The sequence below is a fragment of the Deinococcus sp. genome (assembly GCF_018260555.1).
Lineage (GTDB): Bacteria > Deinococcota > Deinococci > Deinococcales > Deinococcaceae > Deinococcus.
Genome location: NZ_JAGLBB010000004.1, coordinates 1 through 54,701 on the forward strand (window position 1 = coordinate 1; position 54,701 = coordinate 54,701).

Consider the following 54,701-nt stretch of genomic DNA (forward strand, 5'->3'; position numbering starts at 1 on the left):
GCGTGGGGTCCGTCAGGAAGGGCCGGTCAGCGGGCATGTCAGGCGAGACGGGGCTGCTGCGCCAGCCGGCGGACCTGCGCGGCGCGGCTGCCGGTCAGGGCCGCGTTCAGGCGGATCAGGGCGGCGACGGACATGGGCGGCTCTCCGCCCGCCGCGTCGGGGTCAGCGGTGGGGACGGTGACATTCAGCGTGTGAGCGGGGAGGGCCTGCGCGGCGCCCACCTCCCAGTCGCTCAGGCGGGTCAGGCCCGCGTCGTCGGGGGGGCCGGGCGTGCCGGTGGCAGCGGCGACGCGCGTCCACAGGTCGCGCTTGGCGGCGCTCAGGTGCGCGGCGATGGCCGCCACGCGCGGGTGAGGTTGGCCCTGCACACTGTCCAGCGCGGTCCGCAGGCCAGTATCGGGATCGTGGTTGGCGCGGCGCAGCAGGTCCGCGAGGGTGTCGGGCGTGTCGGTCATCGGGTGGTTCCTCGGGGCAGGTGAGCGCCCGTCACTCAGCGCAGGCGAAAGGCGTCGCCGTCGCGGGTCAGGCGGCCCAGGTCCAGCAGGCGGGCCGTGACGGCGCGCGCCTGCTCGTCGGTCAGGGGACTGGCGGCGCGCAGGTCATCCAGCGTGAACCGGCCGCCCATGCGGTGCGCCAGGCGGAACACCATGCGTTCCTGAATGTCCGTGCGGGGCGCGCCTGACTGTCGGCGCGAGAAGGCCCACCACACCAGCCCGCCCACCAGCAGCCCCACCGTCAGGGCCAGCGGAATCAGTTGCGCGGCCAGCGCCGGGTCGCCCACCTGCTGCCCGAGTGCCTGCAACTGCGCCTTCCCCTGCGCGACCTGCTCGGGCGTGCCACTTTCACGCAAGCGGCGCAGCGCCCCACGCGCCCGCAGGTACGCCATGACGCCCCCCAGATCGCCCCGCACGAAAAAGGCGCTGTAGGCGATCAGCGCAGCCGAGAGGCCCGCAATGAGTGAGAGAGCAGTTTTGATCACGTTCACTCCCCCATGCTAGTGCAGAGGCCAGCGCCACCGCTGTCGGGCAGGGCACCATACCGGAAGAAACCAATCCAGCAATCTCAGGCCTGGAGTGAATATCAGCGGCGGACGTTCCGCACGGCGCGGCGCAGGCGGGTCAGGGTATCCGGGGTGGGGTGCGGGGCGTACCCGGACGGCCTGGTAGGCGTTCAGGATGTCCTGAAGGGCGGCGTGCAGCTGCGGGTGCTGCGCGGCGGCCCTGACAGGTCAGCATAGCAACGTGACAGCGATCAGTGCCGTCACGGCCGCCGGGCCACCAGCCCCACGGCATTCAGGTCGCGTGACCCGCTGCGCGCTCCGGAGGACCGTCTGCGCGGGCGGCGGGGCGGGCAGAGCGGGCGCGGCGCAGCGCCAGTGACGAACCCAGCCACGCGCCCGCCACGTCGAACAGCCAGTCCTGCACGCCCGCCTCGCGCGGCGGCACGAACGCCTGATGAATCTCATCCAGCGCGCCGAACCACGCGGCGATCACCAAGGCCGCGCCCCGCCGCCCGGTTGCGCGGGCCAGCGTGAACGCCAGCGCCAGATAAGCCAGGAAGTGTGCGGCCCAGTCTACCGGGTGCTCCAGCGACGGCCCCGGCGTCTGCGGCGCGCTGCTCAGGGACCAGATGACTCCCATGATCAGCAGCGCCGGCAGCCACCACACCGGCCTGGGGCGAGCGACCCTCAACCGTGCCCACCCGCCGGGTGCTCGACCAGCTCGATCAGGGTGCCCGCGCCCCACTTGGGGTGCAGGAACGCCACGCGCGACCCTGCACGGCCCGGCGTGGGCGCCTCGTTCAGGAAGCGGGCGCCGTCGGCCCGCAGGCGGGTCATCTCGGCGTCCAGGTCAGCCACGCGGTACGCCGTGTGGTGCAGCCCCGCTCCCTTCTTTGCCAGGAAAGCGGCAATCGGGCTATCGTCGCGGGTGGGGGTAAGCAGTTCGATCAGGGTCTCGCCCACCTGAAAGGCGCGCACCCGCACGCCCTGCGACGCGACTTCCTCATCCGGCCCCTCCGGGTGCAGGCCCAGGGCCACGTACGGCGCGGAACCCGCCTCCAGGTCCGGCGTGGCAATCGCCACATGATCCAGCAGTAACACAGTCATGCACGCAGGGTAAAGCAAGCGAGCGGGCGGCGGGAAGCGCAGCGGGGGCCGGTGGTTGCTGCGCACCGGCAGCAGCCGACCCACTTCCCCTACTTCCCCTCCTTCCGACTCCCCCCTGGCCTCTTATACGGACTGCGGCTCCAGACCGCGAAACCCATCTGCTGGTCCTCCTCGCATCCGCCCGGATTGATTCGGAACTGCGCCAGATCAATCGGAATCCGTATTACCCCCGTTCCTTCGGCTGGGGGCGGGCGCGCAGGTACCAGTGCGCCACGGCGCGCATCACGTCCTTGCCCTCGCCGTCCTGCACGGTCACGTTCAGGGTCAGGCGGGCCTTTCCCTGCGCCGCGAATTCCGCGTGGGCCGCCGCGATCCCCGCCGCGTCCGCCGCCTGTGCCCGCGCGGTCAGGTCGCCCACGGCGCGGTTCACGTAGTGCGTTTCGAGTTTCTCGATCAGGGGCACGGCGCCCGCCAGTTGCGCCGCGAACGCCCCCGCGAACGCCGCGCCACTCACGGCCTCGGCCAGCAGGAACTGCACGCCCGCGTGAATGGTGCCCAGGTGATTACGGAACGGCGCGGTATCCGGCGCCTCTCCCGTCGCCCAGCCGACGCCCACATCCGTGATCTGCACCCCCACCGTGGCGTTCATGGGAATGTCATGCAGGACTTTCTTGACGGCTTGGGCAGCGGAAGCGGGCAGGGTGGCAGCTTGAGTCATGGGTGAAACCTCCGGGGTCGAACACAGAATTTGAACTGAGTTCAAGTATAAGCGGAGAGCCGGCAGCGCATCACCCCGACCCCGCACCACCCAGCACGAACGCCCGGACCGCATGCAGAAGCAGATGCGCATCGTACCGACTCCGTTTGAAAGGTTGATAAAAACATTCAGGCACGCGGCGCAGGGCAGCAACGAGCCGCCGCGTTCCGCAGTCGAGGCGGGCGCGGCGGTCACGGATTCATGGTCAGGTGTAGGGGTCTTCCAGGTAGCGTTTCAGAACATGCAGAGGTGGGTAGGTGCCCGCGCGAAGGTGCGTTTCGACCCTCCGGGCGTGCGTCCACGCGGCGTGGGCCTGAGCGGGTGTGACGAGGCTCTATATGACGGCGTCGGCGCGGTCGTCGCCACCGATGATGGTGGTCGCGTCGATTACCCAGAGGTCGTGTTCGGCGGGATGACCGATTACGTCCAGGTACATGTCGTCATGCCAGGGGAAGCCGCTCTCGTGCCAGCCCTCGCCGCCGTGCAGGTCGGTGTAGAGACGAAATCCGCGATCACCTGACCGGGAACGTGCAGGACGGTCTGGTCGTGGCGGGTGACACGCGCCCAGCCGCTGGGATCGAAGATTTTCCGTTTCACCCCGCTTCCCCTGTGTTATATGAATTCCGATTGATTCGGTGTAATTCTGAATCAATCCGAGCGGACGCGAGTGGGAACAACGTACGGATTCCGCGGTATGGAGCCGCAGGCGGCGCTTTTTCGACTGTGGCGTAATTTAGCGGAATCCGTATTACCCGCCTAAACTTCGGACAGCCCGCAGCATCAGCTCACCCTCGGTGGCCTGCACGCGGGCCTTGAGGCTGGCGAGGTCGTCGCCGGGCAGGACGGGCACGCGGGCCTGCGCCAGCACGGGTCCCTCGTCGATGCCGGCGGTGACGAGGTGGACGGTCGCGCCGCTCTCGGTGTCGCCGCTGGCCAGGACAGCTTCGTGGACGCGGTCGCCGTACATGCCGCGTCCGCCGTGGCGGGGCAGGAGGCTGGGGTGGATGTTCAGGAGGCGGCCCGCGAAGTGCGCCAGGACGCGCGGCCCGATCTCGCGCATGTAGCCGCTGAGAATCAGGGTGTCCGCGCCCGCACCGACCAGCACGTCCAGAATGGCGGCGTCCAGGGCGTCCGGGTCGGGGTATTTGGCGCTGCTGAGGTGCGCGGCTGTCAGGCCCTCCTCGCGTGCCCAGGCCAGCGCCGGGGAGCGGCTGTTGTTGCTGACGAGTGCGACGGGCGTGGCGTTCAGTTGACCCACGCGGCAGGCGCCCACCAGATGGCGCGCCGCGCTGCCCCCGTGCGAGGCGAGAAAACCGAGTTTCATTCGGGCTCCGGGAGAGTGGCGGGCAGACCCCCTGCGACCCACGCAGATGCGGGTGGGGGCAGGGCGGGTTCCGGGCGCACCGTTGACACTCCGGTGACGTTCCGGCTTGTCAGCGAAACAAACGAAATCCGTCTCATTCGCCGGTGTTGGGCGCGCCGAGTTCCTGTAACAGGTACGCGCTGGTCAGGATGCCGTTGTGGTAGTCGTTCACGGCGAAACTCTCGTTGGGGCTGTGGAGGGCGTCCTCGTTCAGGCCCATGTCCACGAACAGGACGGGGGCGCGCAGCAGGTCGTTGAACGCGGCGACGATGGGAATGCCGCCGCCAGCGCGGGTAAACACGGCGTCGCGGCCGTACACGCGGTGCAGGGCGCGGTTCGCGGCGTGGTTGTAGGGGCTGTTCAGGTCGAACTTGAAGGGGCGGCCGCCGTGGAGCGGGTGGACGGTGGCGGTGGTGCCTTCGGGCGCGAGGGTGGGAACGTATTCGGTGATCAGGCGCGTGACGCGCTCGGGGTCCTGGCCGGGCACGAGGCGCATGCTGACCTTGGCCCCGGCCTTGGCGGCGATGACGGTCTTGCTGCCCTCGCCCTGGTAGCCGCCCCAGATGCCGTTCACGTCGAGGGTGGGGCGGCCCCACAGGCGCTCCAGGGTGGTGTACCCGGCCTCGCCGGGCAGGGCGGACACGCCGATGCTGGCGGCGAACGCTGCGTCGCTGTGGGGCAGGTCGGCCCACATCTGGCGTTCGGCGTCGGTCAGTTCATCGATGCCGTCGTAGAAGCCTGGAATGGTCACACGGCCCTGGTCGTCCTTGAGGCGCGTGATGATCTGTGCGAGCGCGTTGATGGGGTTGGGCGCGGCGCCGCCGTAGCTGCCGCTGTGCAGGTCACGGCTGGCTCCCTGCACGTGAATTTCAACGTAACTGATTCCGCGCAGGCCGTACGTGATGGAGGGAATCTCAGGCCCGAAGCGGCTCCCGTCGCTGATGACGATCACGTCGGCCTTCAGCTCGTCGGCGTGGTCACGCACGTACGGTTCAAGGTTCGGACTGCCGATCTCCTCCTCGCCTTCGAGCAGGAATTTCACGTTCACGGGCAGTTCGCCCTGCGAGAGCAGCAGTTCCACGCCCATGACGTGCGCGTAGGACTGCCCCTTGTCGTCGGTGCTGCCGCGCGCGTAGATGCGCCCGTCGCGGATGGTGGGCTCGAAGGGCGGCGTGACCCACTCTTCCAGGGGCGCCTCGGGCTGCACGTCGTAGTGCCCGTAGATCAGCACGGTGGGTTTGCCAGGGGCGTTCAGGCGCTCGGCGTACACGATGGGGTGCCCGGCGGTCGCTTCGGTGCGGGCCGTGAACCCCAGGCCACCCAGTTTGGCGCGCAGGAACTCGGCGGTGGCGGCCATGTCGCCTGTGCGGGTCGGGTCGGCGCTGACCGAGGGGAGGCGCAGCAGCGCGAACAGTTCCTCGTTCGCCTGCTCACGGTTCAGGGCGGCACTCAGGTCCGGAGTCTGGGTCATACCGGGGATGATACGGGCTGATACGGATTCCGGTGAAGGTGAAAGGGTGGGGGGCGAGCATTCCACTGCCCACACGCCACTGCCTTCCCTTCGGGTTGCAGAAACAGTGACGCGGGTATACTCAACGGACGTTATGCCCTCTGACTCCAGACATCGGCCCGTGTACGTCATTTCCGTGGCGGCGGAACTGGTGGATATGCACCCCCAGACGCTGCGGCTGTATGAACGCAAGGGCCTGATCCGCCCCGGTCGCAGCAGCGGCAAGACCCGCCTGTACAGCGAACGGGACATCGAGCACCTGCGCGAGATTCGCCGCCTGACGCAGGAACTCGGCGTGAACCTCGCCGGGGTCGAGGAGGTCATGCGCCTTCAGCATGAACTGGACGACATTCAGGGGGAGTTCGAGGCGGAGATCGAACGGATCGAGCACGAGTTACGGGCGCAGGCGCAGCCGCGTGAATTGCCGGGCGCGGACGGCAAGGTGGACGCGCGTGACCGGCCGGTGTACGTGATCAGCATCGCGGCGGAACTGGTGGACATGCACCCCCAGACGCTGCGCCTGTACGAGCGTAAACAGTTGATCCGCCCGGGTCGCAGCAGCGGTAAGACCCGCCTGTACAGCGAACGCGACATCGAGCACCTGCGCGAGATCCGCCGCCTGACGCAGGAGCTCGGCGTGAACCTCGCCGGGGTCGAGGAGATCATGCGGCTGCGCCACCAGCTGGATTCCACGCGTGCCGGGCTGGAAAGCAACGTGCGGCGCATTCAGGACGACATCACGGAACGCATGACCAGGTGGCGCACCCTGCCCGAAGGCGACGGCGCGGGCACTGACGGCGCGGGCACTGACGGGGCGGGCACTGACGGGACGGGTACTGACGGGACGGGTACTGACGGCGCGGGTACTGACCACACGTGACGGGGGGCAAGGGGCCGCCGCAGGGCCGCCGCGCAGGTCGCTACGGGGACGCTACACTCCGGGGCGTGTGCGGCCTTCCTGAACAGCGTCTTCTCTCCGGGGCCGGAGTCCACCCGACCGGCGCCGCCTGCTCCCTGCGGGAGGCGCGCGCGTGAGACCGCTGTGGGTGATCGGGGACATTCACGGCGCGTACGACAAGCTGCGCGCCATCCTGCTGCGCGCCGGTCTGATCGACTTCGACGGGAGCTGGACGGCCGGGGACGCGCACGTGGTGTTCCTGGGCGATTACGTGGACCGGGGCCCGAACGGTGTGGGCGTGATCCGGCTGGTGCGCAGCCTCGAGGTGCAGGCGCAGGAGGTGGGTGGGCAGGTGACGGCGCTGCTCGGCAACCACGAGGTGATGTTCCTGGCGGCGCTGATGTTCCGGCACAGCGACCCGCAGGACCGCTACGGGTACCGGGAGTACTGGCTGGAGAACGGCGGCCAGAGGCGGGACGCGGACCTGCTGGAACCCAGCGACCTGGCGTGGCTGTCCGAACGGCCCGCCATGGCGGTCTCGCACGACTGGCTGCTGGTGCACGCCGATAGCCTGATGTACCTGAAACTGGGCAGCAGCGTCGAGAGTGTGAACACGGCCGTGCTGGAGCTGATGGCCAGCCCTGACCCGGACGAGTGGGGCGTGTTCCTGAACGCCTTCACGGACCGGTTCGCGTTCGTGATGGGCGCCGGGGACGAGAAGGCCCGGCAGATGCTGAGCACCTTCGGCGGGCAGCGCGTCGCGCACGGGCACACGCCGGTCTACGTGCTGCTCGACGAGCACCTGCACAGCCCGACCGTGGGGGCCGGCGCGCCCATTCCGTACGCGGGGCGGCTGTGCGTGGCGATGGACAGCGGCATGGCGTACCGCGAGGACGCCGGCTTCATCGCCCGCCTGAACCGCCACGGAATCGCGGAAGTCGTGACCTTCCCCAGCGGCGGCGATTTCTACTGAGCGCTTCCCTGAAGACCCTACGCTCAGGGCTCCGGCGGCCTGCTGGCTGGGCAGGGGCGGGGGTGGGGGCGGCCTTTTATCCTCGTCTGTGCGGATACATTTCAGGGCAGGCGCGGTCAGCCGCGACTCCAAAGGACTTTTCTGCGTGACACATTCTTCTGATCTTTCCGGTTCGCCCTCCGCTGCGGCGGGCGCGCCACCTGCGCTGCGGCTGCGCGGCATCACCAAACGCTTTCCTGGCGTGGTCGCCAACGACGCGGTGGACCTGACCGTCCACGCGGGCGAGGTGCTGGCGCTGCTGGGCGAGAACGGCGCGGGCAAAAGTACCCTGATCTCGATTCTGTACGGCCTGTACCAGCCGGACGACGGAACGGTGGAACTGGACGGGCGGGCGGTCCGGATCGGCAGTCCGGCGCAGGCGCTGCGGCTCGGGATAGGGCTGGTGCCGCAGCATCCGCTGCTGGTCTCGCGGCACTCGGTGGCCGAGAATCTGGCGCTGGGCGGCGCGGGTGGGTTGTTCCCGGCGCGGCGCGTGGCGGGCCGGGTGCGGGAACTCTCGGCGCGGTACGGGCTGGAAGTGAACCCGGAGTCGCGCGTGTCTGACCTGTCGCCGGGCGAGAAGCAGCGCGTGGAGATCGTGCGGGCCCTGCTGGGCGGCGCGCGGGTCCTGATTCTGGATGAACCGACGAGCGTCCTGACCCCGCAGGAGGCCGCTGGGCTGTTCCACGTGATGCGGGAACTGAAGGCCGATGGGCGCAGCTTGATCTTCATCTCTCACAAGCTCGACGAGGTGCTGGCTGTCGCGGACCGCGTGACGGTCCTGCGGCGCGGGAAGGTCGTGGGTGGCGTACCCACCCTGGGCGCGACCCGTGAGAGCCTCGCGCAGCTGATGGTGGGGCGCAGCGTGGACTTTACCCGCAAGCGCGCGGGTGGCCCCGGCGCGGAGGCGGGCGCGCTCCTGAGCGTCAGCCACCTGAGCGCGCAGGGGTCACGCGGCTTGCCGGCCCTGCGCGGCGTGAGCTTCGAGCTGCGCCGGGGCGAGGTGCTCGGCGTGGCCGGGATCGCCGGGAACGGGCAGAGCGAACTGGTCGAGGTTCTGGCAGGTCTGCACGCGGCGACGGGCACGGTCACGCTGGACGGTCAGCCTCTGAGCGGGGACGCGGCCGGGCGCTTCCGCTCGGGCGTGGCGCACATCCCGGAGGACCGCATTCACAGCGGCACGGTGCCCAGCATGACGGTCGCGGAGAACCTCGCGCTGCGGGATTTCGCGCGGCCGCCGCTGGCGCGCGGACTGGCGCGGGACCTGGGCGCCACCGACGAGCGTGCCCGGCGCGAGGTCGAGGCGTACGCGGTCGCCACGCCGGACATTCACACGCCCACGCGGCTGCTGTCGGGCGGGAACATCCAGAAGCTGATCCTGGCGCGCGAACTGGCCGGGCAGCCGAAACTGATCCTGGCGGTTCACCCCACGTACGGCCTGGATGTCGGCGCGACCGATCAGGTGCACCGGGTGCTGCTGGAGCGCACGCAGGAGGGCGCGGGCGTCCTGCTGGTCAGCGAGGACCTGGATGAACTGCTGAGCCTGTCGGACCGGGTGGCGGTCATGGTGGGCGGCTCGCTGCTCGGGCCGTTCGCGGTGTCCGGGGTGACCCGTGAGTCGCTGGGCCTGCTGATGGGCGGCGCGCATCCGCACAGCGTGCCCGGCGCGGAGCAGGGCTCTGCGGGGGTGGGCGCGTGAGGTTCGTGCCCCTGAACGCTCCGTCGCCCGTCCGCTCGGCGCTGGTCACGCTGGCGGCGCTGACAGCGGCGCTGCTGATCTGCGCCGTGATCTTCACGCTGGCCGGGCAGTCCCCGGCCGAGGTCTACGGCACCATGCTGCGCGGCACGCTGGGCGACTCCACCGGCCTGGGCGAGGTGGGGCGGCGCACCATTCCGCTGCTGCTGATCGGCGCGGGGCTGGCCCTGGCGCTGCGCGCGCAGTTCTTCAATATCGGCGCGGAGGGGCAACTGCTGCTCGGCGCGGTGTTCGCGGCCGGAACGGCGCTGTTCGTGCCGCTGCCGGGACCGGTGCTGCCGGTGGCCGTGTTTGTGGCGGGCTTTGTCGGCGGGGCCCTGTGGGCGCTGATCGCGGCGGCGCTGCGGCGCGTGAACGTGAACGAGATCCTGTCCACGCTGATGCTGAACTACGTCGCGGTGGCGCTCGTCACGTACCTGATCGCCGGGCCGTGGAAAGGCAGGGACGTGCGCGGCTACATCTACACGGACACCTTCCCGGTCAGCGCGAACCTGCCCACGCTGGGCGGGTCGCAGGTGCACTGGCCCACGCTGCTGCTGGGCGTGGCCGCCGCGCTGGGCTTGCAGTGGGTGCTGTCGCGCTCCACGTTCGGGTACGCGCTGCGCGTGGTGGGCGAGAACCCGGGCGCGGCGCGGTACGCGGGCCTCAGCGGCGGCCGCGTGACCCTGCTGGTTGCCTTGATCACGGGCGGCGCGGCCGGACTGGCCGGTGCGGGCGAGGTCGCCGGGATTCACCACCGCCTGCTCGAAGCGGGACAGATCAGCCTCGGGTACGGATTCACGGCCGTGATCGTCGCGTGGCTGGCGCGCGGGAACCCGGCGCTGTGCCTGATCACCGCGCCCCTGATGGGCGTGATCCTGGCGGGCGGCGACATCCTGAAAATCGACCTGAACCTCCCCTTCCGCGTGGTGGATGTCTTCAGCGGCGTGATCCTGCTGTGCCTGATCGCCAGTGAGGTCTTCATCCGCCACCGCGTGCAGTGGGGCCGCCAGTGACGCTCGCCCCGTACCCCCACCGCGCGCCCCCCCGCCTCCCGCGCCCCGCGCACCCCGAGGTTTCTCATGGATAACGTACTCACCGAGGCGCTCATGCGCGCCCTGGCAGTCGGAACGCCGCTGCTGCTCGCCTGCCTCGGCGCCATCCTGAACGAACGCGCCGGGGTCGTGAACCTGGGCGCCGAGGGCCTGATGGCGGTGGGCGCCCTGGCCGCCTTTGCCGTCGCCGCCAGCAGCCCGGACGCGAACCTGTGGTTGGCGGTGGGCGCGTCCATGCTGGCCGGCGCGGCCCTGGCCCTGCTACACGCCGCCGCGACCATCACCCTGCGCGCCAATCAGTTCGTGAGTGGACTGGCGCTCGCCCTGATCGGCACGGGCGCCGCCGGGCTGCTGGGCAAGCGCTTCGAGGGCCTGCCCCTATTCAACAAGGTCGCCGACCTGTCCCTGGGCGGCTTCACGATCAGTCCCTTCACGGTGGCGGCCCTGCTGCTGGCCGGCGCGATGGCCTTCTGGCTGGGCGCCACCCGCCCGGGCCTGGCGCTGCGCTCGGTGGGTGAGAACCCGGCGGCGGCGGACGTGCTGGGCGTGAACGTCGGATTGATCCGCGTGCTGGCGGTCCTGGGCGGAGGCGCCCTCGCCGGACTGGCCGGGGCGTTTCTGTCCCTGTCGTACCGGTCCTCGTGGGCGGACAACATGACGGCCGGGCAGGGGTGGATCGCCGTGGCGCTCGTCATTTTCGTCGGCTGGCGGCCCCTGCGTGCCATTGCCGGGGCGCTGTTCTTCGGGTTCCTGTACTACCTGCAGTTCCGGCTTCAGGGCAACAGTCCCGTTCCCACCGAGGTGTTCAGCGCCATGCCGTTCGTGCTGGTGCTGGTCGTGCTGGCCCTGGCGGGCGTGCGTGGTCAGGCCGGGAACGCCCCCGCCGCACTGGGCCGCGCCTACGTGCGGGGCGAGCGCTAGGCAGGAACCTGTGTTGTGGGCCGGAGGGACCCAGCGCGGGCGGGGGCGTCAGGACTTCGCGGCGCGGCCTGCGCCCCGGGTACCGCTGCGATCATGGCCGCGTTTCGGGAAGCGTATCAGGAAGCGGATCAGGAACAGCGCGGCGATCACGGCGGCGTAGATCAGGGGCGGCGTGTGGTCCTTCTTCACCCCCCAGTAGTAGTGCAGCGCACCCAGGCTGACGGCCACGTACGCCAGCTGGTGCAGGCGCGTCCAGCGTGCAAAGCCCAGGCGCCTCACGGCGCGCGGCGTGCTCGTCAGGGCCAGCGGGACCAGCAGCAGCAGGGCCGTGAATCCGGCCGTGATAAAGGGGCGTTTCAGAACGTCCTCGGTGATCAGGGTCAGGTCCAGGCCATGGTCAAGGAGGTAGATCAGGAAGTGCAGCGCCGCGTACCCGAACCCCAGCAGGCCCAGGGTCTTGCGGATGCGGGCGGGCCACGTCCAGCCGGTCAGGAGGCGCAGGGGCGTGCAGGCCAGTGACAGCACCAGCAGCGCCAGGGTCAGCAGGCCAGTCTGCAAGGTGGCGCGCTGGATGGGGTTGGCTCCCAGCGCCCCGCTCAGGGCGTCGGAGACCAGAACGGCGACCGGAAGCAGGCCGCCGACCGTGACGGCCGGGACCAGCCAGCCCAGGCGGGCGGGTGCGCGGCGGGCGGGGGTGGGCGAGGGGCGGGTCACGGTCAGAAGTTCTTCCGCAGGTCCATGCCCCTGTACAGCGCGGCGACCTCGTCGGCGTAGCCGTTGAACGGGAGGGTCTTGCGGCGGCCCAGCTCACCGATGCGGCGCTCGGTCGCCTGACTCCAGCGGGGGTGCGGGACGGCCGGGTTCACGTTCGCGTAGAAGCCGTATTCCTGCGGGGCGGCCAGCGCCCAGGTGGTCTGGGGCTGCTTCTCGGTCAGGGTGATCCGCACGACGCTCTTGATGTTCTTGAACCCGTACTTCCACGGCACGACGAGGCGCAGGGGCGCGCCGTTCTGGCCGGGCAGCGTGCGGCCGTGCAGCCCGACCGCCATGAACGACAGCGGGTGCAGGGCTTCGTCCAGGCGCAGGCCCTCCACGTACGGCCACCTGAGCACCTGCTGTTTCTGGCCCGGGAACTGCTTGGTGTCCAGCAGCGCCGTGAACTGCACGTATTTGGCCTTGCCCGTGGGTTCCAGGCGACGGATCAGGGCGGCCAGCGGAAAGCCCAGCCACGGCATGACCATGCTCCAGCCTTCCACGCAGCGCATGCGGTAGATGCGGTCTTCCAGCGGGAACCAGGATTGCAGGGTGTCGATGTCGATGGTCTGCGCTTTGCGGACCTCTCCGTCGATACGCACGGTCCAGGGGCGCGTCTTGAGGCTCCCGGCGAGGCGGGCCGGGTCGCTCTTGTCGGTGCCGAACTCGTAGAAGTTGTTGTACGTGGTGGCCTGCTGGTACGGCGTGACCTTCTCGGTGGTGTCGTACGGCCCGGGGGGACGGTCGGCGCGGCTGAAAGGATCGGCCGCCTGGGCCTCGGCGCCGCTCAGGCCGGGGCGGCGGGTCAGGACCTCCAGACCGCCTCCCAGCGCGGCGACCGTGCCGGTGAACATCGCGGCGCTGCGCAGGAATTCACGGCGGGGGTTCAGATCACTGCCGGGCGTCAGGATGCGGCGCTGCCCGTCCGGAGTCTGAGGGTCGGTCGGCTGGGTCTGGTCCTCGGGGGTACGTGGGTCGGTCATGGTGGCCCTCCTGTTCAGGTATACGCATTCTGGACGTCATCGGTTCGGGCGCCGGGTGCAGGGTTACAGTGCCAGGGTCACAGTGACAGGGTCACAGCGGCGTGATTCGAGCGGACACGTGGACCGCCGTTCCCGCGCCAGGAGCATGGTGGGCGCTGTTTGCCGGACAGAATGCAGCGTACTCGGGGGGTGCCGGGCCTGAAATCTAGTATTCTGGGCGCCCTGGCCCTGTTCCCCGTGACACAATGAAGGCACACTGAACACCAGCGGCGGCGCGTCTGTCCTGTCCGCCCGGAGGTCCACCCATGAAGAAAACGATGCTTGCTGCTCTGCCCGCCACCCTGGCCCTGCTCGGCACCGCCGTCAGTCCCGCCGCGCAGGCCCAGCAGACCGACAAACTGAAAGCCTGCTTCATCTACGTTGGCCCGGTCGGCGACATCGGCTGGAGCTACGCGCACGATCAGGCCCGCAAACTCAGCGAGAAGGCCCTGCCGTGGCTGGAAACCAAGTACGTGGAAAGCGTGCCGGAAGGGCAGGCCACGTCCGTCATCGACCGCCTCGTGAAAGACAACTGCCAGGTGATCTTCACCACGTCCTTCGGCTTCATGGACCAGACCCTGGAAGCCGCCAAGAAATACCCGAACGTGATCTTCGCGCACGCCAGCGGCTTCAAACGCGCCCCGAACATGGCCACCTACATGGCGGACTTCTACCAGCTGTACTACCTCAACGGCATGATGGCCGCCGCCGTCAGCAAAACCGACAAGCTCGGCTACGTCGCGGCGTTCCCCGTCCCGGAACTCAAGCGCCACATCAGCGCCTTTGCCCTGGGCGCGCGCGCCGTGAACCCCAAGGCGACCGTGAGCGTCAAGTGGATCAACGCGTGGTTCGACCCGAACAAGGCCCGCGAAGCCGCCGAAAGCCTGATCAGCGAAGGCGCCGGTGCGCTGGCCTTCACCGAGGACACCGCCACCGTCGTGCAGACCGCCGGGGCGCGCAAGGTCCCGGTGTTCGCGCACTACACCGCCATGTACAAGTTCGCGCCCGATTTTGTCGTCAGCGGCCAGCTGGTCCACTGGGACAAGATCTACATCGACTTCCTGAGCAAGGTTCATAGCGGCACGTACACCACCAAGAACCTCCAGAACGTCGATTACTGGAACCTGCTGCGCGGCGGCAGCGTGGAACTCGGCGCGCAGGACGGCATGGCCATCAACCCCAAATGGGTGCCCGCCCTGAAAGCCAAGAGCGTCACCGTGGGCGGCAAGAAAGTCAGCGTCTACGACCGCGTCATGACCCTGAAAGCCAACATGGAAAGAGGCGGCGGGTTTGACCCGTTCACTGGCCCCATCAAGGACCGCAACGGCATCCTGCGCGTCCCCGCCGGGAAGGTCGCCAGTATCGCAGACCTGAACAGCATGTCCTGGGTCGCCCCGGGCGTCACCGGACAGGTCGCGGACGAACCCAAGAAGTAAACCCGTAGAAGGTCAAAAGTCGATGGTTGACGGAAGGGAATGCGCCCTCTCCATCAACCATCGACTTTCAACGGTCCACTCTTCCCGCGCGGGCCTGCACCTGCGCGGCAGTCAGGACGCTGCCGTGGCCGGGCCATATCTCACGGAGGTCCATGCCCGCCATGGTGTTCAGGGTGGCGACCGCCTGCGCGTGGTCGTGGTTGTACGCCGCGCGGGGCAGGTGCGCACCGTCTGCGCTGCCCATCACGGCGTCCGCGGCGATCAACACGCCGCCGCGCCGCAGGCCGATCTGCCCGGCCGTGTGGCCCGGCAGGTGCACGACCTCCCACCCCAGCACGTCCTGACCCGGCAGCGCGGCCCGCAACGCAGGCGCCGGGACTTTCGGGTGCGCGCGGGACACCAGCCGCCCCACGCCCGGACGGCCCGCCGGGTACGGCAGGTCATGCACCTGCCCAACCAGGGCCGGGTGCTCCAGCGGGTGCGCCAGCACGCTCAGGCCCGCGCGCGCCGCCAGGAACGCGTTGCCCGAGTGATCCGGGTGCGCGTGCGTGATCAGCAGCGCGTCCGGCCGGAACGACCGCAGCAACCGCAGGAAATACGGCGCGTGCACCACCGTGCCGGTATCGACCAGCAGCCGTCCCTGCGGGGTGGTCAGCAGGAATACGTTGGCGTACATAGGAACGCTGATCAACTCAGCACGGGAACCGGGCATCCGCCGATGATGCCACGCGCCGCGCGTGCCCGTGCCGTAGTCTGGGCGGACCATGAACCGAATCTCCTGGCTGGCCGTGCCGGACGAGCACTCCGCGCACGAAGGCGTACAGAAGCTCTGGGCGAAAGCCGAAGCGAACCTGGGCTTCACACCGAACGTGTTCCGCGCGCAGGCCCTGAACGGCGAGCACTTCCTGGCGTGGTGGAACGACTTCAATACCCTCGTCAACCGTGACGGGCACCTGACCCACACGGAACGCGAACTGATCGCCGTGATCGTCAGCGCCATCAACCGCTGCGTATACTGCGCCGTCTCACACGGCGCGGCCCTGCGTGAGTACAGCGGCGACCCCGCCTGGGCCGACAAGGTCGCCGTCAACTGGCGGCACGCCGTCCTCAGCCCACGGCAGGCCGCCCTGTGCGCCTACGCCGAGAAACTCACCCGCACGCCCGCCGACATGACCGAATGCGACCTCGCGCCCCTGCGGAACGCAGGCCTGAACGACCACGAAATCCTGGAAGCCACCCAGGTCACCGGCATGTTCAACATGACCAACCGCGTCAGTAGCGCCCTGGGATTCGTACCCAACGCCGAGTACCACCAGCTGGGGCGCTGACCGCGACGACTGGCCGAGGACCGGCGCCCCTGAACGACTGGTTGCCCCTTGATGATCGGCGCCCCTGACCGGAGAGGTCAAGGGGCGCGCGGGCTGAGATCACTCGTCGCGGGTGTACCCGGTGGCCGCCCAGCCGCAGCCGGCGCGCACGAGGTTGACCGTGCCGCTGTACGTGCCGCTCACCTGCTGACCGTTACTGTTCTGCTTGCCGGACAGCGTGACGCTCCCGGACACCTGCGCGCTGTTGCCACTGACACTGGCCCCGCCGGCACTGACTGAGAACCGCACGTTGGAGTACACCGCCGAGTACGCACCCAGCGCAGCGGAGATGGCGTCTTTAGCAGCGCCGACGGCCGCCGAGCTGGCGTTGGCGCGGTCCGCTTGCGGGGTCAGATTGCAGGCGGCGGGCGCGGCGTCCTGAGCGTCGGCGCCACTGCCAGCTCCGGCGGACGGCAGGCTACCCTGCAGATTCTCGACATGCACGCGGTAATTGACTCCCAGCGCGAAACGGGGCCCGGTGATGGCCTGGAGCGAAGTGTTGATCCGCTGAACGCCCGCCTCCACGTACGCTTCGACCGGGACCAGGGCCAGCCCGTACCGTGCACCCAGTCCGCCCTGAAACGCGACGTTGTTACGGATGGTGTCAATCCCGGCCAGGGCGTAGGTGGTGAAGTTCCCGGCGCGGAACAGGTCCACCGACACCCCCAGACCGAAGGACGCCGTGCCGGGCTCACCCTCAATGTTGCTGGAGCAGAAGGACCCCTGACCGTACAGGCCCACGCGGTCCGAGCGGATGCCCGCCCGGACGCCCGCCACCTGACAGCCCAGGCCCAGGCTGCTGTTCAGACCCAGGGTGACATCGGCGGCGCTGGCGGTGCTGGGGAGAGTGACGGCGGTGAGGGACAGGGCGGCGGCAGTGACGGTCAACCAGGTGCGTTTGAACATGCGGACTCCAGGGCTTCGTGAGGATAGGGGTGTAGAGAACAACGGATGAGCGCGGTGATGGGGGGGCGCGTTCGCGGGAGGTGACGTGATTACCCTAACACCCTGACATGGCGCGGCCTTCATTACCGGCCGGCGGCTCAGTTCAGTACGTCGGCAGTACGTAGAAAGTACATCGTCAGGGCGTATTCCAATCCGGAATATCATCCGGATTCCGTCTGTTTCACTAACATTTCCGGAACATCACCGGACCTGCCAGCTCCACGTCCGGAACCCGCTTGGGCTCCCACTCGCTTCACTCTGGTTGAACGGTCTTTACAGCCCATTCAATCGGGGTCGGTATCAGTACGTATAGAAGCCCTGTCCGCTCTTGCGGCCCAGCAGACCGGCCTGCACCATCTTGCGCAGCAGCGGGCTGGGGCGGTACTTGTCGTCGCCCAGACCCTGGTGCAGCACCTCCATGATGGCGAGGCAGGTGTCCAGCCCAATGAAGTCCGCCAGCGTCAGCGGTCCCATGGGGTGGTTCATGCCGAGTTTCATGATGCCGTCGATGGCCCCCGGTTGCGCCACGCCTTCCATGACGCACTGGATGGCCTCGTTCAGCATGGGCATCAGGATACGGTTGCTGACGAAACCGGGAAAGTCATTGCAGGCGAGCGGGGTCTTCCCCATTCGCTCGGCGGTCTGCGTGACGAACTGCGCGGTCTGGTCGCTGGTGCTGTAGCCGCGAATCACCTCGACCAGTTGCATCAGCGGCACCGGGTTCATGAAGTGCATCCCGATGAACCGTTCCGGGCGGCCCGACGCGCTCGCCAGGGCCGTGATCGGAATGGAACTGGTGTTGCTCGCCAGCACTCCTTCCGGTTTCACGATCTGCCCCAGTCGGCGGAACAGGTCGGCCTTGACTGCCTCGTTCTCCACGATGGCTTCGACGACCAGATCGCAGTCCGCGAAGGCGTTCAGGTCCGTCGTGAACTCAATGCGGCCCAGCACCACGTCCGGCGTGTCTGTCAGGCGGCCCTTCTCGTGCAGTTTCGCGACAGACTTCTCGATCACGGCGCGGCCCCGGTCCAGGAATTCCTGCTTCATGTCCTGCACGACCACGGTAAATCCACTCTGCGCGGCGACCTGCGCGATACCGCCGCCCATCTGCCCAGCTCCGATCACTCCGAATTTCATGGGGACTCCTGTTCAGTCCGGTCTGCCCCGGACGGGAATACGTTCGAGAATGGTTTCCAACTGCTGGGTGATCCCAGGTGGGCCCCTCCGGGCACCCGGCCCTGATGGACGGTCACCGTGAGGGCACCGACCTGAAACGGCAGTCCGTCCAGACTCACTCGACGAGCGGGACGCCCTCGATCTGCACGGCCCGGCCGCGTTTGACAGGGTTGAAGGCGGTGTACGTGTAGCGCGAGCATCCGGCCTGCACGAAGGGGTCCTGGGCGAACAGGTCCAGGAGTTCCTGCAACGTGTCGGCCTGCGCGACGAGCACGCCGCCCGTGTTGTCGACCTTGCGGCCGCTGGTGAGGAACACGCCGCTTCTGTAGTGCTGGTCAAGCCACTGGCGGTGGGCGGGCGTGACGCTGGCGATCTCGTCGGTGGGTTTGAGGTAGGTGCTCTCGATGATCCACAGGGTCGGAGTTGCCATGCTTTAGCCTACCCGCTTGACGGCCAGGGAAAGGCCGTTGCCGCCGCCCATGCACAGCGTGGCGACGCCAGTTTCCTTGCCCTGTTGCTTCAGGGCGTGCAGGAGCGTCACCAGGATGCGCGCGCCCGAGGCGCCGATGGGGTGTCCCAGGGCGACCGCGCCGCCGTTCACGTTGACACGCGCGGGGTCCAGGCCGAGTTCGCGGCTGACGGCGAGGCTCTGGACGCTGAAGGCTTCGTTGAGTTCCCACAGGTCCACATCACCGACCTGCCAGCCGAGTTTGCCCAGGAGTCTGTGCGTGGCGGGAACGGGCGTCATCATGACCCATTCGGGCGCGAGGCCACCCGTGGCGTAATCGATGATTTCCGCCAGGGGGCTCAGGCCGTGCGCCTGGGCGAAGTCGGCGCTGACGACCATGAGGCTGGCGGCGCCGTCGTTCAGGCCGGGGGCGTTCCCGGCGGTGACGGTGCCACCCGGCTTGAAGGCGGGTCTGAGGCGGCCCAGGGTTTCCTCGCTGGTGTCGGCGCGGGGGCCCTCGTCGGTGTCGATGATCGTGTCGCCCTTACGGCCCCTGACAGTAACGGGCACGGTCTCATCCGTGAAGCGGCCCGCCTGCCGGGCGGCAACAGCGCGGCGGTGGCTCTGCGTGGCGTAGGCGTCCTGTTCCTCGCGGGTGATGGCGTACTTCTCGGCGACTCGTTCGCCGGTCAGGCCCATGCCCTCATCGTTGATGGAGCACCACAGGCCGTCCTGGGTGTTCGCGTCGATGACCTGCGCGTGGCCCAGGCGGTAGCCTTTGCGCGCGCCGGGCAGCAGGTGCGGCGCGTTACTCATGGATTCCATGCCGCCCGCCAGCACGGCGTGCTGGTCCCCGGCGCGGATGCTCTGCGCGGCCAGGATCACGGCTTTCAGGCCGCTGCCGCACACCTTGTTGATGGTGAGCGCGCCGACCTCGTTCGTGAGTCCGGCTTTCAGGGCGGCCTGCCGGGCGGGGTTCTGCCCGCTCCCGGCCTGCACGACCTGCCCCATGATGACCTCCTCGATGGGTTCTGATCCCAGGCCGCTGCGGCGCAGGGTCTCGCGCAGGGTGATGGCGCCCAGGTCCACGGCGCTGACACTTTCCAGGCTTCCCAGGAACTTCCCGGTAGGCGTGCGGCTGGCCGCTACGATCACTGCTTTTTGCATGCGCGCAGCATAGCGCGCCCCGCCTAACGGGCGTTAGGCAGAGGGCCACCGGACGTGGCCCGCAAGGCTCCCCCGGGCATCCGCCTCGGCGCGGAGCAGCCCTCCCACTGAACCTCTGCGTGCGGAGGAGGCCGGCAGGCGGTGCGGGCGGCATAGATGCCTTCTAAACTGCCACCTTCTAAGCCGCCGCCGTCTATGCCGCCGCCTTTTAAGCCGCGTGGTAGCGTGGCAGCATGTTTGAGTCCCTTGGGAATAAGTTGCAGGACATCCTTGACCGGGTGGGCAAGGAGCGCCAGCTGACCGAGGCGCAGGTCAAGGCGGCCATGCGCGAGATCCGCATGGCGTTGCTGGAAGCCGACGTGAACTTCGGCGTGGCGAAGGACTTCGTGGCCCGCGTGAGTGAACGGGCCGTGGGCCAGTCCGTGGAAGGCAGCCTGAACGCCGGGCAGACCGTCGTGAAACTCGTGCACGACGAACTGATCGAGACGCTGGGCGGCAAGGCCGCGCAACCCGAACTGAAAACCGAGGGGAACGTGTGGTTCATGGTCGGCCTTCAGGGGGCCGGGAAGACCACCAGTACCGGCAAACTCGCTGCGCACTACAAGAGCAAGGGCCGCCGCGTCCTGCTGGTCGCCGCCGACACGCAGCGCCCCGCCGCGCGCGACCAGCTCGAAGTCCTGGGGAAACAGGTGGGTGTACCCGTCCTGAAAGTCGCGGACGGCGAGAGCCCCGCCGAGACGAAACGCCGCGTGGACGAGCACCTGAAAACCGACTTCCGTGACCTCGTGATCGTGGATACCGCTGGCCGCCTCCAGATCGACGAGACCCTCATGGACCAGCTGGCCGACCTGCAGGCCGCCATGCAACCCACCGAGAGCCTGCTCGTCGTGGACGCCATGACCGGCCAGGAAGCCCTGAACGTCGCGCAGACCTTCGACCAGCGCGTGAACGTCACCGGCCTGATCATCACGAAGATGGACGGCGACGCGCGCGGCGGCGCAGCCCTCTCGGCCCGCACCGTGACCGGCAAACCCATCTACTTTGCGGGCGTCAGCGAGAAGATCGCGGGCCTGGAGCCCTTCTACCCTGACCGGGTCGCCGGACGCATCCTCGGCATGGGCGACGTGCTCGGCCTGATCGAACGCGCCCAGCAGGCCGACCTGAAATCCATGGAAGTCAAGAAACCCGGCGACTTCGACCTCGAAGACCTGCTGACCCAGCTGCGTCAGATCCGCAAAATGGGGCCGCTCGGCGACCTGCTCAAGCTCATCCCCGGCATGAGCCGCGCCCTGCCCGAAGGCTTCAACGTGGACGAAAAGCAGATTCAGCGCATCGACGCCATGATCAGCTCCATGACCCTCAAGGAACGCCGCAACCCCAAACTGATCGACGGACGCCGCCGCAAACGCATCGCCGCCGGCAGCGGCCACACCGTGCAGGACATCAACAAACTCCTGAAAATGCACGAACAGATGAAAGACATGATGAAAATGCTCCAGCACATGAGCGGCCCCGGCGCCAAGGGCATGAAACCGCCCCGCATGCCCACCATGCCCCCCAGCATGAAACGCTGAAGTATCCACCACCCTGACCAGCCAGCAAGGCCCCGGACCACTCGCACTCCGGGGGCATTCCCGTGCGCGCAGCACGCCCTTCCCCATCACCCGACCCCAGCGGTTGACATGCACACCCAGCGCCCATATACTCATCCCCGCTGAGAACGCGCCTACGCGGCACGCGCAAGCCAAACACAGGTCGGGTCGTTAGCTCAATCGGTAGAGCAGCTGACTTTTAATCAGCGGGTTGTAGGTTCAAGTCCTACACGACCCACCAGGAAAACCCCCGTCCAGTACGGGGGTTCTTGCTATTTCAGGCAGCATGCTCTGGTTGAAGCTCCCGTGACGTGCCGTGACCGAGGAACGCACCGTGACGTACAGCCGGATGCCGTGCTGCTACGCCAGCGCCGCCCACAGGACGCCCGCCACAATCAGCGCCAGCACACCCGCGCCGGTCAGTGCCCAGCGTGCCCAGGGGACGCGGCGAGAGAGGAACGCCAGGAACAGCAGCGCGCACGCCAGGGCGCAGACCTCCCACGGCGCGCCCCGGTCAGCGTTCACGATCACCACTGGCACCGTCCGGCTTTCAAGGGGGCCGGTCACTGCCTACCCCGCAGCATGGCCCGGACGCGCAGCGGGGCGCGCACGATCACCCGCACAGGCCACGGCAGGGGCGGACCGGTGAAGGTAGGGCCGAAGGTGGCAGTGGCTGGGGTCACTCGTGGTTTCGGGCGCACGTTCGCTTCACCTCTTTTCAGGAAGACCGGCGTTACCAGTGGCGGGTGTCGCTGTCGGGTTCCTCGCTGAGGAGCCAGAGGGAGCGGGCGGTGCGGGCGGCTTCGGTCTGCGCGTCCAGCAGAACGCGTTCGAGGTCGGCGTTCAGGCGAGGGTGGCGGCGGCGAAACTGGGCGTGATAGCACAGCAGCAGGGCGAGGCGGGCGGGGCGCTGCTCGGGGTCGGTGAGCACGTCGTACAGGGCGTCCCAGTTCTGGCCGAAGGTGTCGCCCAGGCCCAGGCCGTTCAGGAACGCGAGCATGAGGCTGCTCTTGTCGTAGACGTCCCCGAGGTTGATTTCGCGTACGCTGACCTGATTTCCGGCGGCCAGGATGCGCGGCTCGTGCGGCGCGGTCTGGATCCCCTGGGGCGCTTCGTTGAAGACCTGCATCATGGTCGGATCCTCCTGAAGGTGTCGTAGTGGTCGGCGGTGTAGTAACACTCGGTGGTGTTGGTGCGGGGCTGGCCGCCGCAGACGATGCGGCGTGCGCCCCGGTCACTCTGGCCGGGGGTGGGGACGGTGTACTCGCGGTAGTAGCCCCTGTTCTGGGGGGGCAGCAGGCGTTCGCGGTTGCCGAAGGTGCTTCCGTCTTTGCTGTAGCGCAGGGGACCACCCTGGGCGATGCGGGTCAGGACCGTCTGGGCTTCGCGGGGCAGGTCGCGCGCGGCGACCTCTGGCAGGCCACTGTGCGGGTCGCGGGTGGAGGCTGGCGGGGCGGTGCGGGTGGGGGCCGCTTGCGTGGTGGGCTGCGTGGTCGTCTGTGTGGTGGGTTGCGTGCGGTCGGCCTGCGGGAGGTCGCAAGCAGTCAGAAGCGCGCCGAGCAACAGGGCAACGAGGGTGGGGGCGGCGCGGTTCACGGGTCCGAGTGTAGGCCCTGGGTGTCCAGCCGGGTCAGGAGGTGGGCGCGGAGTAGCGTTAATCCTTTGTAGGGGGGCGGGCCATGGTGCAGACCGGTCTGGCGTTCCACGCGCACGTTCGTGCGCCGTGCGAGTTGAGGCGGGTGGAGGGGGTGGGTGCAGGGGACCGCGTGCCATTACGGCGCCCTGCAATCGAAGTCCGTCTGCTGGCTCCAAGTGGTGTGCTCAGGCGAGGTTGCCATTGCTCAGGACGCCCGTGGCGATCAGGATCAGGATGATCACGCCCACCACCACGCGGTAGATCGCGAAGGGCTTGAACGTGTTGGTGGACACGAACCGCAGCAGCCAGCCGATGCTGAGGTACGCGACCACGAACGAGACACCGGCCCCCAGCAGCACGTTCCCCACGCCGATCTCGGCGAGGATGTCGCGGCTCTTGATGAAGTCCAGCAGGGCCGCGCCGCCCAGCGTGGGAACGCCCAGGTAGAAGCTGAACTTGGTGGCGGTGGGCCGGTCGAGGCCCAGGACCATGCCGCCCAGGATGGAGCTGGCGCTACGGGAGAAGCCCGGCCACAGCAGCGCGAGGCACTGCACGGCGCCGATCATCAGGCTGCGGGGCACGCCGATCTTCTCGATGGCGGCCACGCTCGGGGTGACGCGGCGGCTTTCGAGGAGCCAGATGATCACGCCGCCCACGATCAGCGCCCAGGCGACCACGCTGGGCCGGAACAGGTTGGCCTTGATGGCGTCCCCGAACAGCAGGCCCAGGATCACGGCGGGAATGCAGGCGACGAGCACGCCCAGCCAGAGCGTCTGCTGGCTGCGGTCGCTTCCGATGCGGCGGATCTGCAGGAAATCCTTCCAGTAGTATGCGAGGACGGCCAGAATCGCGCCGCCCTGAATGACGACCTCGAAGGTGTCCTTGACTTCCTTGGTCCACGGGACGCCCAGCAGGTTCCCGGTGAGAATCAGGTGGCCGGTCGAACTGATCGGCAGGAATTCCGTGATGCCCTCGACGATGCCGTAAACGATTGCGTAGAACCAGTCCATAGCTGCCGATTGTAATCCCTGTTACTGGGCACGGCGCGTCCCTCTTTAGGTGCACCCTGGGGGTCTGGGTATGCACAGTTCCGGGCGGCGCTTAGAGCCCAATGCCGGGAAGCGATTAGCGGACCAGCGGGATGGGCGGGTGATCCCGGTCCCCTCTGGCAACGGCAGCGGCGGGTGTCGTATAATTTCCGTTTGGGTGCCCCCGTGACCCGCTGTGCGCGCTGGAGCGTCGCGTATGGCCTGGCCCACCTTCGGCGTTCATGACGCTGGGCTGGCACGAGAACGGCAAACTTGTCCCACATTTCAACGCTCAGGAGTTCATATGTCGTACATCTCCATGAAGCAACTGCTGGAAGCCGGAGTTCACTTCGGTCACGAAACCAAGCGCTGGAACCCCAAGTTCAAGCGTTTCATCTTCGCCGAGCGTAACGGCATCTTCATCATCGACCTGCAGAAGACCCTCAAGCAGGTGGACCGCTCCTTCGACTTCATCAAGGAACTGTCCGAGCGTGGCGGCGTCATCCTGTTCGTCGGTACCAAAAAGCAGGCCCAGGAGATCGTGGAACTCGAAGCGCGCCGCACGGGCATGCCCTTCGTCACGAGCCGCTGGCTCGGCGGGATGCTCACGAACTTCAAGACCATGCGCACCCGCATCGACCGCCTGAACGAACTCGACGAGATGTTCGAGTCGGGCCGCGTCAACGACCGCCTGAAGGCCGAGCGCATCAAGCTGGCCGCCGAGCGTGACCGTCTGCAGCGCTTCGTGGGGGGCATCCGCAAGATGAACCGCCTGCCCGACGCGATCTTCGTGGTGGACCCCACCAAGGAAGTCATCGCCGTGCAGGAAGCCAACAAACTGGGGATTCCCGTCATCGCCCTGGCCGACACGGACAGTGACCCGGACGTTATCGATTACATCGTTCCCGGGAACGACGACGCGATCCGCTCCATCCAGCTGATCACGCACCGCATCGGCGACCTGCTCGTCGAAGCGCGCGGCGGCGGCGAGGATGTCGGCGCGGCCGAGGAAGAAACCGCCACGGAAGCCGCCGGACCCGAGCAGACCGAAAGCTAAGGCCCGACGCGACCGGAAAGGAGGGGGTTGTCCGGCGAGTACGCTCTTCGGACCACCCTTTTTTCCGGCCCAGCCCCGGCCCGGCCCTAGCTCAACCTTGGCCCAGCCCCGGCCGTGCCCGGACTTCCGGGCGCACACCCACCCAACCCCAAGAAAGTTCAAGCCGACACAGGAGGCATGACATGCTGGAATCAATCAAGAAACTCCGTGAACTGACGGGCGCAGGCATGATGGACGTCAAGAAAGCCCTTTCCGACGCCGGGAACGACGAGGAAAAAGCGGTGGCCCTGCTGCGCGAGCGCGGCATCGTGAAGGCCGCCAAGAAAGCCGACCGTGAAGCCAAGGAAGGCCTCGTGCGCTTCGTGGTGGACGGCAACAAGGCCGCCATGGTCGAGGTGAACAGCGAGACGGACTTCGTGGCCCGTAACGACGGCTTCCAGGCCCTGGTGGCCGAACTGGCCCAGGCCGCCCTGAGCGCCGGGACGAGCGACGTCGAAGTGTTCCGCGCCTTCACGCTGCCCAGCGGCGACACCGTGGCGACCGCCGTGGCCGCCGCCGCCGGCAAGATCGGCGAGAACCTGGTCCTGAACCGCGTGGCCTTCATCGAAGGTCAGCAGATCGCCGGGTACGTGCACAGCAACGGCAAGATCGGCGTGCTGGTTGACCTGGAAGGTGGCAACGAGACGCAGGCCAAGGACGTGGCCCTGCACGTCGCCGCCGAGAACCCCCAGTTCCTGAGCCGTGACGAGGTGAACAGCTCCGACATCGAGAAGGAGCGCGAGATCCTCACGAACAAGGCGCTGAACGAGGGCAAGCCCCAGCAGATCGTCGAGAAGATCGTCGAGGGCCAGATCGGCAAGTTCTACTCCGACAAGGTGCTGCCCGAGCAGAACTTCGTGAAGGACAACAGCGTCACCGTCGGGAAGTACCTGGGCGGGGCGACCATCAAGCGTTTCGTGCGCTTCGAAATCGGCGCGTAAATCCCCCTGAGCTTCCGGCCGCAGCTCCACGCGGGCGGGGCCGGAACGTCAGGCCGGATTTCATCGTTGCGCGCGACACAGTACTCCCGGTAGCCGCCCGCGCGTCTGCCGGGAGTATTGTGTTGCCGTTCAGCCACGTTCATTCTTTCCCGGCGCGCTGCGGCGCGGCCAACCCCAAGCGAGGTATGCATGTTCAAGCGCGTTCTGCTCAAACTGTCTGGTGAGTTCCTGGCGGGCGAATCGGGCTTCGGGATCAGCCCCGACACCACCGCGCAGCTGGCCCGGCTGATCACGGGGGCCCTGGAAGGCACCGACGTGGAACTCGCGGTCGTGATCGGCGGCGGGAACCTGTGGCGCGGCGCCCGCAACGGCGAGGGCATGGACCCCGCCACGGCCGATTACATCGGGATGCTGGGCACCGTCATGAACGCCATGGCCCTTCAGGACGCCATGGAGAGCGCCGGGCGGCCCACGCGGGTCATGAGCGCCATTCAGATGGCGGCCGTGGCCGAGCCGTACATCCGCCGCCGAGCCATGCGTCACCTGGAAAAGGGCCGTGTGGTGATCTTCGGCGGCGGGAACGGCGCGCCGTTCTTCACGACCGACACGACCAGCACCCTGCGCGCCCTGGAAATCGGAGCGGACGTGGTCCTGATGGCCAAAAACCGCGTGGACGGCGTGTACGACAGCGACCCCCGCAAAAACAGCGACGCGCGGTTCATCGCGCAGGTCACGCACCGCGAGGTGGTCGAGCAGCGCCTGGAAGTCATGGACGCCACCGCGCTGACGCTGTGCATGGATAAGGGCCTGCCGATCGTGGTGTTCGACCTGTTCCAGGAGGGCAACCTGCGCCGCCTGCTCGAAGGGCAGCGGGTCGGCACGCTGATCCAGACGCCCTGACCTGTCTTCACTGACCTGTCTTCACTGACCTGTCCTCCCTGCCCTGTCCTCCCTGCCCCAGCGCCCCCGGCTCCCCTGCCCCGGCTCCCCTGCCTGCCGCGCCCGGGGGCGGGAGCCAGCTGACCGGACGCCTGCAAGGGGCGGACCCGGCTGCGCTACACTTCCGGCATTCCCTGGGGTCTGACCCCGCCCCCACTCCCCACACCGTTCCGTTTCACTTGACCCCTCAGGAGGCCCTGACCATGGCTGACATGAAAGCAATCCAGGCTGATACGCGCGAGAAGATGACCAAGGCCATCGAGTCCCTCGAGAACAACCTGTCCGTGCTGCGCACGGGCCGCGCCAACCCCGGCATCCTGAAGAAGATCGTCGTGGACTACTACGGCAGCTCCGTGCCGATCGATCAGGTGGCCAGCATCAGCACGCCGGACGCCCGCACGCTGGTCATCACGCCCTGGGACCGGGGCGCGCTGAACCCCATCGAGAAGGCCATCCGCGACAGTGACCTGGGCCTGAACCCCAACAACAAGGGCGACACGATCTTCATCAGCCTGCCCATGCTGACCGAGGAGCGCCGCCGTGACCTTGTGAAGAACGCCAAGAACTACGCCGAGGACGCCCGCATCGCCGTTCGCAACATCCGCAAGCACAGCCTGGATGAAGTGAAGAAGGTCGAGGGCATCGGTGACGACGAGATCAAACGCGGCGAGGCCGAGGTGCAGAAGATCACCGACGAATTCGTGGCGAGGGTGGATCAGACCTTCCAGAAGAAGGAGCAGGAAATCCTCGGGTGAGGACGCCTGAAGCAGGATGTGGGCTGTGGGCCTTGGGGTGTGGTGCCGTCCCCTCCGCCCGCAGCCCACATCCCGTCAGGGTTCCGGAGGCCGCGTGGAGTCGCTGAGCAGCCGCGTCCTGACCAGCGTGGTGGGGTTTGCGATCATCAGCGTGGTCGTGTGGATCGGGTGGTGGGCCATGCTGCCCGCGCTGCTGTTCGTGTCGGTCATGGGGCTGTTCGAGTACATCCGCATGCTCGACCGCAACGACATCGACGTGCGCCGCGTGAGTCTGGGCGTGTTCGCCGTGGCGCTCATCCTGGCGAGCCTGCCCATGTGGCCGCAGACGCCCTGGCCCGGCGGGTCGTGGCGCGAGGCAGTCATGACGGTCGCCGTGGCGTACCTGCTGGTCATCGAGGTCATCCGGCCCGGTGAGCGGCCCCTGGAACGCATCGTGTACTCGGTGTTCGGCCTGCTCTACATTCCCTGGCTGCTGGGGTACTTCCTGATGCTGCGCTACAGCCCGGACGCCGGAGACGGCCTGCTGTACTTCGCGCTGCCGCTGCTGGCGACGTTTGCGGCCGACATCGGCGCGTACTTCATGGGCTACCTGTTCGGTCGGCGCAAGCTGGCACCAGAAGTCAGTCCCGGCAAGACGGTGGAGGGGGCCATCGGCGGGTTGATCGCCAGTTTCGTGATCGTGCTGGCCCTGACGACCGTGACCGGCATCTGGTCCCCCCTGGAGGCGCTGCTGTACTCGATTCTGGTGGCCAGCGCCAGTCAGCTGGGCGACCTGAGCGAGAGCCTGATCAAGCGCTCCCTGAACACCAAGGACAGCGGCAACAGCCTGCCCGGCCACGGCGGGTTCCTGGACCGCATTGACAGCCTGCTGTTCGCGGTGCCCGCCACGTACCTGTTCCTGCATATCAATATCTTCACGCACTGACGCTGGGGGCGGCCGGTATTGGTGGGGCCGCCCTCACCTCTGGTTCACCTCGCCTCCGTCTGGTTGCGGTGCCGCCTGGTTGCGGTCCCGCCTGCCCCGCGAGTGTCTGTGAATCCGCACGGCACGCGGGGCGCTGCACTAGCATGCGGGGTGATGAAGCAGGAGCAGCAGGCACAGAGCACGTCCGGTCGGGTGCAGTCCATCACGGTCCTGGGCAGCACGGGCAGTATCGGCACGCAGGCGCTGGACGTGGCGCGTGGGCGCGGCTGGAGGGTCGCGGCGCTGGCAGCCGGGAGCAACCTGGAACGGCTCGAAGCGCAGGTGCGCGAATTCCGCCCCGGACTGGTGAGCGTGCAGGAGAACGTGCTGGGTGAGGCGCGCGCGCGCCTGTCGGGGCTGGGGGCGCAGGTGATCGCGGACCCGTCCGAGGTGGCCGCGCAGCGTACCGACGTGGTCGTGAACGCCATGAGCGGCCTGATCGGACTGGCCCCGACCCGCGCGGCGCTGGAGGCCGGGCAGGCCGTGGCCCTGGCCACCAAAGAGGCGATGGTCACGGCCGCGCACCTGATGTGGCAGGCGGCGGCCGTGGGCGGCGGGCGGGTCGTGCCGGTGGACAGCGAGCACACGGGCATGTTCCAGTGCCTGACCGGCGAGGACATGGCGGACGTGGCCGAATTGATTCTCACGGCGTCCGGCGGGCCGTTCCGGCTGGGTCCGGACGACCTGAGCGCCGTGACGCCCGCGCAGGCGCTGCGCCACCCGTCCTGGAGCATGGGGCCGAAGGTGACGGTGGACAGCGCCACGCTGCTGAACAAGGGCCTGGAGGTCATGGAGTGCGCCAGCCTGTACGGCCTGCCGCTGTCGCAGGTGGGCGTGGTGGTGCACCCGCAGAGCATCGTGCACGCGGCCGTGCGCTACCGGGACGGCAGCCTGAAAGCGCAGTTCGGGCCGGCGGACATGCGGCTGCCCATCGCGTACGCCATCGACGCCGCGCCGACCGGCATGCAGCGGCCGGGGGACGTGCGGGGCGCGCGGCGTGGCCCGGAGGTCCCCCCGCACGGGTCGTGGCCGCTGCTGGGCGACTGGGAGTTCCGCGCGCCGGACCTGCGGCGCTTCCCGTGCCTGGAACTGGCTTACCGCGCCGGGAACGCCGGCGGACTCGCGCCGGTGGTGCTCAATGCCGCCGACGAGGTCGCCGTGGACGCCTTCCTGGCCGGTCAGATCGGGTTCATGGACATTGCGCGCCTGATCGAGCGGTTGCTGGACGAAACACCGGCCGGTGAGTTGAGCTGGGACTCCCTGGACGTGGCGGACACCTGGGCGCGGGCGCGGGCGCGCGAACTGTGCGCCCAAGGCTTGGGCAACAGCACGGGCAGCGGGGTGCAGGCGTGAACGTGGTGCAGGGCATCACGGCCGCGCTCACGCCGCTGGGTCTGCTGTGGACGGTGCTGATCATCGGCGTGGCGACCTTCCTGCATGAACTGGCGCACTACGCGCTGGCCCGCTGGCAGGGCGTGGCCGTGCACTCGTTCAGCGTGGGCATGGGGCCGGTGCTCCTGCGGCGCCAGTGGCGGGGTACCGAGTGGCGGCTGAGCTTGCTGCCCATCGGCGGGTACGTGGAAATCGACGGCATGGCCCCCGAGGAGGACGCGAGCGGGCAGGTGCGGGCCCCGGTGCGGGGCTTTGCGGCGCTGTCCGCCTGGGGCAAGGTGGCGGTGCTGCTGGCCGGGCCGGTCATGAACCTGTTCCTCGCGGTCCTCCTCATGACTGTGACCTTCACGGCGCAGGGCGTCCCCGCCCCCGACCGCGCCCGCATCGAGGAGGTCGTGGCCGGGTCCACCGCGCAGACCCTGGGCCTGCGGGCCGGGGACGTGATCACCGCCATCGACGGGCAGGACATCCCCGATACCACCCGCGTGGACGGCCGTGACGCCGCCGGCTGGGAAGGCGTACGGGACGTGCTGACCCGGGCCGGGCCGCACACCTTCACGGTCTTGAGCGCCGGGCAGACCCGCGACGTGCGCTTCGACTGGACACCCAGCGTGAACGGCGAGCGGCAACTGCTGGGCATCCGCTACGGCCCGGACGTGCAGGCCACCACGGCGCCCGCCGCGTTCATCCGGGCGTGGCAGGTGACGGGCGAGGCGGTGCCACAGGTTCTGAAAAGCTTCGGCGGGCTGATCCAGCGGTTCCTGACCCTGAACCTGTCGCGGGACGAGAACGTCAGTGGACCCATCGGCACGGCCGAGATCGTCTCACGGGCCGCCGCTCTGAGCCCCTGGGCGCTCGTGCAGATTGCCATCCTGCTGAACCTGTCACTGGCGTTTTTCAACCTGCTGCCCATTCCGGGCCTGGACGGAGGGCGCATCCTGCTGGTGCTGGTCGGGGCCGTGCGCGGTCGCCCGCTGAGTCTGGGTCAGGAACAGGCCATCAACCTCGCGGGCTTCGCGTTCGTGATGCTGCTGATGATGTTCGTGGTCGTGCGGGACGTCAGCCGCTTCTTCTAGGCTGTGGGTGAGAGAGGTGGGCCGTGGGAGATTGCTCCTGCGGCCCACCTTCCTGTCACGGGGTCTCCCCCATCTGGCGTTCCACGCGCTCGCCCACGCCGGTCAGGACCTCATACTCCACGGTGCCTCCCCAGGCGGCCACGTCAGTGACAGTCAGGCCACGCTGCGTCCAGAGGGTGACGCGATCGCCGGGCCGCACACTCAGGCCGGTCACGTCGATCATGAGTTGATCCATGCAGATGCGGCCCAGGACCGGGCGGCGCTGTCCGGCGACGATCACCTCGGCCTGGCCGGTCGCGCTCCGGGGGTAACCGTCGGCGTACCCGATGCCGACCGTGGCGACCGGAGTGTCGCGCGGGGCCTGCCACAGGCCGCCGTAACTGACGGTCTCCCCGGCCGGAACGGTGTGCAGGTGCGTGACGCTGGCCTGCACGGTCATCACCGGGGTCAGCGGGATCTGGGCGCGTAGGTGCGGGGGCGCGAAGCCGTATGCGGCCAGTCCGGGCCGGGCAAGGGCCATGCCCGGCAGGCGGCCCAGGCTCAGGACGGCGCCGCCGTTCGCGGCGTGCGCCAGAACCGGCTGTGGCGTGGGGGGCAGGGCGCCCAACACCGCCCGGAAGCGGCGCAGCTGCTCGTGCGCAGTGGTCAGGTCGGGTTCGTCGGCGCTGGCGAAATGCGTGTACACGCCTTCCAGCAGGCCGCGCCGGGCCAGTTCGAGGCCCACGGCGACCGCCTCCTCGGGACGGGCACCCAGGCGGTTCATGCCAGTCTCGACTTTCAGGTGCGCGCGGGCGTGGGCGGGCAACGCGGCGGCCTCCGCGAGCGACGCGACGGGCAGGCGCACGCCCAGGTCGGCCAGGACCGGCACCTCGGCAGGCGTGGGCGGCGTGAGCAGCAGCACGGGTTTGCCGGTGTTCAGGGCGGCGGCAGCCTGCGCCTCGCGGGGCGTGGCGACCGCGAACCCCCAGACGTCCGGGTGTGCGGCGGCCAGGGGCACAATCAGGTTCAGGCCGTGCCCGTAGGCGTTCGCCTTGACCGGCAGGATCAGTGGCGTGCCGCTGCGGGCGGCGAGGGCGCTCAGGTTGGCGCGCAGGGCGTCGGGATCGATCAGCGCGCGGGCGCGGGCGGCGAGAACGGACATCTACCGAGCATGCTACCCCTGGCGGGCCCTGTGATACGGACTTCCGTATGAACGGGCGCGGCCGCCACAGGGGCAGGGGCGTGTATGATTTTTCGCAGTCATGCCCATGTTCACTGCTGCCCGATCTGTCCGTTTTCGCCCTGCCCTGCTGGCCCTCGGTCTGCTGACCCTGGCAGCCGCGCCCGCCGCCGCGCAGGTGGGCGGCGTGTTGCCCCTGGTGTCGGTCGGTGAGAAGTGGCCGCAGGCGCAGGAGTCGTACGTGATTCGCGTTCCGGCCGCCAGCGCCGGTAAACCCCTGGGGCTGGAGGTGTACTCGCCGACGGTCAACCTCGCGGATTACGTGGACGGCCGCCGGACCGACGGGTACTTCGGAGACGAGCTGTACAAGAAGAACGAGCCGTTCGAGACGACGTTCACGCTGACCGGCCCGAACGGCACGGTCGTCGAGCGCCGCTACGGCCCGAACCGAGAGCACACCTGGGACAGCCTGTTCGCGGGTGGCCTGAGCGCCGGTACCTACACCCTGAAGGTGAGCAGCCGGGGCGACGGTAAGAACTCGTTCGCGCTGCGGGTCGCCGCGCCCTTCGCGCTGGAAACCAGCGATTTCAGTGTGAACGCCCGCAGCACCGACGCGGCCGACCTGCTGGCCGCGACCCTGAATGTCACCAGCGAATGGAACGGCCGCGTGCTGGGCCTGCTGAACTACGACGTGGACGGCGCCAAGGAGGCTGAGCTGTGGGCCGTGCAGCCCAACGGCACGCGCGTGAACCTGACTCCCAGCGAGAACGGCCGCACCGCCACGGACACCTTCAAGATCACGCCGGACCTGCTGGGCGAATGGAAACTGTTCATCCGGGTACTCCCGACGACCAAGCAGTACAGCAACGCCATCCGCTATGCCTTCCGCCTGGATGACAAGCCCATCACGGCCCGCGTGGGCGGCTTCACGCCCCCCGCGAACGCGCAGATCGCCAACCGCCTGATCGTAGACGTGGTGGACCCGCAGGGCCGCCCGATTCCGGGGGCGTCGTACTCGCTGGTCGGGGACGCCGTGGTGCGCCCGGAACTGCCGGCCGGGTACGTGCCGGTCAGCGGCGCGCTGCTCGAAGGCACCGGGAACGTCGTGTCGCCCAGCGAGGTCCGGTACCAGCCGGGCAGTAACCGCATCCGCTTCGTGGCCCGCCCGCCCCAGGGCCAACTGGCGGTGGACGCCGTCGCCCTGTACGGAGACCAGCGCATCCCCCTGACGGGCGTGCCGTTCGCCATCGACGGACGCACCCTGACCACACCCGCCACGGTGCCACTGGCCCCCGGCGATTACCCGGTTGCGCCGACCACCATTCCCGGCAGCACCTTCACGCGCCCCCTGCCGGGCCGGGTCGCTGACGGCGGCACGAACCGCGTGACCATCGAGTACCGCGTGCTGACCGAAGTCACGCTGGTCACGTCGCCCGACATCCTGAACGCCTGCGACGTGACGCAACTGACCGCCACGGCCCGCACGGACTTCCCGTACCGCCTCCCGGCCCGCCTCAAACTCAACCTGCCCACCGGGTGGACGAGCGACTACCCGCTCGAAGTGCCGGGCGAGTTCAGTCAGGGGCAACCCCTGAACCTGAAAGCGCCGGTGCGCGTGTGCCGCAGCGACACCGCCGAGGCCGTGCTGGACCCCATCGACCTGCGCACTACCGGTCAGGCGCGCGTGCGTAACCCCGGCGGCGCGAACGTGACCCGCAACGTGCAGGGCGGCGCACGCGCCAGCCTGCACAAAAGCGTGGAGGCCGGCGCCCAGGGCTACCTCGTGACCCTGGTCCTGAACGTGGACAGCACCCTGGAGAACGTGCGCCTGCTTGACCCGCTGCCCACGGGCGGCGCGCAGCCCGCCGTGCGGGGCGCCCTTCAGGTACAGGGCCCCAGCCTGGCCAACGTCACGCCCCGCGTGGACGGTGACGGAATCGTGCTCCCCCGCGTGATTCCCGGCACGTACACCCTGACGTACACGCTGTTCACCGATCAGCCCGCCGACCGGATCGTGACCACGCCCGGCCTGAGCTGGTAACCCTTGATCTGGTAACACTGAGCCGATATCGCGGACCCGGATTGAACGAGTAAGAAAGCCGTTCAATCCGGGCGGGGGGAGTGGGAGCAGAAACGGGTCCGGACATGGACCTGACAACCCGGCGTTCCTGCTCGCTGTGAACGAGATAGACGGGTACGACATCGCTGCGGCCGACCCGTCCCAGACGGCCCCACGCGCCGCTCTGCGCCAGTGGCCGCCCTCCCGGTGGGGGCCGCTGCAACTTTATGTGGCAGACACCCCCCTGATCGTCCGCTACTCTGGGGCTCATGAAGACGCTCTGGATGGCCGCGCTGGCCTGCGTTCTGGCTGCCTCCGGGGCCGTGGGCGGCCTGCCGGAACCCCAGCCGGGCGCCCTGATGAGCGCCCCGACCACCCTGATCGTGCAGGGGAGGGTGTTGACAGCGCAGGCCAGCGCCTCGCTGTACGGCGGCGGGCTGGGCGTACGCGTGCGGGTGTCCGTGCCGCCCCGTCCAGGCACTCTGCCCCCGGCAGGCACTCCGGCCGGGCCGCTCGGGAGCCTCAGGCTAGACGGCTTGTTCGTCGTGACGGGCCAGGGCACCTGGAAAGCCCCGCTGCGCCCGTCCCCGCCGGCTGGGGGCACCGCCGCCCTGAACGCCGCCGCCTGGAGTGGGAGCGGCAGCCTGCGGCCCGGCGATCACGTGCAGGTCGTGGTGCGGTTGAAAGACCGCCTGGGGCATACCTACTGGCTGCGCGACACCGGCCGGGTCAGCGCCGGCTGAGCCGAGACCGTGTCATACGGAGTCCGGGTTGAATGGTCGTTGCAGCCCATTCAACCCGGACTCCGTATCAGTCTTGCAGGCTGACCACGCCGTCTTTCACGCTCAGGTGATGGTCGGCCTGCGCGGCCAGGTCGCGGTCGTGGGTGATCAGGATGACGGTGCGGCCGGTCGCGGCGGCGCGTTGCAGCAGGCCCAGGACCCGCTCGCCCGTGCGGCTGTCGAGGTTGCCGGTGGGTTCATCGGCCAGCAGGATGGCGGGGTCGTGTGCCAGGGCGCGGGCAACCGCGACGCGCTGCGCCTCGCCGCCCGAAAGCTGGTTGGGCAGGTGATCGGCGCGCGCCTCCAGGCCTACCAGGGCAAGGAGTTTACGGGCGCGGTCCTGCCGCTGGCGCACGGGCATGCCCGCGAGCGTCAGGGGGAACTCGACGTTCTCCTGCGCGCTGAGGATGCTGACAAGGTTGTGGTTCTGGAACACGAATCCGTAGTGGCGCAGGCGGAAGTCGGCGCGGTCCGCTTCGCTCAGGCCTGTCAGGGCGGTGTTCCCGACGAGCACCTGACCGGTGGTGGGTTCGTCGAAGCCTGCCAGGAGGTTCAGCAGGGTGCTTTTGCCGCTGCCGCTCGGGCCGACCACGGCGGTCAGGCCGGGCGGGAAGGTGTGCGTGAAGGGCGCGAGGGCCAGCACCTGCCCGTCTCCGCTGGGGTAGGTGCGCGAGAGGGACTCGGTGCGCAGGCCGGGCAGCGTGGGCGCAGCCTGGGTCGCTGGGCGGGCGGGGTGGGTGGTCATGTCAGATTCTCCCGAGGGCGCCCACGATACTCATGCGCCCGGCGTTCCGGGCGGGGAGCAGGCCCGAGAGCAGCCCCAGCAGCAGGCTAATCGCCAGCGCCAGCAGCACCAGCCTGGGGGTCAGGGCGGCCGCGTCGATCCCGGCGAGTTGCTGGGTGTACAGGTTCACGCCGGCAATCCCGGCGAGGCCGAGCAGCACGCCGCCCACGCCGCCCACCAGCGACAGCAGCAGTGATTCAGTCAGCACCAGGGACCGTACGAATGAAGGCCGCGCCCCGATGGCGCGCAGCGTGCCGAATTCGCGGGTACGTTCAAAGACGCCCATCATGACGGTGTTTGCCACGGCCAGCCCGCCCACGATCAGGGCGATCAGCGAGATGCCGAAGCGCACGGCGTCACTGATGATCAGGGCGCGGTCGATGAAGCTCAGGAAGTCGCTCTGGGTGCCGGCCTCCAGGTCCAGTTTCTCGGAGAGCACGTCGGCCACGCGCCGGGCGTCGCGGGGATTGCGGAGTTTCACGGCGACGAGCGACACGCGGCCCGCCGCGCCCTCGCTGCGTTGCAGGGTGCCGAGCGGAATGAAGATGAAGTTATCCACCAGTCCACTTTCCGGGGCGAGCACGCCGATCACCTTCACCTGATTGCGGCGGTTGAGGTTCAGGGGACTGCCGACCTTCAGCCGCAGGTTCTGCGCGGCCTTCGCCCCCGCGACGGCCACGCCTGCGCCCTCGTCGCCCGGGGTCAGGGATCGGCCCTGCGCGGCGGTGGTGGTGGGAAATACGGCCGCGATGCCCTGCGCGGCGGGCAGGCCGTACAGGACGACGCTCTGCGTGACTTCCAGGCCGCCGCGCACGGCCATGATGACCGGCGTGACCGTCTGAATGCCGAGTTCCGGCGCGAGCGCCTGGATGTCATCGGCGGTTTTCTGCGGCAGGTTCGGTTGCAACGCCAGTCCCTGCGACAGTGGCGTGAGACTGACCTGCACGTCCGGGCCGATCCCGCCGAGCTGCGAGACGAACACCTTGCGGATGCCCTCGCCCAGCGACAGGAAAATCACCATGCTGGCGACCGCGACCGTGATGCCCAGCGTGGTCAGCAGCGTGCGCACGCGGCGGCGGGTCAGGCCCCTCCAGGCGAGTTTCCAGATGTCCGTCCATCGTAATCCTGGCGACTTCATGAGCCGCAGGCTACGCCGCCTGGGCCGCCCGCGTGGGGACGCATGACTACAGTGACTCCCGGGCCGGGCGGTGCGGGCGGGGGTGCGGAGCCCCGGGCGGGCGGCGCGTCCAGAGCCTTCTCTGCGGGAAGCCTCACGCCGCGCCGGTACGCTCTGGGGTATGAAGTCCTCCCGTCCGGTTCTGCTGCGCACGCTGTCCTCCCTGAGCCTCGCGCTCGGAGGGTCGCTGGGCGGCGCACACGCGCAGACGCTGCTGCCCCTGGATTCCCGCCCGGCCACGCGGGTCCTGCCGGCCCTGATCGCGGACCTGCGCGGCGGCGCGGCGCACGTTCCGCCCGCCCCGCTGCTGGGCACCGCGCAGGCGGGCGCGGACCCGGCCGCCCTGCACGCGTGGCTGGGGGCACAACCCACAGACGGCCCGCTGATCGCCGCACTGGACGCCCTGGCCTACGGCGGGCTGGTGCAGTCGCGCACCAGTCCCCTGAGTGCCGCGCAGGCACTGGCCCGGCTGGAACCCCTGCGCACCTGGACGGCCCGCACCGGGCAGCCCGTGTACGCGTTCATCACGCTCCCGCGCGAATCGGACGCCACGGACCGCGAACGCAACCTCGCCGTGATCCGCACCCTGCTGGACTGGGCACGCGCCGGGAGTTTCGCGCAGTTGCACGTCAGCTGGGACGACGCCCTGCCCGGCAGTCCCGCCCCCGCCGAGGGCGCGGCGCTGGCCAAAGAAGCCCCGGCGAACGTGCTGGTGTATCCCGGCGCGGACGAGGTGCTGTCCATGCTGACCGCCCGCGCCCTGGCCCCGCAGCCCGCCACCGTGACCTTCGAGTACAGCGACCCGGCCGCCGCACGGAAGGTCATGAAGTACGAGGGCATTCCCCTGACCCAGAGCGCCGTGAACCACGCGCAGGCCAGCGGCTTCACCGTGCAGGAGGCGGACCAGGGAGGCCGGGCGGACCTGACGGTGTTCGTGTTCAACGGCGGCGACCCCCGCCGCGCCGCCGTGCGCGTCAGCCGCCTGCTGAAGGCCGGGCCGGTCGCGGTGGCCGACGTGGAGAAGGTGAACCTGGGCAACCCGCGCCTGTGGACAGACCTTCAGACGCTGCGCCGCACCGCGAACCTCAAGGCCCTGGCCGCCTGGGGCACGCCCGGTAACAACCTGGGCACGGCCCTGGCGCACGCCAAAGTGGCCCTCGCGCCGGGCGCGGACCCGGTCCGGCAGGACGCCCTGCTGGCCCGCGAGTACGCCAACGACGTGATCTACAGCGCCGACCTGCGCGCCGCCCTGAGAAAGGCTATCCCCGAAGCGCAACTGACAGCACCCGGCACGCAGGACACCCTCCTGAACCTCGCGCGCAACGCCTTCCCGCTGCGCCTGGGCGGCACGTACACCCTCCAGGACGCCACGCTCCCATGGGGCCGCTCGTTCGAGTGGGACTTCACGCTGCGGCCGCAACCGTGACACCGACCCCACCTGTTCCGCCTACCTCGCTCCAGGCGCCGGGGTTCGGCTGGAACGTTGGTAGCGCACCCCAGCACCCGAGGGTCTATCGGAGTAGGTGAGGGACGCGTGGCGGCCAGTTCCACCGCTCCTGGCCTGTGGCCGGAGGGCGTTAACGTCCGTTTGATCGTCCTTTGGTGGGATGCGCTCCTCATGCCGTCCCCTTATGCTCTGTCCATGAGTTTCGTGCGTAAGCCCCGGCCTTACTCGTCGGGCCTGCCTGGAACGCCCCCCCTGCCGTCCGTGCTGCCCGCCCCGGCGCGGCAGGTCCGTCCAGAGCGCCCCCGACTGCCCCGGCCGACGCTGCCCCGTGCGGGCTGGCCGGGCGCGGTGACGGCGCTGGCGGCGCTGGGCGCGGTGCTGGTGCTGCTGGTGGGCCTGTCGGGTCTGTGGAACAGCGCGGCGCGGGACTGGCAGTTCCGGTCGGCGGCGGCCGGCGTGACGGACGTGGTCCGCTGAGCGTGCCGCGCCGGGACGGGTGGAGGGGTGCGTGCTGAGGGGCTGGGGCGGTTGGCGCAATCCGTGGCCGCGCTCGCCGTTCCTGCGCCGCCCCGCGCCGTGGACGCTGCGGCGCGTGGTGCGGGCGGCGCTGGCGTGGGTGGGCGCGGCGACCCTGGGCATGATCGCGCTGGGCGGGGCGGGGGCCATCGGGACCGGGGCGCTGGGGCGGGTGTGGAACCTGCGGGCGGAACTGCGTCCCATCGAGGTCGTGGACCGGCGCGGCGCGCCGCTGGGCGTGATCGACCACTGCCGCGCGGGCAACGCCGTGAACGCCGTGCCGTGCCGCGAGTCCCTGAGCGTGCCGCTGACCGGGGTGAGCGAGGCGTTCCTGCTGGCGTACGTGGCCAAGGAGGACGTGCGCTTCTTCTCGCATATGGGCGTGGACCTGGGCCGGTTGCCCCGCGCCCTGCTGAGCGGCGCGGGCGGCAGCACCATCACCATGCAACTCCTGAAGAACAACGTGCTGGCCGGGCATTTCGATTACGACACGAATCGGCGCGGGCCGCTGCTGACGCTGACCCGCAAGGCCACGGAATTCGTTCTGGCGCCCATCGTCACGTGGCGCTACGGGCGGCGCGAGGTGCTGGCCATGAGCGTGAACAGCCTCCCGTGGATTGGGATCGGTCAGCGAAAGGGCGTGTACGACGCGGCCCGCGCGGTATTCGGCGTGGACCCGGCGGACCTGACGCTGGCGCAGAGTGCGTTCCTGGTGGGCCTGCTGCCTGCACCGGGCCGCTACCTGGTGACGGACTCCACGCCGCCCGGAACGGCCACCGCCCGCTTCCGCTGGATGCGCACGCAGCAACTCGTCACGCTGGAGATTCTGCGTTCTCACGGCCTGATCGCGCAGGGCGAGTACCTAGAGGCGGTCTCCGCGCCGCTGCAACCCCGGTTGTGGCAGGTCGAGTACGCCGGGAGCGGCACGGACCTGCGCGTGGTGCAGGCCACCCGCAATCCCGCGTACACCAACGAGCCGGAGCCCGTGTGGGCCATGCAGGAACTCGTGCGGCGCGAACTGCGCGCGGCGGGCCTGGACCCGAAGAAGGCAGGTCGGATCGTGCTGACGGTCGAGGCGGCCGCGCAGGCCGCCCTGACGCGCCGCGTGACCGGCGAGGGCGCGACCGGCCCCCGCCCGACCGGCGTGGCCGAGGGCGCCGCCATCGTGGACGTGCGGGGCGGCGGGATCGTGGCGCTGGCCAGTTCCACGGGCGGCAACCAGAGCAGCGACGCGGCGCGGCAGTGGGCGGCGAGTGCGCTGCGCCCCGTGGCGAGTACCGTCAAGCCGCTGCTGTACGCCGCCGCGTTCGGGGACGGCGTGACGCAACTGAGCACCTTCACGGATCAGGCGACCCGCTACGGCTCGCAGGCGGTGCGCAACAACAGCGGCACGTTCCTGGGCCGGGCGGTCACCGTGCGCGAGGCGAACGCCCGCAGCCTGAACACCGTGGCCGTGCAGGTCGGCACGCCCCGCGAGCAGACCCTGCGGGCCGTGCTGGACGCCGCCGGGTACCGCGAGGACAGCAGCAACCGCTCCAGCCCGTCGCTGGGCACGTACCGGGCCGCGCCGCTGGACGTGGCGGCCGCGTACGCCAGTTTCGCCAGTGATGGCCTGCTGTGCCGCCCGCACCTGCTGGCCGAGGTGACCGACGTCACCGGGCGCCCGCTGCCGCTGCCCCGCCCGGACTGCCAGCCGCTGTGGGACGAGGTGGTCGCCTACCAGACCTTCGACCTGCTGACCGCCGCTGTCAGCACGGACGCCAGCCACGTTCCGTTCCTGCGGCCCAGTCTGTGGCAGCGCGTGCAGGGGCGCGCCATGCCGCTGGGCGCGAAATCCGGGACGACCGACGACGTGAACGACACCTGGTGCGCGGCCGTCACCCCGCAGTACGCCATGGCCGTGTGGATCGGTGATCCCGAAGGCCGTCAGAGTGTGCCGGTCACGCTGTACCGCGAGCAGACTGCCTGCCGCGAGGTGGGCCTGCTGCGCGAGTTACCCCACGACCGCCGCAGTCTGGACGTGCCGCCCGGCATCACGCGCGTGGCGGGCGCGGCCGTCCCGGTTGCGGGCCTGAACCCCCGAAACCCGGTCCCGGCCGCGCCATGACCACCCTCCCCACCCGGCGACGCCCGGACCCCAGCCCCTGTCCCCCCGGCGGCCCCGCCCGCCCGTCCTCTGGAGTGCCCATGCCTGTAACCCCCGCCCTGCTGTCCGCCCTGTCCATACCCGCACTGTCTATGCCCGCACTGTCTATGTCGGCATTGCCGGTTCCGGCCATGAGCGCCTCGACGCTGCTGGGCCTGTCCACCCCGCCGCTGCACCTGACGGTTGCGGTAGACATGACCGGCAGCAGCAAGAATCCGGCCTTCCGCTACGCGGATCAGGCGCGGCTGCTGGCGCAGAGCGTGATGCTCAATCAGGTGCGCAGCGGCGACACCCTGACCCTGCTGCGCGTGTGTAACGGCGTGCAGACCGTCGCAGACTTCACGTTCAGCTCGAAGAACGGCGCGCGCATGGCCAGGGCGGACATCCTGCGCTACACCACCGCGATCACCCGCCCCTGCACGGGGCGCGGCAGCGCCATCACCGCCGGACTGACCCAGGCCGCCGGGCGCGCCGCGCAGACCGCGAAGATCGGGGACGTGATCGTGCTGTTCACGGACGGCGCGCTGCGCGACGACCCCGGACGCGCCGCGCTGGGCGCAACCACCCGCACGCTGCTGGGCGCCAAGACCACCCGGACGCTGTTCGTGGCGGGCCTGAGCCCGGAAGCCGGGGCGGGCGGCCTGTCGGTGCGCGACTCGTTCGTCAAGGCGCTGGGCGCCTCTGCCAGTGACCGGCGCGTGCTGCTGGCCGGAGCGTACGACCTGGCGAACGTGTACCCGACCTTCGCGGCGGCCGTGAAGGCGGCCCGCCAGTGACCCGCCCGGACGACACCAGCCTCCCGGCCCGGCCCACGCTCACCCCGCCCCTGTCGCGCGTGACCCTCAGCGGCCCGGATCTGGGCACCGTGGACCTGGAATTCGAGGGACAGCCCACCGGCAACGGCGCCGCAGCCGGGGACCTGGAAACCACCCCGACTGACATGCCGCCAGCCGCTCAGGCCGCGCCGGATGACCTACCGGACTTCGACCCGCGCCTGTACGAGGCGGCGCTGCCACGACCGGAACCGCTGAGCGCGGAGTCGTTCCTGCCGGTGCTGCCGCCGGCCCAGTTTGCGGCGCTCCTGGACGACCTGCGCGGCGAACTGAGCCTGATTCCGGACGAGGCGACCCGCGCGGCCCTGCATAGCCGCGCCCGCCTGCTGGCCCTGAACGTCGAGCAGTACCGCGTGAATCACGAGCAGGCGCGCTCGACCCTGACCCGCGTGCTGGCCGAGACGGGCGTGGGCGTGCGCAGCAGCTGGGAGCGGCAGCAGGCACACCTGAACTTCATGAACGCCGCCAGCGGAGCGGTGGAACACGATTACGAGGCCGCGACTGCCGCCATCGAACAGGCCCGCGCCGGGCGCTTCGAGGCGCTGGTCGCCACGGGTGCCCGCCCGGACACCACCGGCGCCGAGGACCTGTACACGCAGCAGGCCGTCATGACCCTGGCCCGCGAGGGTCACGCCATCCGCCCGCCCGAGCAGAAAAGTGGCAGCAAACGCGTGTTCAACGCATTCGCGGTGTTCAGCAAGTTCTTCGTGGGGGTCATCAGCGGCGTGAGTATCAACCTGCTGTTCAACCCGGAGTCCCGGCTGTACCTGACCCTGATCGCCCTGACCGCCGGGGTGATGTTCAGTGTGCTGCTGCTGTGGCTGGTGGACGAACTCGCGTACCGCGCCAAGCTCGCGCCCGGCACGCCCGGCATGGCCCACCCGCGCACGTACACGGCGGGCATCCTGGCCGTCACCGCACTGTACCTGTGCGTGGAAGGCTTCCTGAACTGGGACGGTATCCTGCGCGTCACGGCCGAGATCGCCGCGAACGCCGCGCAGCAGGGCCAGCTGACCGACCTGAGCGCCGCACCCACACCGGACGCCGCGCCGCAGCATTGGTCCCTGCTGACCTTCACGCTGGCCCTGGTCGGCATGGCGGCCGCCGCCGCGCTCATCCAGGGCCGCGAGCGCGCCCGCAACGTACTGGAACGCGAACGCCTCGCGGCGCGCGTGGCGGACCTCAAGGCGCAGGGCACGCTTGAGAGCGCCGCCCGCGCGGTCGATCACGTCACGTACCTCGAACGGGCCCGCGACCGCCTGGCCCCGCCGCGTGACGTGACCAGCCCAGACCACGCCCGCCTGAACGAACGCGTCCTGAGCCACTGGGAGCAGGAACGCGACACGCAGGTGCAGAGCGTCAGTGCCCGCCTGCTGGCCGAAGCTCAGCAGGTGCAAGCCACCCTGGAAGACTTCGCGGCGCAGGTGCAGGACGCCCGCTTTCCCCGGCCGCGCCGGGGCCTACGCGCCCTGCTGGGCTGATCAATACCCGGAGAGTTGCGCCGCAGAGCGAATGGGAGACCAACGGATCAGGACGGTTTCCGTATCGCCCGGCGACCCTCCCTCCGGGTACTGATCGACCGGGTTACTGGCGGGCTTCTTTCAGATCGATCATCCCCGTGAACCGGTCGAAGTCCACGACCAGCTGGTATCTCCCTTCGGGGCCACTGGTCAACACATTCAGTCCCCACTCGCCTTTCGGGCAGACCCGCCCGGCAACCTGCACGCCCTGGGGGTCGAGCAGGCGGACAGTGGCCGTGCCCGCGCTCACCTTGCAGGAGCCGCGCACGCCGATCTGGGCGCGGTCCTCGTAGATGTTCAGGCCGTAGCGGTTCTGGCCGCTGGCGTGCAGCAGGTACGTGGGGGTCAGGGTGACGTACCCGAGGCGCAGCCCGAACGTGAAGTACATCACCGTCAGGGCAAGCGCCAGCGCTATCAGCAGAAACCGCATTGCGCGCACTCTACCCCGCGGCGCCCGGCCCGTGTGCCGCAGCCGCGCCCCCAGGTAGACGGAACCAACCTGCACCCCGGGTGATACGGACTGGTACGGACACGGAGAGCTGCGTCGCAGAGCAAGCATGAGAGACACAGACGGTTGCACCTGCGTACCGGATGACCAGCCGTGTTCCGTCAGAGGTCCATATTAAGTACGTTGAAGCTCACATGGCGCCATGCCGGGAAAGCACCGGAACCTCTCCATTCCCGCTCCAACGTACGTTCTTCTGCTCCGCGCTCCGCGCGGTTTATGGACAAGATCAACGCAGTGTACTTATGACTCCGTATCCGGGGTCTGCGTCTGGGGCCGGTGTCAGCGCGGTGCCCAGGCGGGCGGCGCCGTCGGTCAGTTCGGCCGTGGACAGGGCTGCGAAGCCCAGCAGGACGGCCGGCGGGTGACCACCCTGCGAGAGCGGCGCGACCGGACTGAGTCCCACGCCCTGCCGGGCGGCGCGGGCCAGCACGTCCACTTCCGTCCACGGGGGCGGCAGCGGCAGGTACAGGTGCAGGCCGGACGCGACGGGCAGGACCGGCCAGCCGGGCAGGTGGGTACGCAGCGCGCCCACCAGCACTTCCTGGCGGCTGAAGACGGCCGTGCGGGCGCGGCGCAGGTGGCGTGCGTACGCGCCCGAGGCCAGCACGTCCGCCAGGGCCAGGGCGTCCAGTCGGCCGGGCAGGCGGTCGGTCAGGGGACGGGTGCCGGTCAGGACGCGCAGCACGCCAGGCGGGGCGACCAGGAAACCGCTGCGCGTCACGGGCGCGAGGCTCTTGCTGAACGAGCCGAGCAGGATCACCCGGTCCGGCGCCAGACCCTGCAACACCGGGGGGGGCCGGGAGGTCAGGTGCAGGTCGGCGGCGTAATCGTCTTCCAGGATGAAGGCGTTCGCGGCGGCAGCCCAGGCGATCAGCGCCTGGCGGCGGTCCGCGCCCAGACTGACCGCCGTTGGGTACTGGCAGCCGGGCGTCACGTACGCCAGGGTCGCGCCCGGCGGCAGTGCGTCGGTCCGGAGGCCCCGGTCGTCCACGGGCACACCGGTCACGTCTGCGCCGGTGGCAGCCAGCGCGGCGCGCGCCCCGGCGTAGGTGGGGTCCTCGACGACCGCGAGGCGGCCTGGTTCCAGGAACACGCGGGCCAGGGCGTCCAGCGCCGACTGGGTGCCGCCGGTCAGCATGACCATGTCGGGCGTGACGCGCGCGCCGCGCTGCGCGTTCAGGTACGCGGCCAGCGCGCGCCGCGTCTCGAGCGGCCCGAGGGGATCGTGCGGGTGCGGGTGCGTGACCTGCGCGGCCCGGCGGGCCAGGGCCTGCGTCCAGGCGGCCTCCGGGTACAGGTCCGGGACGGGTCGCCCCACCCGGAAATCCACGGCGTAACGGTCCCCGCCGACCTCCTCGACCTGCCCTTCAAGGGCGCGGATCGCCCAGGCGCTCAGCGGCAGGGGCCGCCCATCCGGCGCAGGGGCGGTCACACCGCCGCCCGGGTGGGCCGTGGTCGCGTGGCCCGGACCACTGTTCACGGGACCAGAGATGACGGGCACACTTATGACCGGCACGCTGATGACCGGCACACTGATCACTGTGCCGCTGCGGCCCCTGGGGCGCACGTACCCCTCGGCGTGCAGTTGCGTCAGGGCGTCGACCAGGGTGTTGCGGGACACGCCCAGCCGCTGCGCGAGGCGGCGGTGGCCGGGCAACCGCGTGCCCTCGGGGAGCAGGCCGCGCGTCACGGCGCCCCGCAGGGTCCGCGCGACCAGGGCGTGGCGGGTCTCGCCGGGGTGCGGATCGCTGAGGGTCAGGGTGTCCAGCCAGCCGTCCGCCAGACCGCCCGTGGCCCCATCCCGGGCGCTGGCCGTCAGCGGAATTCGCGTTCCAGCCACGCCCGCTGCCCACCCTCGGCGGTCAGGGCCTGCCCCGCCAGTTCAAGAAAACGGTCGCGGGCAACCCCGGCCTCGGCGGCGCTCAGGCCGTGCGCGGCCGGGTCGGCCAGCAGGGCGCGCAGCAGCGGGTATACCGGCGTGTCCCGGTGCAGGGTGCCGCGCACGGTCACGTCCGCCCGCCAGTTCAGCAGGTAGTCCAGGGCGTACGGGCCGGGTTCCAGCACGCAGCCGCCCGGGTACGGTATGCGCGGCGGGGCGGGAAAGGTCACGGCGGGGTCACTCATACGGATTCCGATTGATTTGCTGCAGTTCAGAATCCATCCGAGCGGATGCGAGTAGGACCAACCGATGGGTTTCGCGGTATGGAGCCGCAGGCAGTGTGTTCCCGGCTGTGGCGCAATGGTGCGCAGTCCGTATCATGCCCCCAGCATGCGCCGCGTGAAGCACCCGTGAACAGGGGCCCCGCGGCAAATGCGGCGTCGTTCACCGGGAAGGCCGCTTAAGCTGCGGGCATGCGCATCCTGGTACCTGACCTGCTGCTCATCCTGAGTGTCCTGAGCATCGCCGTGGGAGTCATCGCCCTGATCCGCTTCGCGGTCCGGGAACATGCTTACAGGAGCGAAGGCAGCCGCCTGCGGGAACTCGAGCAGCGCATCCAGCAACTCGAACGCGACCGAGCGAACTGATACGGAGTCCGGTTGAATCGGCGCAGTTCTGAATCAATCCGAGCGGACGCGAGCAGGAACAGCAGACGGATTCTGCGGTATGGAGCCGCCGATAACGCCTTCCCGCCTATGGCGCCATGGAGCGGCAGTCCGTATCATACGGGTTCCGTTTGTTTCGCCGACAACCCGGAACTTCGCCGGATTGCCGGCTCCACGTCCGGAACCCGTTTTGCTCCCACTCGCTCCGCTCGGATTGAACGGGCTTTGCAGCCCATTCAATCGGAGTCCGTATCACGACGCGGGGCGGAGAACGGGGCAGAACATGGGGCAGGGACAGGGAAGCTGATCTCCCCTGCCCCTGCCAGCCATACCAGCTTGCCCCGCTGCTTCTACCCGACAGCGGGCGAGCTGTCCAGGGCGTTCAGGACGGCGCGCGTGAAGGTCTGCGTGTCGGCCGCGCCGCCCAGGTCGCGGGTCGGATGTGCGCGCAGGGCGAGGGCCACGGCGCGGTCGATCTGGTTGGCGGCGTCCGGGCGTTTCAGGCTGTGCCGGAGAAGCATCCCGGCGCTCATGATGGCGGCGGCGGGGTTTGCCACCCCTTTCCCGGCAATGTCGGGGGCGCTGCCGTGAATGGGTTCGAACAGGCCCGCGCCGTCGCCCAGGCTCGCGCTGGGCATCAGACCGAGGCTGCCGGGAATGACGGCCGCGAGGTCGCTGAGGATGTCGCCGAACAGGTTCTCGGTGACGATCACGTCGTAGCGGCTGGGGTCCGAGACGATCAGCATGGCGACGCTGTCCACGTATTCGTGGTTCAGGTGAATGCCGCGGTAGTCACGGTCGCGCAGGGCGGTCACGTCCCGGCGCCACAGTTCGCTGACTTCCAGCACGTTGGCCTTATCGACGCTCGTGACCCGGCCCTTGCGCTGCTCGGCGGCCCAGAAGGCGACCTTCGCGACGCGCTCGACCTCGGCGGTGGTATAGCGCATGGTGTTGTAGGCGGTGTCACCGTTGATCTGGCGGTCGCCGTCGAAGTACACGCCGCCCAGCAGTTCACGCACGATCAGGATGTCCACGCCGCGCGCCAGTTCGGGCTTCAGGGGCGACAGGTGTTCCAGTCCGGGCTGCACGCGTACCGGGCGCAGGTTGGCGTAACAGCCGAGCGCCTTGCGCAGCGCCAGCAGGCCACTTTCAGGGCGCTGGTGGCGGGGAAGCAGGTTCCAGGCGCTGTCCTGCGCGCCGCCGACCGTGCCCAGCAGCACCGCGTCGGCGTCCTTCAGGGCGTCGCGGGTGGGCTGCGGGAACGGGTCGCCGTGCGTGTCGAAGGCCACGCCGCCGATCAGGTGTTCCTCGACGGTCACGTCGGGCGCGACCTCACGCAGCACCTGCACGGCGGCCGCCGTGACTTCCGGGCCGATGCCGTCGCCGGGCAGGGAGACGATCTTAGGCATGGTGTTTCTCCTGCTGCGCGGCGGCCTGGCTGCTGTCCTGGCCGGGGTGGCCGTGACCAGCCTGCGTGGAGTGGGCGGCCAGGGTCTCGGCTTCCAGCGCCGCCTGATCGTGCTCTTTCATGTACTCCAGCCAGCCGCCGGCCTTCTGAACGTCCAGCGCGAACTGCGGGACCGGCACGAAGGTCAGGCTCTGCCCGGTGCGGGTGTTCGTGATGGTGCCCGCCGTGAGGTTCAGGTCAGCCGGGTCGCCGTCCTGGAAGGCCTGCACGATCCCGTCGCATTCCAGGGCCAGGAAGCCGTTGTTGATGGAGTTGCGGTAGTAGATGCGCGCGAAGTTCGGGGCGATCACGGCCGCCACGCCCGCGCCGCGCAGGGCCCACACGGCGTGCTCGCGGCTGGACCCGCAGCCGAAGTCCGCGCCGGCCACGATGATGTCGCCCGGCTGAACCCGCTTCACGAAGTCCCGGTCGTAGTCCTCCATGGCGAACTTGGCGAGTTCGCTTTCCACGTCGGTGGTCAGGTGCCGGGCGGGGATGATCTCGTCGGTGTTGATGTGGTCTCGGCCAAATACGTGCACGGTGGTCATGGGTTCTCCTGTGGGCCTGGCGGCGCGCGCCGTCCCGGTGCTGATCGTTTCTCGGTGAGGTCGGGGAGTGCTCGTCAGTGGTCGCTCAGGTAGGGGCGGAGTTCTTCCGGGAGGACCTCGTCGTACAGGTCACGCCAGTTGGTGCCGTCGAAGGTGAGGGCAGACTCGATGAACGACTGCGCCAGCGGGTCCGGGTCGTCCAGGGCGTCCAGGGGAACGTCCAGCAGCACCGCGACGGGTACGGGCAAATTGGTGTCTTGCGGGACGACCAGTTCATGTTCGAAGGTCTGCGTGATCAGTTCACGGGTCCACTGCGCCCACCCGGCGGGGTTTCCGGCCCCGGTCTCGACCAGCAGGTCGGCGCGCAGGCGCTCCTCATGCTCGGCCGGCACGTCTCCGTCTACCCATTCCACGCGGCCGTCGGCGAACACCTGAACAGGCACGGTTTCCACATCCAGGAAGTCCGGCAGGTCCAGGGCGTCCTCGCGGGCCTCGCCGTCCGGGTCGGCGTACGAGATCCACGTCTCGCCGTCGAGGCTGTAACTGCTGCCCTCACGGTTCACGGTGACTTCCACGTTGCCCAGCGTGGCGAACGCCAGATTCACCGGGGATTGCAGCGGCGCGGGCTGCCGCAGTTCGAAGGCCACGCGGCGCGCGACCGGCACGGGGTCCGTGTCGTCGCCGTCGGTGGCGTCCAGGTGGGTATCCTGCCAGCCCTGGTCGCTGTCGCCGTGCCACTCGCGGGCCAGCGTTTCAAGCGTGTCCAGCAGGTCCGCCGGGGGTTCCGGGTCGATATCCAGGCGGCCCTCGCGCCACTGCTCGGCCACGTAGGTCGCGACGACCTCGCCGCCCAGCGTCGCGGCCGGGTGTTGCAGCAGGAATTCCAGGGCGCGGCGGGCGTCCACGTTCACCGGGAACGCCTCCCACTTCACGCCGTCGGCAGAGTGCTGCACTTCACGCAGGCGCACCGCGCCGCCCTCGACCGGCAGCACGCGGCCGGTGGTGTCACTGCCCTCGCCGACGCGGCCCAGCGCCAGTTCACCGCTCAGCCGGCGCAGTGTGGGCACGGGAATGGACTGCACGTCCTCGGCGGTTTCCAGGAAGCGGTCCGCGCGGCCATGCATGACGTGCAGCGTGCGGTACTGACTGTCCCAGGCGGCCCCGTACGGCTGCGAGCGCTGCAGCGCGCCCGCGATCAGGTCGCGGTGAGCAGCGTCCTCGGGGCCGCGCGTGAAGGTCAGTGTGCCATCCGCGTCCATGGTCGCGTCGAAGGGATATACGGTGGGCATCAGACCCAGTTGTTTACGTCGTTTTGCTTCGCCCATAAGTTCTCCCAGCTTACTCGCGTGAGGCGAGCAGCAGCGCCCCGAAGCCCAGCATCAGAGTGCCCGCCACGCGGTCCACACCCTGGCGGGCCCGCAGGTACGCGCCCTGCACCCGCGCGGTGGACATGCCCAGCGCCACCACCGCGAACCACACCACGCTGAGGCTCACGATGATCCCGAACGCCGCGAGTTTCATGCCGCTTCCCGCGTGGTTGCCGAGCACTCCGCTGAATACGCTGCCGAAGAACACAGCCGCCTTCGGGTTGGCGATGTTCGTCAGGAACCCGGCCCGCAGAGCGCGCAGGTCACCCTGCAGGTCGTCCAGCGGCGCGCGTACCGGCACGCCCAGCTGCGCGGCCCCGCCACCGTGGGCGCCTGCGCTGTCCGGGACTTTCAGGCTGCCGCGCCACAGGCCGTAGCCCATCCATAACAGGTACAGGCCGCCCGCCACGCGAATCACGCCGTGGACCCACGGGAACGCCCCGAACAGCAGCCCGATACCCAGCAACGCCAGGGACGCCCACACGCTGATGCCCAGCACCACGCCCAGCCCCGCCAGGAGCGCCGCGCGCCGCGTGCGGGCCAGCGCCGTCTGACTGACCAGCAGCACGTCCGGCCCGGGCACGATCAGCACCACGGCGTGCAGGGCCGCCACCGCCAGCAGAATCTTCAGGTCCATGTGTCCTCTCCCTCGCCGTCTTCACGGCAGTTCACTTCGTTAAGGGGGACCGCTTTAGAGGGAGTGCCGTCCGTTCCGCGCATCACCCGGAACCCGCCCTATTCCCCCCTCGCATCTGCCCCGATGGAACGGTTTTACCCGCCCAGCTCAACCCCGGGGCGGCGTGAGTCAGTGGGATCAGTCGGCGGCGTTGATGGTGTCGTTGTACTGGCGCGGATCGCTGATAAAGCCCGATACGGCGCTCGCCGCGACCGTGGCCGGGCTGGCCAGGTAGATCTGCGCGCTGGGGTCACCCATGCGGCCCACGAAGTTCCGGTTGCTGGAGCTGATGCACACGTCGTCCGGCCCCAGTACGCCCGAGTGCATGCCCAGGCACGCGCCGCAACTGGGGTAACTGACGCTGGCCCCGGCCTCCACGAAGATCTCCAGCAGGCCCTCCTGCGCCGCCTGCTTCCAGATCAATTGCGTGGCGGGCACGACGATCATCTGCACGCCGTCCGCCACCCGGCGGCCCTTCAGGATGCGCGCCACTTCCCGCAGGTCCGTGATGCGGCCGTTCGTGCAGCTGCCCACGTACGCGTGCGTCACGGCAATCCGGTCGCTGCCCGCCACGCGCCCGTTACTGGGAATGTGCGGGTACGCCACGGTCGGCTCGACGGCCGAGGCGTCCACCTCGACGACCACCTTGAAGCGGGCGTCCGGGTCGGACTGGTACTCGGTGTACTGGTCGGGCGTCACGCCGCGCGCCGACATGTACGCCCGCGTCGTGTCGTCCACCGCGACGATGCCGGTCTTGCCGCCCGCCTCGATCGCCATGTTCGTCAACGTGAAGCGGCCCTCCATGTCCAGGTTGTCGATGTACTCGCCCACCCACTCCATGACCATGTAGTTCGCGCCGTCCGCGCCGATGCGCTTGATGACCTCCAGCACGATGTCCTTGGGAGTCACGCCCGGCTGCGTCTGGCCCGTCACGCGGATCAGCATGGTCTCGGGAACCTTGAACCATACCTTCCCGGCGTAGATCGCCCCCGCCAGGTCCGTGCTGCCCACCCCGGTCGCAAAGGCCCCCAGCGCGCCCGCGTTGCAGGTGTGACTGTCCCCGCTGACCAGCGTCTGCCCCGGCTTCATCAGGCCCGTGTTCTCCAGCACCACGTGCGCAATCCCGCCCCGGCCCACGTCGTAGAAGTGCTTGATGCCCTTCTCCTGCACCCAGCTCTTGAGCTTCTGGTACATCTTCGCGGCCTTGATGTTCATGGCCGGCACGCTGTGATCCGGCACCGCCACGATCTGATCCGGGTTGAACACCCGGTCCATGCCACGCTCCTCCAGCATCCGCAACGCCGCCGGCGTGGTGATCTCATGGCACAGCACCCAGTCGGTCGCGCACTCGATCAACTGCCCCGGCACCACCGCGTCATGCCCACTGTGAGCCGCCAGCATCTTCTCTGCAATCGTCATTCCCATACCACTCCCTCCTCAAGAAACGCGCCCCCGGCCGCTGCGAGAGCTACCGGGGGCGAACACTGAACGCTGGGCCGCGCTCAACGCCCCAAGCGAAGAAGAAGCCCCACCAGGGACGCTCCGACCCGCACAGAACCGCTGAACATGCCCCGAGCATACGCCACCCCCTGTACGCAACGAACAGGTGGTGTAGATAGGCGCCAGCCTCCAGGGACGACGGAAGATCACAGAAGATCACAAGGGCCGCACCCCAGCTTCCGGGGTGCGGCCTTCCAGTCTGTTGATCTGGCTCTATCGGTAGGGAACGGGGGCGCCGGATTACTGCAAGTCGAAGTCGAGGACGGGGGGCGCTTCTGCCCTGGGCGTCTCTTCTTTCGGCGAGTCGTTCTCTGGGCTGGGTGCAGGAGTGGCGCGTTGCACGTTGGGAATGGCGACGGGGGTGGTGCGGTCCATGGGCTGCTGTGGCTGGCCGGGTTTGACCCACTGGGTGCCGGGCGCGGCGGGGCCAGGGGTGCGGTGGGGTGGGGTGGGGTAGGCGGCCTGGCGGGCGGCCCGGATGATGCTGTCCACTTCGTGTTTGCTCAGCAGGCCCTTGTGTTCGAGGGTGCTGAGGATGCCAAGGACCATTTTGCGGGTAAATTCGGCTTCGGCCTGGGGGTCTTTGGGGGTGGGGGCGGTCATGGGTGCCAGGGTAGCGCGTGGGCGGCGGGAGCTGCACCTGAGGCGGTGACATCGGGTCCCCGGAGCGCCGGGCCGGGCCGCGCGTGGTGTGCCGGGTGAGTGGTAAACTGCGCTGTCTGAAAGAGTGGTGTGAATGGTCACCCACGCGGCATAACGCTTCGCCTTACTGTGTGGTGGCGTGTCGGGGCCTACGCGAAGAGGTTTAGACGTCGAGGAGGACTGGGAGAATGTACCGAGGAAGAGAGGGGCAGTGGGCTTTCCTACTTCACCGCCTGTCCGGGCTGGCAATTCTGGCTTATCTGTTGCTACACGTGTTCAGCATCGGGTCGTTTATTTTTGGTGAGCGCTTTTACATGGCGATTCACGAGACATATGACCTGTGGCCGTTCCGGATTGGGCTGGTGTTCGTGACCGCGGGCGTGGTGTATCACGCGTTCAATGGTCTGCGGATCATCGTGATGGACTTCACGGGCTTTGGTGTGGCGTACCAGCGGCAGATGTGGTACGGGGTGCTGCTGATCAGCGTGGCGGCGTTCCTGTACGCGGCGTGGACGCTGTACCCGCGTCTGGTGGGGGGGTACTGATGATTCGCGCACGGACGTTCACAGACGCGCGGCAGCAGTCGCACAGCAACGCAGAGCTGAACTGGTGGATCTTCATGCGGATCAGCGGGTTGATCCTGGTGTTCCTGATTCTGGGGCACGTCTACATGACGTTCATTCAGGTCAGCGAGTCGGACGCCACGTTCGACGCGGTGGTGGGGAAACTCGCCAATCCCGCCTGGAAGTTCTACGACTGGCTGATCCTGGCGCTGTCGCTCATGCACGGCGCGAACGGCGCGCGGTACTCCATTGAGGATTACGTGCGGTCCCGTCCGAACCGGGCGTGGGTGAAGGGTGTGTTCTACACGGTCGTCGCGCTGCTGTTCGCGTTTGGAACCATTGGCCTGTTCTCAATCTGAGCCTGCGTCCAGAATTGGCAGGTGGTAAAGGATAACTATGCATCATCGTTATGACGTTCTGGTTGTAGGTGCGGGCGGTGCGGGCCTGATGGCGGCGCTGTACGCGGCGAAGGGCAACGTGTCCGTGGCCTGCATCAGCAAACTGTACCCGACGCGTTCTCATACGGGCGCTGCGCAGGGCGGGATCGGCGCGGCGCTGGGGAACGTGCAGGAAGACCACTGGGAATGGCACATGTTCGACACCGTCAAGGGCGGCGATTACCTGACCGATCAGGACGCCGCCGAGGTGTTCGCCAAGGACATCATTGACGCGGTGTACGAGCTCGAACACATGGGTCTGCCGTTCTCGCGCACGCCGGACGGGAAGATCGCGCAGCGTAAGTTCGGTGGGCACACCCGTGATTTCGGGAAGGCGGCCGTGGAGCGCAGCTGTTATGCCAAGGACCGCACGGGTCACATGATCCTTCAGACGCTGTACCAACAGAACGTGAAGGCCGGAACGACGTTCTACAACGAGTTCCACGTGACGGACCTGCTGATCGAGGACGGCCGTTGCCGCGGTGTGGTGGCGTACGAGCTGAGTACCGGCGAGCTGCACACTTTCCACGCGAAGGCCGTGATTCTGGCGGCGGGCGGGTACGGGCGGGCGTTCAAGATCACCAGTAACGCACTGACCCTGACGGGCGACCTGATGAGCATCTACTACCGCAAGGGCCTGCCCCTTGAGGACATGGAGTTCTATCAGTTCCACCCGACGGGACTGGCGAAGCTGGGCATCCTGGTCACGGAAGGCATTCGTGGTGAGGGCGGCATTCTGCGAAACGACAGCGGTGAGCGCTTCATGGAGCGGTACGCGCCGACCATCAAGGATCTGGCGCCGCGTGACATCGTGTCGCGCTCCATCATCACCGAGATCCGCGAAGGCCGCGGCGTGGGCCGCGACAAGGACGCCGTGAACATCGACCTGACGCACCTGCCGCGCGAGGTGATCGAGGGCAAACTGGCCGAGATTACCGACCTGGCGCGCACGTAC

The 54,701-nt window shown here is 69.0% G+C and carries 57 protein-coding genes and 1 tRNA gene (1 of these 58 running past the window's edge); 28 read left to right on the forward strand and 30 right to left on the reverse strand.

Annotation, left to right across the window (positions count from 1 at the left end; genetic code table 11):
• Nucleotides 1-38: 38 nt before the first annotated feature.
• The 5 genes from QZ271_RS01485 to QZ271_RS01505 all read right to left on the reverse strand — a co-directional run bounded on the left by QZ271_RS01485 (nt 39) and on the right by QZ271_RS01505 (nt 2,825).
• Nucleotides 39-455 (reverse strand): hypothetical protein, encoded by a 417-nt coding sequence (locus QZ271_RS01485; protein WP_291428305.1) that lies wholly within the window; start codon nt 453-455, stop codon nt 39-41.
• A gap of 35 nt (nt 456-490) precedes the next feature.
• Complete coding sequence (locus tag QZ271_RS01490) at nt 491-985, reverse strand: hypothetical protein (protein ID WP_291428307.1); 495 nt, start codon at nt 983-985, stop codon at nt 491-493.
• 307 nt (nt 986-1,292) lie between these two features.
• Nucleotides 1,293-1,640, reverse strand: coding sequence for a VanZ family protein (locus QZ271_RS01495; protein WP_291428445.1), 348 nt, complete (start codon nt 1,638-1,640; stop codon nt 1,293-1,295).
• 47 nt (nt 1,641-1,687) lie between these two features.
• Nucleotides 1,688-2,107, reverse strand: a complete 420-nt coding sequence (gene mce / locus QZ271_RS01500) for a methylmalonyl-CoA epimerase (RefSeq protein WP_291428309.1) — start codon at nt 2,105-2,107, stop codon at nt 1,688-1,690.
• Between the two features lie 223 nt (nt 2,108-2,330).
• Nucleotides 2,331-2,825: a DUF4442 domain-containing protein gene (locus QZ271_RS01505; protein ID WP_291428312.1), complete on the reverse strand. Its 495-nt coding sequence runs from the start codon at nt 2,823-2,825 to the stop codon at nt 2,331-2,333.
• Nucleotides 2,826-3,105: 280 nt separating this feature from the next.
• Between QZ271_RS01505 and QZ271_RS01510 the strand changes: the two genes are divergently transcribed.
• Entirely contained in the window at nt 3,106-3,384 is a 279-nt protein-coding gene (locus QZ271_RS01510; RefSeq protein WP_291428314.1) for a hypothetical protein, read from the forward strand.
• A 228-nt stretch (nt 3,385-3,612) separates the two neighbouring features.
• Here the strand turns inward: QZ271_RS01510 and QZ271_RS01515 are convergent, their stop codons facing one another.
• Both QZ271_RS01515 and QZ271_RS01520 read right to left on the reverse strand, forming a co-directional pair.
• Entirely contained in the window at nt 3,613-4,188 is a 576-nt protein-coding gene (locus QZ271_RS01515) for a phosphoribosylglycinamide formyltransferase (protein WP_291428316.1), read from the reverse strand.
• A gap of 133 nt (nt 4,189-4,321) precedes the next feature.
• A complete protein-coding gene (locus QZ271_RS01520; protein ID WP_291428318.1) occupies nt 4,322-5,698 on the reverse strand; it encodes a dipeptidase in 1,377 nt (458 codons plus the stop codon).
• Nucleotides 5,699-5,831: 133 nt separating this feature from the next.
• Between QZ271_RS01520 and QZ271_RS01525 the strand changes: the two genes are divergently transcribed.
• From QZ271_RS01525 to QZ271_RS01545, 5 genes are all read left to right on the forward strand, one after another.
• Complete coding sequence (locus QZ271_RS01525) at nt 5,832-6,617, forward strand: helix-turn-helix transcriptional regulator (protein WP_291428320.1); 786 nt, start codon at nt 5,832-5,834, stop codon at nt 6,615-6,617.
• Between the two features lie 151 nt (nt 6,618-6,768).
• Nucleotides 6,769-7,608 (forward strand): metallophosphoesterase, encoded by an 840-nt coding sequence (locus tag QZ271_RS01530; RefSeq protein WP_291428323.1) that lies wholly within the window; start codon nt 6,769-6,771, stop codon nt 7,606-7,608.
• A 145-nt stretch (nt 7,609-7,753) separates the two neighbouring features.
• On the forward strand, nt 7,754-9,346 hold the full coding sequence (locus QZ271_RS01535; protein ID WP_291428325.1) for an ABC transporter ATP-binding protein: 1,593 nt from the start codon (nt 7,754-7,756) through the stop codon (nt 9,344-9,346).
• Complete coding sequence (locus QZ271_RS01540; protein ID WP_291428327.1) at nt 9,343-10,398, forward strand: ABC transporter permease; 1,056 nt, start codon at nt 9,343-9,345, stop codon at nt 10,396-10,398. Before QZ271_RS01535 ends, QZ271_RS01540 begins: the two co-directional genes overlap by 4 nt.
• 66 nt (nt 10,399-10,464) lie before the next feature.
• Nucleotides 10,465-11,358 carry an ABC transporter permease gene (locus QZ271_RS01545; RefSeq protein ID WP_291428329.1) on the forward strand — a complete coding sequence of 298 codons (894 nt, stop codon included), beginning with the start codon at nt 10,465-10,467 and terminating at the stop codon, nt 11,356-11,358.
• A gap of 48 nt (nt 11,359-11,406) precedes the next feature.
• On the opposite strand, the gene msrQ is transcribed toward QZ271_RS01545, so the two are convergent.
• Together msrQ and msrP are read right to left on the reverse strand one after the other, a co-directional pair.
• Complete coding sequence (gene msrQ, locus QZ271_RS01550) at nt 11,407-11,991, reverse strand: protein-methionine-sulfoxide reductase heme-binding subunit MsrQ (protein ID WP_291428448.1); 585 nt, start codon at nt 11,989-11,991, stop codon at nt 11,407-11,409.
• A gap of 83 nt (nt 11,992-12,074) precedes the next feature.
• Complete coding sequence (msrP, locus tag QZ271_RS01555) at nt 12,075-13,094, reverse strand: protein-methionine-sulfoxide reductase catalytic subunit MsrP (RefSeq protein ID WP_291428330.1); 1,020 nt, start codon at nt 13,092-13,094, stop codon at nt 12,075-12,077.
• A 305-nt stretch (nt 13,095-13,399) separates the two neighbouring features.
• On the opposite strand from msrP, the gene QZ271_RS01560 reads away from it, so the two are divergent.
• Entirely contained in the window at nt 13,400-14,569 is a 1,170-nt protein-coding gene (locus tag QZ271_RS01560) for a BMP family ABC transporter substrate-binding protein (RefSeq protein WP_291428332.1), read from the forward strand.
• A gap of 67 nt (nt 14,570-14,636) precedes the next feature.
• Here the strand turns inward: QZ271_RS01560 and QZ271_RS01565 are convergent, their stop codons facing one another.
• Nucleotides 14,637-15,245: an MBL fold metallo-hydrolase gene (locus tag QZ271_RS01565; protein WP_291428334.1), complete on the reverse strand. Its 609-nt coding sequence runs from the start codon at nt 15,243-15,245 to the stop codon at nt 14,637-14,639.
• A gap of 88 nt (nt 15,246-15,333) precedes the next feature.
• Here QZ271_RS01565 and QZ271_RS01570 point away from each other — a divergent pair, with 88 nt between their 5' ends.
• Nucleotides 15,334-15,897 carry a peroxidase-related enzyme gene (locus QZ271_RS01570; protein WP_291428336.1) on the forward strand — a complete coding sequence of 188 codons (564 nt, stop codon included), beginning with the start codon at nt 15,334-15,336 and terminating at the stop codon, nt 15,895-15,897.
• A gap of 99 nt (nt 15,898-15,996) precedes the next feature.
• Here the strand turns inward: QZ271_RS01570 and QZ271_RS01575 are convergent, their stop codons facing one another.
• From QZ271_RS01575 to QZ271_RS01590, 4 genes are all read right to left on the reverse strand, one after another.
• On the reverse strand, nt 15,997-16,842 hold the full coding sequence (locus QZ271_RS01575) for a hypothetical protein (protein ID WP_291428338.1): 846 nt from the start codon (nt 16,840-16,842) through the stop codon (nt 15,997-15,999).
• A gap of 339 nt (nt 16,843-17,181) precedes the next feature.
• Nucleotides 17,182-18,018 carry a 3-hydroxyacyl-CoA dehydrogenase family protein gene (locus QZ271_RS01580; RefSeq protein ID WP_291428340.1) on the reverse strand — a complete coding sequence of 279 codons (837 nt, stop codon included), beginning with the start codon at nt 18,016-18,018 and terminating at the stop codon, nt 17,182-17,184.
• A 154-nt stretch (nt 18,019-18,172) separates the two neighbouring features.
• Nucleotides 18,173-18,487, reverse strand: coding sequence for a YciI family protein (locus QZ271_RS01585; protein ID WP_291428342.1), 315 nt, complete (start codon nt 18,485-18,487; stop codon nt 18,173-18,175).
• A gap of 3 nt (nt 18,488-18,490) precedes the next feature.
• On the reverse strand, nt 18,491-19,672 hold the full coding sequence (locus QZ271_RS01590; protein WP_291428344.1) for an acetyl-CoA C-acetyltransferase: 1,182 nt from the start codon (nt 19,670-19,672) through the stop codon (nt 18,491-18,493).
• A gap of 233 nt (nt 19,673-19,905) precedes the next feature.
• On the opposite strand from QZ271_RS01590, the gene ffh reads away from it, so the two are divergent.
• Nucleotides 19,906-21,246, forward strand: coding sequence for a signal recognition particle protein (gene ffh, locus QZ271_RS01595; RefSeq protein ID WP_291428347.1), 1,341 nt, complete (start codon nt 19,906-19,908; stop codon nt 21,244-21,246).
• 183 nt (nt 21,247-21,429) lie between these two features.
• Nucleotides 21,430-21,505 (forward strand) — tRNA-Lys (locus QZ271_RS01600).
• A 119-nt stretch (nt 21,506-21,624) separates the two neighbouring features.
• Here the strand turns inward: QZ271_RS01600 and QZ271_RS01605 are convergent.
• The 4 genes from QZ271_RS01605 to QZ271_RS01620 form a co-directional block, all read right to left on the reverse strand.
• On the reverse strand, nt 21,625-21,831 hold the full coding sequence (locus QZ271_RS01605; RefSeq protein WP_291428349.1) for a hypothetical protein: 207 nt from the start codon (nt 21,829-21,831) through the stop codon (nt 21,625-21,627).
• A gap of 166 nt (nt 21,832-21,997) precedes the next feature.
• Complete coding sequence (locus QZ271_RS01610) at nt 21,998-22,396, reverse strand: barstar family protein (protein WP_291428351.1); 399 nt, start codon at nt 22,394-22,396, stop codon at nt 21,998-22,000.
• Nucleotides 22,393-22,860 carry a ribonuclease domain-containing protein gene (locus tag QZ271_RS01615; protein WP_291428352.1) on the reverse strand — a complete coding sequence of 156 codons (468 nt, stop codon included), beginning with the start codon at nt 22,858-22,860 and terminating at the stop codon, nt 22,393-22,395. The genes QZ271_RS01610 and QZ271_RS01615 overlap by 4 nt, the downstream gene beginning before the upstream one ends.
• 225 nt (nt 22,861-23,085) lie before the next feature.
• Entirely contained in the window at nt 23,086-23,910 is an 825-nt protein-coding gene (locus tag QZ271_RS01620) for an undecaprenyl-diphosphate phosphatase (protein WP_291428354.1), read from the reverse strand.
• 322 nt (nt 23,911-24,232) lie between these two features.
• Between QZ271_RS01620 and rpsB the strand changes: the two genes are divergently transcribed.
• From rpsB to QZ271_RS01655, 7 genes are all read left to right on the forward strand, one after another.
• Complete coding sequence (rpsB, locus tag QZ271_RS01625) at nt 24,233-24,985, forward strand: 30S ribosomal protein S2 (RefSeq protein WP_291428356.1); 753 nt, start codon at nt 24,233-24,235, stop codon at nt 24,983-24,985.
• A 182-nt stretch (nt 24,986-25,167) separates the two neighbouring features.
• The gene (gene tsf, locus QZ271_RS01630; RefSeq protein ID WP_291428358.1) at nt 25,168-25,965 is read left to right on the forward strand and encodes a translation elongation factor Ts; all 798 of its coding nucleotides are present in this window, start codon (nt 25,168-25,170) and stop codon (nt 25,963-25,965) included.
• 189 nt (nt 25,966-26,154) lie between these two features.
• Entirely contained in the window at nt 26,155-26,865 is a 711-nt protein-coding gene (gene pyrH, locus QZ271_RS01635) for a UMP kinase (RefSeq protein WP_291428360.1), read from the forward strand.
• Between the two features lie 242 nt (nt 26,866-27,107).
• Nucleotides 27,108-27,659 carry a ribosome recycling factor gene (frr, locus tag QZ271_RS01640; protein WP_291428362.1) on the forward strand — a complete coding sequence of 184 codons (552 nt, stop codon included), beginning with the start codon at nt 27,108-27,110 and terminating at the stop codon, nt 27,657-27,659.
• Nucleotides 27,660-27,753: 94 nt separating this feature from the next.
• A complete protein-coding gene (locus QZ271_RS01645) occupies nt 27,754-28,584 on the forward strand; it encodes a phosphatidate cytidylyltransferase (RefSeq protein WP_291428364.1) in 831 nt (276 codons plus the stop codon).
• A gap of 153 nt (nt 28,585-28,737) precedes the next feature.
• Nucleotides 28,738-29,976 carry a 1-deoxy-D-xylulose-5-phosphate reductoisomerase gene (gene dxr / locus QZ271_RS01650; RefSeq protein ID WP_291428366.1) on the forward strand — a complete coding sequence of 413 codons (1,239 nt, stop codon included), beginning with the start codon at nt 28,738-28,740 and terminating at the stop codon, nt 29,974-29,976.
• Entirely contained in the window at nt 29,973-31,091 is a 1,119-nt protein-coding gene (locus tag QZ271_RS01655) for an RIP metalloprotease (RefSeq protein WP_291428368.1), read from the forward strand. Before dxr ends, QZ271_RS01655 begins: the two co-directional genes overlap by 4 nt.
• A gap of 55 nt (nt 31,092-31,146) precedes the next feature.
• Here the strand turns inward: QZ271_RS01655 and alr are convergent, their stop codons facing one another.
• Nucleotides 31,147-32,232 (reverse strand): alanine racemase, encoded by a 1,086-nt coding sequence (gene alr, locus QZ271_RS01660; protein ID WP_291428370.1) that lies wholly within the window; start codon nt 32,230-32,232, stop codon nt 31,147-31,149.
• A gap of 100 nt (nt 32,233-32,332) precedes the next feature.
• Between alr and QZ271_RS01665 the strand changes: the two genes are divergently transcribed.
• Nucleotides 32,333-34,291 carry a hypothetical protein gene (locus QZ271_RS01665; RefSeq protein ID WP_291428372.1) on the forward strand — a complete coding sequence of 653 codons (1,959 nt, stop codon included), beginning with the start codon at nt 32,333-32,335 and terminating at the stop codon, nt 34,289-34,291.
• Nucleotides 34,292-34,578: 287 nt separating this feature from the next.
• A complete protein-coding gene (locus tag QZ271_RS01670; protein ID WP_291428374.1) occupies nt 34,579-35,052 on the forward strand; it encodes a hypothetical protein in 474 nt (157 codons plus the stop codon).
• Between the two features lie 67 nt (nt 35,053-35,119).
• On the opposite strand, the gene QZ271_RS01675 is transcribed toward QZ271_RS01670, so the two are convergent.
• On the reverse strand, nt 35,120-35,836 hold the full coding sequence (locus QZ271_RS01675; protein WP_291428376.1) for an ABC transporter ATP-binding protein: 717 nt from the start codon (nt 35,834-35,836) through the stop codon (nt 35,120-35,122).
• Nucleotide 35,837: 1 nt separating this feature from the next.
• The gene (locus tag QZ271_RS01680; protein ID WP_291428379.1) at nt 35,838-37,013 is read right to left on the reverse strand and encodes an ABC transporter permease; all 1,176 of its coding nucleotides are present in this window, start codon (nt 37,011-37,013) and stop codon (nt 35,838-35,840) included.
• Nucleotides 37,014-37,173: 160 nt separating this feature from the next.
• Here QZ271_RS01680 and QZ271_RS01685 point away from each other — a divergent pair, with 160 nt between their 5' ends.
• The 5 genes from QZ271_RS01685 to QZ271_RS01705 all read left to right on the forward strand — a co-directional run bounded on the left by QZ271_RS01685 (nt 37,174) and on the right by QZ271_RS01705 (nt 43,475).
• Entirely contained in the window at nt 37,174-38,478 is a 1,305-nt protein-coding gene (locus QZ271_RS01685; protein WP_291428380.1) for a DUF4127 family protein, read from the forward strand.
• Between the two features lie 216 nt (nt 38,479-38,694).
• Nucleotides 38,695-38,976, forward strand: a complete 282-nt coding sequence (locus QZ271_RS01690) for a hypothetical protein (RefSeq protein WP_291428382.1) — start codon at nt 38,695-38,697, stop codon at nt 38,974-38,976.
• A gap of 31 nt (nt 38,977-39,007) precedes the next feature.
• Nucleotides 39,008-41,122 carry a transglycosylase domain-containing protein gene (locus tag QZ271_RS01695; protein WP_291428383.1) on the forward strand — a complete coding sequence of 705 codons (2,115 nt, stop codon included), beginning with the start codon at nt 39,008-39,010 and terminating at the stop codon, nt 41,120-41,122.
• 170 nt (nt 41,123-41,292) lie between these two features.
• Nucleotides 41,293-41,937 carry a VWA domain-containing protein gene (locus QZ271_RS01700; RefSeq protein ID WP_291428385.1) on the forward strand — a complete coding sequence of 215 codons (645 nt, stop codon included), beginning with the start codon at nt 41,293-41,295 and terminating at the stop codon, nt 41,935-41,937.
• On the forward strand, nt 41,934-43,475 hold the full coding sequence (locus QZ271_RS01705) for a hypothetical protein (RefSeq protein WP_291428387.1): 1,542 nt from the start codon (nt 41,934-41,936) through the stop codon (nt 43,473-43,475). Before QZ271_RS01700 ends, QZ271_RS01705 begins: the two co-directional genes overlap by 4 nt.
• 103 nt (nt 43,476-43,578) lie before the next feature.
• Here QZ271_RS01705 and QZ271_RS01710 read toward each other — a convergent pair whose 3' ends face one another.
• From QZ271_RS01710 to QZ271_RS01720, 3 genes are all read right to left on the reverse strand, one after another.
• Entirely contained in the window at nt 43,579-43,944 is a 366-nt protein-coding gene (locus QZ271_RS01710; RefSeq protein WP_291428389.1) for a hypothetical protein, read from the reverse strand.
• Between the two features lie 304 nt (nt 43,945-44,248).
• Nucleotides 44,249-45,790 (reverse strand): PLP-dependent aminotransferase family protein, encoded by a 1,542-nt coding sequence (locus tag QZ271_RS01715; RefSeq protein ID WP_291428449.1) that lies wholly within the window; start codon nt 45,788-45,790, stop codon nt 44,249-44,251.
• A 47-nt stretch (nt 45,791-45,837) separates the two neighbouring features.
• The gene (locus tag QZ271_RS01720; RefSeq protein WP_291428391.1) at nt 45,838-46,146 is read right to left on the reverse strand and encodes a hypothetical protein; all 309 of its coding nucleotides are present in this window, start codon (nt 46,144-46,146) and stop codon (nt 45,838-45,840) included.
• Nucleotides 46,147-46,374: 228 nt separating this feature from the next.
• On the opposite strand from QZ271_RS01720, the gene QZ271_RS01725 reads away from it, so the two are divergent.
• Nucleotides 46,375-46,548 (forward strand): hypothetical protein, encoded by a 174-nt coding sequence (locus QZ271_RS01725; protein ID WP_291428393.1) that lies wholly within the window; start codon nt 46,375-46,377, stop codon nt 46,546-46,548.
• A 368-nt stretch (nt 46,549-46,916) separates the two neighbouring features.
• Here the strand turns inward: QZ271_RS01725 and leuB are convergent, their stop codons facing one another.
• The 6 genes from leuB to QZ271_RS01755 all read right to left on the reverse strand — a co-directional run bounded on the left by leuB (nt 46,917) and on the right by QZ271_RS01755 (nt 52,707).
• Nucleotides 46,917-47,975: a 3-isopropylmalate dehydrogenase gene (leuB, locus tag QZ271_RS01730; RefSeq protein WP_291428395.1), complete on the reverse strand. Its 1,059-nt coding sequence runs from the start codon at nt 47,973-47,975 to the stop codon at nt 46,917-46,919.
• A complete protein-coding gene (locus QZ271_RS01735; RefSeq protein WP_291428397.1) occupies nt 47,968-48,561 on the reverse strand; it encodes a 3-isopropylmalate dehydratase small subunit in 594 nt (197 codons plus the stop codon). Before QZ271_RS01735 ends, leuB begins: the two co-directional genes overlap by 8 nt.
• Nucleotides 48,562-48,635: 74 nt before the next feature.
• Complete coding sequence (locus tag QZ271_RS01740) at nt 48,636-49,850, reverse strand: hypothetical protein (protein ID WP_291428399.1); 1,215 nt, start codon at nt 49,848-49,850, stop codon at nt 48,636-48,638.
• 49 nt (nt 49,851-49,899) lie between these two features.
• A complete protein-coding gene (locus QZ271_RS01745) occupies nt 49,900-50,565 on the reverse strand; it encodes a LysE family transporter (RefSeq protein WP_291428401.1) in 666 nt (221 codons plus the stop codon).
• Nucleotides 50,566-50,742: 177 nt separating this feature from the next.
• Nucleotides 50,743-52,029: a homoaconitate hydratase family protein gene (locus QZ271_RS01750; RefSeq protein ID WP_291428403.1), complete on the reverse strand. Its 1,287-nt coding sequence runs from the start codon at nt 52,027-52,029 to the stop codon at nt 50,743-50,745.
• Nucleotides 52,030-52,344: 315 nt separating this feature from the next.
• Nucleotides 52,345-52,707 carry a hypothetical protein gene (locus QZ271_RS01755; RefSeq protein WP_291428405.1) on the reverse strand — a complete coding sequence of 121 codons (363 nt, stop codon included), beginning with the start codon at nt 52,705-52,707 and terminating at the stop codon, nt 52,345-52,347.
• A 227-nt stretch (nt 52,708-52,934) separates the two neighbouring features.
• Between QZ271_RS01755 and sdhC the strand changes: the two genes are divergently transcribed.
• The 3 genes in view from sdhC to sdhA are tightly spaced (at most 37 nt apart) and all read left to right on the forward strand, a layout consistent with a single transcriptional unit that may run on beyond the window.
• A complete protein-coding gene (sdhC, locus tag QZ271_RS01760; RefSeq protein WP_291428407.1) occupies nt 52,935-53,291 on the forward strand; it encodes a succinate dehydrogenase, cytochrome b556 subunit in 357 nt (118 codons plus the stop codon).
• A complete protein-coding gene (locus QZ271_RS01765) occupies nt 53,291-53,668 on the forward strand; it encodes a succinate dehydrogenase hydrophobic membrane anchor subunit (protein ID WP_291428409.1) in 378 nt (125 codons plus the stop codon). The genes sdhC and QZ271_RS01765 overlap by 1 nt, the downstream gene beginning before the upstream one ends.
• A 37-nt stretch (nt 53,669-53,705) precedes the next feature.
• Nucleotides 53,706-54,701 carry the 5' portion of a succinate dehydrogenase flavoprotein subunit gene (sdhA, locus tag QZ271_RS01770; protein ID WP_291428411.1) on the forward strand. 756 nt of this gene lie beyond the right edge of the window, so the window shows 996 of its 1,752 coding nt (coding positions 1-996); its start codon is at nt 53,706-53,708; its stop codon lies beyond the right edge, outside the window.

Excerpts from the sequence above, each read along its gene's own strand:
- QZ271_RS01485 (WP_291428305.1), bottom strand. The coding sequence starts at position 455 with ATGACCGACACGCCCGACACCCTCGCGGACCTGCTGCGCCGCGCCAAC.
- QZ271_RS01495 (WP_291428445.1), bottom strand. The coding sequence starts at position 1,640 with ATGGGAGTCATCTGGTCCCTGAGCAGCGCGCCGCAGACGCCGGGGCCG.
- mce (WP_291428309.1), bottom strand. The coding sequence starts at position 2,107 with ATGACTGTGTTACTGCTGGATCATGTGGCGATTGCCACGCCGGACCTG.
- QZ271_RS01505 (WP_291428312.1), bottom strand. The coding sequence starts at position 2,825 with ATGACTCAAGCTGCCACCCTGCCCGCTTCCGCTGCCCAAGCCGTCAAG.
- QZ271_RS01510 (WP_291428314.1), top strand. The coding sequence starts at position 3,106 with ATGCAGAGGTGGGTAGGTGCCCGCGCGAAGGTGCGTTTCGACCCTCCG.
- QZ271_RS01515 (WP_291428316.1), bottom strand. The coding sequence starts at position 4,188 with ATGAAACTCGGTTTTCTCGCCTCGCACGGGGGCAGCGCGGCGCGCCAT.
- QZ271_RS01520 (WP_291428318.1), bottom strand. The coding sequence starts at position 5,698 with ATGACCCAGACTCCGGACCTGAGTGCCGCCCTGAACCGTGAGCAGGCG.
- QZ271_RS01525 (WP_291428320.1), top strand. The coding sequence starts at position 5,832 with ATGCCCTCTGACTCCAGACATCGGCCCGTGTACGTCATTTCCGTGGCG.
- QZ271_RS01545 (WP_291428329.1), top strand. The coding sequence starts at position 10,465 with ATGGATAACGTACTCACCGAGGCGCTCATGCGCGCCCTGGCAGTCGGA.
- msrP (WP_291428330.1), bottom strand. The coding sequence starts at position 13,094 with ATGACCGACCCACGTACCCCCGAGGACCAGACCCAGCCGACCGACCCT.
- QZ271_RS01560 (WP_291428332.1), top strand. The coding sequence starts at position 13,400 with ATGAAGAAAACGATGCTTGCTGCTCTGCCCGCCACCCTGGCCCTGCTC.
- QZ271_RS01565 (WP_291428334.1), bottom strand. The coding sequence starts at position 15,245 with ATGTACGCCAACGTATTCCTGCTGACCACCCCGCAGGGACGGCTGCTG.
- QZ271_RS01570 (WP_291428336.1), top strand. The coding sequence starts at position 15,334 with ATGAACCGAATCTCCTGGCTGGCCGTGCCGGACGAGCACTCCGCGCAC.
- QZ271_RS01575 (WP_291428338.1), bottom strand. The coding sequence starts at position 16,842 with ATGTTCAAACGCACCTGGTTGACCGTCACTGCCGCCGCCCTGTCCCTC.
- QZ271_RS01580 (WP_291428340.1), bottom strand. The coding sequence starts at position 18,018 with ATGAAATTCGGAGTGATCGGAGCTGGGCAGATGGGCGGCGGTATCGCG.
- QZ271_RS01585 (WP_291428342.1), bottom strand. The coding sequence starts at position 18,487 with ATGGCAACTCCGACCCTGTGGATCATCGAGAGCACCTACCTCAAACCC.
- QZ271_RS01590 (WP_291428344.1), bottom strand. The coding sequence starts at position 19,672 with ATGCAAAAAGCAGTGATCGTAGCGGCCAGCCGCACGCCTACCGGGAAG.
- ffh (WP_291428347.1), top strand. The coding sequence starts at position 19,906 with ATGTTTGAGTCCCTTGGGAATAAGTTGCAGGACATCCTTGACCGGGTG.
- QZ271_RS01610 (WP_291428351.1), bottom strand. The coding sequence starts at position 22,396 with ATGATGCAGGTCTTCAACGAAGCGCCCCAGGGGATCCAGACCGCGCCG.
- QZ271_RS01620 (WP_291428354.1), bottom strand. The coding sequence starts at position 23,910 with ATGGACTGGTTCTACGCAATCGTTTACGGCATCGTCGAGGGCATCACG.
- rpsB (WP_291428356.1), top strand. The coding sequence starts at position 24,233 with ATGTCGTACATCTCCATGAAGCAACTGCTGGAAGCCGGAGTTCACTTC.
- tsf (WP_291428358.1), top strand. The coding sequence starts at position 25,168 with ATGCTGGAATCAATCAAGAAACTCCGTGAACTGACGGGCGCAGGCATG.
- pyrH (WP_291428360.1), top strand. The coding sequence starts at position 26,155 with ATGTTCAAGCGCGTTCTGCTCAAACTGTCTGGTGAGTTCCTGGCGGGC.
- frr (WP_291428362.1), top strand. The coding sequence starts at position 27,108 with ATGGCTGACATGAAAGCAATCCAGGCTGATACGCGCGAGAAGATGACC.
- dxr (WP_291428366.1), top strand. The coding sequence starts at position 28,738 with ATGAAGCAGGAGCAGCAGGCACAGAGCACGTCCGGTCGGGTGCAGTCC.
- alr (WP_291428370.1), bottom strand. The coding sequence starts at position 32,232 with ATGTCCGTTCTCGCCGCCCGCGCCCGCGCGCTGATCGATCCCGACGCC.
- QZ271_RS01665 (WP_291428372.1), top strand. The coding sequence starts at position 32,333 with ATGCCCATGTTCACTGCTGCCCGATCTGTCCGTTTTCGCCCTGCCCTG.
- QZ271_RS01670 (WP_291428374.1), top strand. The coding sequence starts at position 34,579 with ATGAAGACGCTCTGGATGGCCGCGCTGGCCTGCGTTCTGGCTGCCTCC.
- QZ271_RS01675 (WP_291428376.1), bottom strand. The coding sequence starts at position 35,836 with ATGACCACCCACCCCGCCCGCCCAGCGACCCAGGCTGCGCCCACGCTG.
- QZ271_RS01680 (WP_291428379.1), bottom strand. The coding sequence starts at position 37,013 with ATGAAGTCGCCAGGATTACGATGGACGGACATCTGGAAACTCGCCTGG.
- QZ271_RS01685 (WP_291428380.1), top strand. The coding sequence starts at position 37,174 with ATGAAGTCCTCCCGTCCGGTTCTGCTGCGCACGCTGTCCTCCCTGAGC.
- QZ271_RS01690 (WP_291428382.1), top strand. The coding sequence starts at position 38,695 with ATGAGTTTCGTGCGTAAGCCCCGGCCTTACTCGTCGGGCCTGCCTGGA.
- QZ271_RS01700 (WP_291428385.1), top strand. The coding sequence starts at position 41,293 with ATGAGCGCCTCGACGCTGCTGGGCCTGTCCACCCCGCCGCTGCACCTG.
- QZ271_RS01710 (WP_291428389.1), bottom strand. The coding sequence starts at position 43,944 with ATGCGGTTTCTGCTGATAGCGCTGGCGCTTGCCCTGACGGTGATGTAC.
- QZ271_RS01720 (WP_291428391.1), bottom strand. The coding sequence starts at position 46,146 with ATGAGTGACCCCGCCGTGACCTTTCCCGCCCCGCCGCGCATACCGTAC.
- QZ271_RS01725 (WP_291428393.1), top strand. The coding sequence starts at position 46,375 with ATGCGCATCCTGGTACCTGACCTGCTGCTCATCCTGAGTGTCCTGAGC.
- leuB (WP_291428395.1), bottom strand. The coding sequence starts at position 47,975 with ATGCCTAAGATCGTCTCCCTGCCCGGCGACGGCATCGGCCCGGAAGTC.
- QZ271_RS01735 (WP_291428397.1), bottom strand. The coding sequence starts at position 48,561 with ATGACCACCGTGCACGTATTTGGCCGAGACCACATCAACACCGACGAG.
- QZ271_RS01740 (WP_291428399.1), bottom strand. The coding sequence starts at position 49,850 with ATGCCCACCGTATATCCCTTCGACGCGACCATGGACGCGGATGGCACA.
- QZ271_RS01745 (WP_291428401.1), bottom strand. The coding sequence starts at position 50,565 with ATGGACCTGAAGATTCTGCTGGCGGTGGCGGCCCTGCACGCCGTGGTG.
- QZ271_RS01750 (WP_291428403.1), bottom strand. The coding sequence starts at position 52,029 with ATGGGAATGACGATTGCAGAGAAGATGCTGGCGGCTCACAGTGGGCAT.
- QZ271_RS01755 (WP_291428405.1), bottom strand. The coding sequence starts at position 52,707 with ATGACCGCCCCCACCCCCAAAGACCCCCAGGCCGAAGCCGAATTTACC.
- sdhC (WP_291428407.1), top strand. The coding sequence starts at position 52,935 with ATGTACCGAGGAAGAGAGGGGCAGTGGGCTTTCCTACTTCACCGCCTG.
- QZ271_RS01765 (WP_291428409.1), top strand. The coding sequence starts at position 53,291 with ATGATTCGCGCACGGACGTTCACAGACGCGCGGCAGCAGTCGCACAGC.